The sequence below is a fragment of the Rhodococcus sp. BH5 genome, from assembly GCF_027583855.1.
Taxonomy (GTDB): domain Bacteria; phylum Actinomycetota; class Actinomycetes; order Mycobacteriales; family Mycobacteriaceae; genus Rhodococcus_F; species Rhodococcus_F qingshengii.
On record NZ_JAJHVW010000007.1, the window covers coordinates 1 to 56,316 of the forward strand.

A 56,316-nucleotide genomic window follows, 5' to 3' on the forward strand; every position below is an offset into this window, starting at 1 on the left:
GGTTTCTTGTTGGTTGACTTGTTCGGTGAGCAGGCCCATGGCCTGGTCGGTGAAGATGTCGTGGAGGCCGTCGTAGGCCATGTGGTCGCGGAGGGTGACGTCGCCGTATTTGAAGCCTTCGCGGCTTTTTTCGAGCATGTGGGGTGCGCGGGACATCGATTCCTGCCCGCCGGCGACGACGATGTCGAATTCGCCGGCGCGGATGAGTTGGTCGGCGAGGGCGATGGCGTCGATGCCGGAGAGGCACACTTTGTTGATGCTCAGGGCGGGGACGTTCATGGGGATGCCGGCGGCGACGGCGGCTTGGCGGGCGGGCATCTGGCCGGCGCCGGCGGTGAGGACCTGTCCCATGATGACGTAGTCGACCTGTTCGGGTGCGACTGAGGACTTGTCGAGGGCGCCTTTGATGGCGATGCCGCCGAGGTCGGACCCGGAGAGGTCTTTCAACGATCCGAGGAGTCGACCCATCGGGGTACGAGCTCCCGCAACAATCACAGTGGTCGTGTCGGTCATGCCAGTTCAACTTTCAGTTCGGTGCCGGTTGCGGCGACTACGTCTTCGACGCTGACATCGGGGGCGAGTTCACGCAGGACGAGTGGGCCTTCGTCGCTCACGTCGATGACGGCGAGGTTGGTGATGATCCGATTCACCACGCCCTGGCCGGTCAGGGGCAGGGTGCACGCGTCGACGATCTTGGGGTTGCCGTCGCGGTCGTTGTGCTCCATGACGACGATGACACGCCGGGCACCGTGGACCAGGTCCATTGCGCCGCCCATGCCCTTGACCATCTTGCCGGGGACCATCCAGTTTGCGAGGTCACCCGTCTTCGACACCTGCATACCGCCGAGGACTGCGGTGTCGATGTGGCCGCCGCGGATCATCCCGAACGAGAGGGCCGAATCAAAATATGCTGCACCGGGGTTAACGGTCACGGTCTCTTTGCCGGCGTTGATGAGGTCAGGATCGACGTTGTCCTCGGTGGGATACGGTCCGGTGCCGAGAATTCCGTTCTCCGAGTGCAGGACCACACGAACGTCCGAGCCCAGGTATCCGGGAATCAGTGTGGGAAGGCCGATTCCGAGATTGACGTACTCCCCGTCGATCATCTCTGCGGCCGCCCGCGCTGCCATCTGCTGGCGCGTCCAACCCGTCACTGTCACTGGTGCGGTCATCGTGAGGTTCCTTCCGAAGCGCTGACGGTTCGCTTTTCGATTCGCTTGTTCTGAGGTCCGGTGTGGACTACGCGCTGGACGAAGACCCCAGGTAGATGCACTGACGCCGGATCGATTTCACCGGGCTCGACCAGACGTTCCACCTGCGCGATGGTGACCCGTCCCGCCATCGCGGCGAGCGGGTTGAAGTTCATCGCGGTCTTGTCGAACACGAGGTTGCCGTCGGTGTCTCCGAGAACAGCGTGCACGAGTGCGTAGTCGGCGTTGATCGCCTCTTCCATTACGTAACGCTTGGTTCCGAAGACGCGAGTCTCCTTCGGAGGCGATGCAATAGCGATCGAGCCGTCGGCGTCGTAGCGCCATGGCATTCCGCCGTCGGAGATGGGGCTACCCACCCCGGCCGGTGTGAAGAATGCGGGGATTCCGGTTCCGCCGGCGCGCAGACGCTCGGCGAGCGTTCCCTGCGGCGTCAGTTCCACTTCGAGTTCGCCGGCCAGGTACTGCCGGGCGAACTCCTTGTTCTCACCGACGTACGACGCGGTCACCCGTCGGATACGTCCCGCGCTCAGCAAGATTCCGAGGCCGTGATCGTCGACGCCGCAGTTGTTGGAGAACACCTCGAGGTCGGTTGCACTCGTAGCTGCGATCGCGTCGATCAACACGTCGGGGATGCCGCACAAACCGAATCCGCCGACTGCCAGCGTTGCGCCGTCGACGATGTCGGCGACCGCGTCTGCTGCGGACTCGTACACCTTTGTTGTCATGTTCTCTCCCTGTCAGGCGTTCATTGAGTAGACACTCACTCACTTCGATATCCAGTGAACTATCTCCAGTTCACAGGTTCAAGCAATCTCGAACATCCACAGTGAACTGATCGACTACTGACCATCTGAAGAAAATTCGTTCACTGAATGGACGCTAGGATGAAGGCATGCCAACTCACGAGCAATCGCCGGCCATGGTCGCGCGGGTGGCGGCACTTCTACGAGCCCTCGGCGCGTCCGAACCAACGGGCGCTTCCACCACGGAGTTGGGCAAGCTCACCGGCCTCGCTCGGCCCACCGCGCACCGACTGCTCACGTCCTTGGCTGCCGAAGGGCTGGTCGACCGTGACGCACGAACCGGTCGGTGGTCGCTCGGTCCGGAGTTGTACCTCCTGGGGGCGGCGGCCGGAAATCGGTACGACATCACCGACCGCGCTCGCGACGTCGTCGACGAACTTGCCCGGGTCACGGGGGAGAGCGCATTCCTGTCGGCACGTCGAGGTGACGAGACTGTCTGCATCCTGAGTCAGGAAGGCAGTTTTCCGCTGCGATCTCACGTGCTGCACGAGGGGAAGCGTTTCCCGTTGGGAGTCGCGTCGGCCGGCCTTGCCATCTTGAGCCACCTACCGGCGCGGGACGGCGACGACTATTTCGCCCGGGTGAATCTGGATTCGGAATGGGGTGAGATCCACAGTGAGACATCGATTCGAGAGCGAATCGAGTCGACGCGGGTCACCGGCTACGCCGTCAATCCAGCCCTCATCGTCGAGGGAAGCTGGGGGATGGGTGCCGCGGTGTTCGACCGCAACGGTCGCCCGGCCTGGGCGTTGAGCCTGACCGGAGTGGAAACTCGCTTCCGGCCCGCGCGTCATGCCGAGTTGGGAACGCTGCTCCTCGAGCACGCTCACACACTGTCGAACCGATTGAAAACGCATGCAGTGAACTAACTTTCGGGAACCAGGTCTTGTGCAGTAGTAGTTTTTGCCTTCGTGCGCACGTGTGCCTTCTCGCCTTGCGGGCCGAAAAGATGCAAGATTTCCACCACCTGTTCATCGGCAGGCCCGAACCAGTGGGGCTCGGCAGTGTCGAACTCCGCGACTTCCCCGGGGTGTAGGAGAACCTCGTTCGCCCCCAGGATGAGACGCAGATCCCCGGCGAGGACGTAGAGCCATTCGTAGCCGGCGTGGGTGACCAGCTTCGGTGGACGCGGACCGATCACCTGCTTGAAGACCTGCACGCGGCCGGGATAGCGCGTCAACGGAACGACGGCACTGCCGTTCTTGCGTCGGCTCGGGGTGAGATGGACCCGAGGATCGCCCGTAGCGGGGGCGCCGACGAGTTGGTCCAGCGCGACCCGGTGCGCTCGGGCAAGCGGCAACAGCAGATCGAGGGTGGGACGACGCTTCCCCGATTCGAGGCGTGAGAGTGCGCTGACGGAGACGCCGGTGGCCTCGGACAGGCCCTCGAGGGTCAATCCGCGATCCCGTCGAAGCGTGCGCAGTCTCGGTCCGATATCGGTGATCAACTGCTCGAATTCAGCATCCATGCCGTCCATCTTTGCAGTTTCCGCAAAATTCTTACCGACTTCGGACGCTGGAGAGCAACGATCCTTTCGACAGTCGAGTACGGCAGAGCACTTCGAGAGATGGAGTCCGACCATGAAACCTTCGAGCGGGATCGAACCGCAAGTGATCGGACTTGATGCACGGCGGCGATGGGGCATCCTGGCGATCTGCTGCACGAGCCTGTTCGTCGTCGGGTTGGACACGACCATCGTCAACGTAGCCCTGCCGACGATCGGTGAGGGATTTCGCGTCGGAACCCGTGGTCTGGAATGGGTCGTCAACGCGTACACACTCGTCCTGGCCAGCTTGCTGATCTCGTCCGGAGCGGTGGCCGATCGATTCGGCAGGAGACGAGTCTTTCAGATCGGGCTTGTCGTTTTCGGGGTGGCGTCGATTGCCTGCGCACTCGCTCCGTCCGTGGAGGTGCTGATCGCGGCGCGGATCGTCCAAGGCGTCGGTGGGTCGATGCTCAGTCCGGTTGCCTTGGCGATCGTGGTCAACGTGATGACCGACCCGAAGGAGCGGGCCAAGGCGATCGGGGTGTGGGCCGCGGTCTTCGGCCTGAGTATGGCGGCAGGGCCGATCGTCGGCGGTGTGCTCATCGAAAGTTTCGGCTGGCGATCGGTTTTCTGGATCAACGTGCCGGTGATCTTGGCCGTGCTCGTCTTGACTGCTGTGTTTGTACCGGAGTCCCGAGCGCAGCAGTCGCGACGTCTCGACCTTCCCGGTCAGTTGCTACTGGTGATTCTTGTCGGCGGGGCGGTCGCCCTTCTGATCGAGGGTCCGCGAATCGGATGGTTCTCTGCCGCGGCGACGGCAGGGTATGTCGTTGTTGCTGCAGCGTTGGCCGCATTCATCCGCGTCGAATCACGCAAGCGCGAGCCACTGATGGATCTCGCACTCTTCCGCCGCAGACCGTTCTCGTCGGCTGTGATCGGCGCTGTCGTGGTGTTCGTGGCGTTGAACGCGACGCTACTGCTCGGCACGTTCTACTTGCAGCACTCCCGCGGTATGAGTCCGGCCCTGGCTGGCGCGATCACCCTCCCGATGGCTGTTGCGGCAACGGTCTGCGCGCCGTTGTCCGGAATACTCGTCGGACGCTTCGGCCCGCGGCGGCCGCTGCTGATCGCCGGTAGTTTCACGACGCTCGGTGGACTGTGCCTGGTCTCGCTCGACAACAACACGGCGATTCCGATGCTGTTGGCCGCTTACCTGTTTCTCGGTATCGGATTCGGGTTCTCGAATGCCCCCATCACCAACACCGCCGTCAACGGGCTGCCGAGATCGCAGGCGGGGCTTGCCGGTGGAATAACTTCCAGTGCACGCCAATTCGGTGCCGCTCTCGGTGTGGCGCTGGCCGGCGGCATTATCGGCGGCAGTGCACCGGTAGACGTCGCACAGGCATCGAGGCTGGGATGGATCCTGGTTGCCGGATGTGGGATCGCAGTCCTGTTAATTGCACTCGCATCTCGGAATTCCGAGGAACTCCCCGGCTGATCACCTCGCGTGTTCGTGCGAGCTTCACCCTGCGCGGGTGATTCCAAGCGCGCGCCCAACCGATACAGATGATGGGGTATCAGATCGTCGTATCCGAGCGGGGAGTGCCATGTGCCAGACACCTAAGGACGCAACACCGGCCACAGTCACGGCGAATCGCGAGGCAGTCGCGCGGTATGCCATGGATGACCGGCAGGATTTTGCCGACGCGGATCGAGGGTTGATCGCTCCGTTGCCGGGCAACGTTCTCGGCGACGACGGGCATGTGGTCTTCGACCCGGACGCTTTGGCGTACATCGGTGACGACGTCCCCGCACCCGACACCGTCAACCCCAGCCTATGGCGCCAGAGTCAGGTCATACGCCGAGGTGGGCTTTACCAGGTGACGGATCGCCTCTATCAGGTGCGGAACAACGACATCGCGAACCTGACGGTCGTAGAGGGTGACGAGGGACTGATCGTCATCGACTGTATGGCCGGAGTCGAATCGGCACGGCAGGGCATGAAGATGATTCGTGAGCATGTCAGCGACAAGCCGGTCGCGGCAATCATCTACACGCACACCCATATCGACCACTACGGCGGAGTCAAGGGAATCGTCGACGTCGAGGAAGTTGCGTCGGGAAAGGTGCCGATCATCGCACCGGGCACGATCGCATCGTTCGACAAGTTCGCGATCGGGGAAAACGTTGTGGCCGGCAATGCCATGGCCCGGCGGTCCTTCTATGCCTTCGGTGGACTGCTCGACCTCGGCCCGAAAGGGGCAGTCTCTTGCGGAATCGGTGTGCTCAGCACCAAAGGCCCCCAGATCTCGTATATTTCGCCGACCGACAGCATCACGGAGACCGGAACGAAGCGTGAGATAGCCGGTCTGGAATTCGAGTTCCTCTACGCGCCGGATACCGAGGCCCCGGAGGAAATGCACATCTGGATCCCCGAACTCGCCGCGCTGACCTGTGCGGAGAATGCCAATCATTCGCTCCACAACATCCAGACCTTAAGAGGTGCGCGCACTCGCGACGCTCGGAACTTCGCTCGGTATCTGGACGAGACTCTCGAACGGTGGGGAGACGACGCGGCTGTTCACTACGGACCGCACACGTGGCCGGTGTGGGGTAACGAGAACCTGGTGCCGTTCATCGAATCGCAAAGGGACACTTACAAGTACATTCACGACCAGGCACTCCGTCTCGCGAACAAGGGGTACACGCCGCTCGAAGCTGCCGAGGTGATCGAACTACCGGACGAACTCGGGCGCAAGTGGTACAACCGCGGATATCACGGCACTCTGCACCACGACGTTCGCGCCGTGTACACCAAGGAACTGGGAATGTGGGACGGCGATCCGGTGTCGCTTCATCCTCATCCGCCGGTCGAATCGGCGAAGAGGTTCGTCGATCTCCTTGGCGCGCAGAAGATCCTGGACGAGGGTAAGCGGGCATTCGACGCCGCGGACTACCGATGGGCGGCAGAGATCCTGCACAAGTTGGTGTTCGCGCAACCGGAGAACGCCGAAGCGAGGAACCTGCAAGCCGACGTCTACGAGCAGATGGGCTATCAAGCCGAAGGGCCGCAGTGGCGTGGGATCTATCTCTCGGCCGCGTTGGAACTACGCGAGGGCGCCCAGCCTGCCCCGTACGTCACGGCAAGTCAGGACAGTGTCCTCGCGATGCCCATCGACATCCTCTTCGACTTCGTTGCAATACATCTCATCGGCGACAAGGCCACCGACGCGGAACTGCGGATCGATTTCGTGTTCACCGATCGCGGCGACGAGGCATGGACTGCGTGGGTCAAGCGCGGTGTCCTCAATGCACGTAAGGGTGCGTCACCGAACACACAACTGACGGTCTCGGGCCCGAAGGCGGCGCTCGTGGGAGCGCTTCTTCAACCGGGCGCGGCCGCCGAACTGGCCAAGGCCGGGCAGATTTCGCTCGACGGAGACGAATCAGCGCTCGACACGCTGGGAGGGTTGCTCGATACCTTCGATCCCAGTTTCAATATCGTCACGCCGTAACGAAGGGATAGCTTTCGATGTGTACACGCTTGGTCTACTTGGGGCCCAACGACACTGTGATCACTGCTCGATCGATGGATTGGAAGGTCGACCTCGGAACAAACCTCTGGGCATTCCCGCGCGGCATGACCAGAGAGGGCTGTGCAGGTCCGAACTCGATACAGTGGACGTCGAAATACGGAAGTGTTGTCGCGACGGCCTACGACATGTGCACGACCGACGGGGTCAACGAGGCTGGGCTGTCTGCCAATCTCTTGTGGTTGGTCGAGTCCGAGTACCCGACGTATGACGGTTCGACCCCGGGATTGTCGATCGCGGCGTGGGCGCAATACGTCCTGGACAGCTTTGCGACAGTTCAGGAAGCGGTCGAAGTGCTCGCGTCGGAACCGTTCACGGTAGTGACCGCTGCCGTTCCCGGCGAAGACCGCCTCGCAACGCTGCACATGTCGCTCTCGGACGCTGGGGGAGACAGCGCGATCATCGAGTACGTCGGTGGACGCCCGACGATTCATCACAGCCGTGAGTACCAGGTGATGACCAATTCGCCGATCTTCGATCAGCAACTCGCCGTCAACGAGTACTGGAAGCAGATCAACGGAACCGTCATGCTGCCCGGAACCAACCGTGCCGCTGACAGATTCGCTCGGGCGTCGTTCTATGTCGATGCGATACCGCAGACGGACGATCCGCGGGCGGCGTTGGCATCCACCTTCAGTGTTATTCGGAATGTGTCGGTGCCCCTGGGAATTTCGACTCCCGATGAGCCCAACATCTCATCGACCCGTTGGCGCACCGTCGTCGATCACAAACGCACGCTCTATTTCTTCGAGTCGGCGATGACGCCCAATACCTTCTGGGTGGACGTGGCGTCGATGGATCTCGCGGAAGGGACACCCGTCCGAAGGCTCGGACTCGGACCGAACGAGAGCACCGTCTATTCCGGTGACTCCACTGACCAGTTCGAACGGGCGGAGGCATTCACGTTCGCGGGAGCATAAGGCTTCCGGGCGTAGCAAAAATCCAATCGTGAAACTTCTTGACATTTATACTCCGTTCAGATGAAACTTTGTTGCATATTCGGGTTTCGTCAACGGAGGACGGCATGGGCATCACAGTGCAGACACGGAACGATGGTGCGCAGCTCAAACGGCGCAGGGCGCTCGTCGCCGGCTCCGTCGGAAATTTCATCGAGTGGTACGAGTTCGGTGTGTACGGGTTCTTCGCGACGATCATCGCGTCGAACTTCTTCAGCGCCGACGGTTCCGGCGACCTCGAAAGCCTGATCAAGACCTACGCGTCGTTTGCGCTGGCCTTCTTCTTCCGTCCAGTGGGGGCCGCGCTGTTCGGTCGACTCGGTGACCGCATCGGCCGACGCCCCACCTTGGTGATCGTTCTTCTGCTGATGTCGGGTGCGACGACCCTGATCGGTGTGCTGCCCACCTACGAGAGCGTCGGAATTCTGGCACCGCTGCTCTTGACGGTCCTTCGAATTCTGCAGGGATTGTCGGCCGGCGGTGAGTTCGGCGGTGCAGTGTCGGTTATGACCGAGTTTGCTCCGCCCGGGCGACGCGGGCTCTACGGCTCGTGGCAGTCGTTCACCGTCGCGCTCGGACTGCTCGCCGGTGCGGGGATCGCAGCACTCCTCGCTACTGTCCTCGACCCGTCACAGCTCGGTGACTGGGGCTGGCGCATTCCGTTCCTCCTTGCACTTCCGATGGGTCTGGTTGCTCTGTGGCTCAGGCTCCGGCTCGAAGAAACGCCGTCGTTCGAGCGTGCTCGATCAGTACAGTCCGAACCGACAGCTGATGCAGCGGCGCCTGTAGTGCAGCCGACTGTCGGAGAGACAGCCAAGGCGATTCTGCTCGGAATCGGGCGGTTGATGGGGTGGTCTGCTGCCGGTTACACGTTCCTCGTAGTGATGCCGACTTATCTTCAAAGTTCGCTCAACGCGACTTTCCATCAGGCACTTGTTGCTTCCGTGCTCGCCAATGCGGGCTTCGCGGTGACCATTCCGATCGCGGGTGGACTCAGCGATCGCATCGGACGACGCGCGGTCATGCTCACCGGCACCGTGATAATTCTGGTCTTGGCTCTGCCGCTGCTCAACGTCCTGCAGAATGAGCAGACGTCTCTGACAGCCAAGGGATTTGCAGTGTTTGCCGCCGGAGCCGCAGTGGGACTTGTTGCCGGACCCGGACCCGCCATGCTCTCCGAGATGTTCCCCACCTCGGTCCGGTACACCGGATTGGGACTCGCATACTCCCTGTCCAACGCGGTCTTTTCGGGCTGCGCCGGTCTGATCATCACGTGGTTGATCAAGGAAACGTCCAATCTCGATATTCCGGCCTACTTCGTGATGGCAACGTGCGCCGTCAGCGCGATCGCCTTGAGTACCTTGCGAGGGAATGCCCACAAGCGGGCACTCGTCGACTGACCGCAGTTCTTCCGAATGCCGAAACGATGCGAGTAAGGGATATTTCATGAGAGTCATCGGTCTGATGTCCGGTACTTCGTACGACGCTATCGATGCTGCCGCAGCAGACATCCGGATCGACGGGGACACTCTTGTGCTCACCCCACTGGGCATGGTCAGCGAACCGTATTCCGGTGAGTTGCGGGCTGCGGTGGCGGCTGCGGTACCGCCGGCGTCCACCACTGTCGGTCAGATCTGCCAACTCGACACCGAGATCGGACAGGCATTCGCGGCCGTGGCTGCGCGGGCGAACGAGGAACTGTGCGGTGGCAGTGCGGAATTGATCTCCTCACATGGTCAGACGATGTTCCACTGGGTCGAAGGAGCGCAAGTAAAGGGCACTCTTCAGCTCGGGCAGCCGGCCTGGATAGCCGAGAAGACCGGATGCACGGTCGTGTCGGACCTGCGCTCTCGCGACGTGGCGACGGGTGGTCAGGGTGCACCACTGGTCAGTGCGTTCGACGTATTGTGGCTCAACGGAAGAACTTCGGGTTCCGTCGCGCTCAATCTCGGTGGCATCGCCAACGTCACTGCTCCGGGAGGCGCTCCGACATCGACGGCAGATGGTGCCGCAGTACCGATTGCCTTCGACACCGGCCCCGCAAATGCGTTGATCGACGCTGCGGTAAGCGAATTCACCGCGGGGGAGCAGTGGTTCGATCTCGGAGGTGCTCTGGGCGCAGCCGGCACACCGAACGTCGATCTGCTCGCACAACTACTGAGCGAACCGTATTACGCGCAGCCCGCTCCCAAGAGCACAGGCAAGGAATTGTTCCATCGGGACTACCTACTCGCCGCACTGCGGGGCTACGAATCCTTGTCTCTGGCCGACATCGTCGCCACACTGACTGCACTGACCGCCCGGACCGTCGCCGATTCCGTCAAAGCACTGGCGGCTACCGAAGTGGTGGTGTCAGGCGGTGGCACCAAGAACCCGACGTTGATGGCGATGCTCCGTGACGAACTGGGCGACATCGCGCTTGTCTCTTCGGACGAACTCGGCGTCACCTCCGACATCAAGGAAGCATTGGCTTTCGCGGTTCTCGGCTTTCTCACCGCACACGGATTGCCTGGAAGCATTGCTTCGTGCACCGGTGCACGTCACGCCAGTGTGCTCGGATCCCTGACGCCAGGAAGCCGTGGGCTGCCTAGAATCACATCGGTGCCGTCAGCTCCGAAAACGATGCGAATCGAGGCGTTATGACTTTGGACCGGAGTGCTCCGGCGTCCGTCGACCTGCTTGCTCGTATTCGTGCATCACTGAGTAGCCTCTCGCCTGCCGAGCTGCGGATCGCCGAAATCATCGAAGCCGACCCCAGTCTGGCCTCCACCCTGACGGTCAACGACCTCGCCGAACGAGCGTCGACAAGCACGGCGACAGTGGTCCGCACAGCCAAAAGGCTCGGTTTCGAGGGTTATCCACAGCTTCGTCTCGCGCTGGCGGCGATCAGCGGGTCCGGTACAGAGAACACGATCCCGCTCGGTGTGGACATCGTTGCTGCCGACTCGGCCGGTGAGGTGATGGCCAAGCTCGCCGAGTTCGAATCCGAACAGCTCAAGGGCACGGCGCAATTGACAGATCCTGCTGCGCTCGAAGAAGTTGTGTCCCGGATTCGATCCGCCCGCCGCGTCGAGGTCTACGGCATCGGCGCCTCTGGCATCGTCGCGCAAGACCTCACGTTGAAGCTCTCTCGCATCGACGTCAACTGTCGGGTTCATCTCGACCGAGACGCGGCCATGGTCAGCGCCAGCTTGCTCGGACCGGACGACATCGCAGTGGGGATCTCACATTCGGGTGAGACTTCGGATGTCGTGGAACCACTTGCCCTTGCGCGTCGAACCGGGGCGTCGACGGCTGCGATCACCGGAGGGGCACGATCGACGCTCGCCGTGCAGTCACATCACGTTCTGCTCACTGCCGGTAGAGAATTCGGTTTCCGATCGGCTGCGATGGCAAGCCGCACCGGTCAGCTGTTGGTAGTCGACACAATTTTTGCGATGGTGGCGCACTCGCTGCCCAGCGCACTCTCTGCTCTGCAACGAAGCCATGATGCCATTGCTTCGAAGCGGCACTGACGAGGAGTCGTCGCTGTGAGTACTGACGAGGAGTCGTCGCTGTGAGTACTGACGAGGAGTCGTCGTAATGAATATCGATCGAGGAGGACTCGCCACAATGCAATTGGAAATGCTCTCCACCGAGAGACCCAACCCTCTGACCCGCGATCTCGATGTCATGTCGGTGTCGGGTCTGCTGACGGTGATGAATCAACAGGACGCAATCGTGGCCGACGCGGTAGCAGCGGTACTACCCGCCATCGAAGCCGCAGTCGACTTGATCGTCGCGGCCCGAGCACAAGGTGGTCGACTGATCTACCTGGGAGCGGGGACAAGTGGGCGTCTGGGAGTTCTCGACGCAGTGGAATGCCCTCCGACGTTCGGGACCGATCCGGGCGAGGTGATCGGCATCATCGCCGGTGGCCCAGGAGCGTTTCTGAACGCCGTCGAGGGGGCAGAGGACGATCCGCGAGCGGCTGGGGTCGATCTCGACGCAATCTCGTTGAACGCCAACGACGTCGTGGTGGGTCTGGCTGCCAGCGGTCGTACCCCCTACGTCATCGGGGGACTCGATCACGCCCGCGAACTCGGCGCTGCAACAGTGGCAGTCTCGTGCAACCGGAACGCGGCAATGAGTTCTCACGCCGGCGTGGCCATCGAAGTGGAGACCGGGCCCGAAATCCTCACCGGATCGACGAGGCTCAAGGCCGGAACTGCGCAGAAGATGGTGTGCAACATGCTCTCCACGGCCAGTATGGTTCGCTCCGGGAAGGCATTCCACAATCTGATGGTCGATCTTCGGCCGACCAATGCCAAGCTTGTCGATCGTGCGAACCGGATCGTCGCGGCAGCCACCGGAGTCGATACCGAGATCGCTGCGGAGACCATCGACAATGCCGATGGTCATGTGAAGGCAGCGGTCGTCATGTTGTTGGCCGAATGCGACTTCGCCGAAGCAACCGAACTTTTGGACCGCGCTTCGGGTTCGGTACGTGAGGCCATCGTCGGAGCCGGCACGAGCAGTGAGGATGTCTGAATGGAAATCGTCATAGTTCCCAGTCCGGAGGACGGCGGGCGAATCGCTGCAGATATCGTTTGTGGCGCAATCGAAAACGGAGCGCGGATGCTCGGCCTCGCGACCGGATCGTCACCGCTGCACACGTATCGAGAGCTGATCAAGAGGCATCGAGAATCGGGAGTGTCGTTCGCGGCGATGAGCGCGTATCTTCTCGACGAGTATGTAGGTCTCACGTCCGATCAGCCGCAGTCCTACGCGCACACCATCCGCACGGAACTCGTGGATCACCTCGACATCGACAATGCGCGAGTGTTCAGCCCCGACGGCGGGGCCGCGGATCCCAGTGACGCTGCCCGGCGTTACGACGCTGCCATCGCCGAAAACGGTCCCATCGACGTGCAGATCCTCGGCATCGGCCTGAACGGACACATCGGTTTCAACGAGCCCTCCTCCTCGCTTGCATCGCGCACCCGAGTGAAGACCTTGACCGAGAGGACCCGCGCCGACAATGCACGGTTCTTCGCAGACCCAGCCGACGTACCGCATCATGTGATCACGCAAGGGCTCGGAACCATCAGTGATGCACGGCATCTCGTCCTGATCGCGGACGGCGCCCGCAAAGCGCCCGCCGTCCGGGCCGCGGTCGAAGGTCCGGTCTCGGCATTCTGCCCGGCGTCGGTGCTGCAGCTGCATCCACACGTGACCGTCATAGTCGACGAGGCAGCTGCCGGCGAACTCCAACTAGCGGACTTCTACCGCTACACAACCGAGCACAAGCCTGCAGAGCAGGGTTACTGAAAAGCGGGCTGCTGAAAGCGGACTTGATCTCCAGCGCAGTTGAGGTCCTAGCCTCGGGGGATGATCAACGCCAGAGGTCCAGCGGTATCCCCGCCTGCGGCGCCCCGATTCTTCTCACCACCGCTCAGTGTCGCGATCGTCGGAGCGGGGCCGGCGGGAATCCACGCCGCCGGCGCTCTCGCCGAACTTGCGCCCGGCACCAAGACAGACGTGTTCGAGCGTCTACCGACGCCGTACGGACTGGTGCGCTACGGTCTCGCACCAGGGCACCCCGAGTCCGAAAAGTTCGCCCATTCTCTGCACACCACGCTGGTCGCCAGTGAGTTCCGGCTGTTCTGCAACGTGGAGATCGGAAAGGACCTTTCCGTCGATGACCTACGTTCGTCCTACGATGCCGTGATCATTGCAACCGGTGCGCCGCGGGATGCACCTCTCGACATTCCCGGCGTCGAGCTTCCAGGTTCTTTCGGTGGCGCCGAGTTTGTCGGTTGGTACAACGATCACCCGGACAGCTCGCCGCAGTGGCCGCTGAACGCGGAATCGGTCGCAGTGATCGGAGGTGGCAACGTCGCACTCGACGTCACCCGTATGCTCCTCGCCGAGGCGCAATCGCTGCAGGCCACGGACGTCTCCGACCAAGTTCGGGAAGGGATCGCCGGCAGTCGAGTTCGCGAAGTACACATCTTTGTCCGGCGCGGACCAGCCGACGCTCGCTTCTCCCCGAACGAGTTGCGCGCTCGCGGTGAACTACCCGGCGTAGATGTTGTCGTCGATTCTGTCGATGTCGTACCGGACCGGCATGTCGAGCGGATGACCAAACAGTTGGCGCACACCCGACTGACAGTCGAGACACTCCGTGGTTTCGCGGACGCTGCTTCTGCCGATCGGACTTCCCGGCGCCGAGTTCACCTGCACTTCTACCGACAGCCGGCGCAGATTCTCGGCAGCGGGAAAGTCGAAGCACTCCGCGTCGAGCGGACAGACCCGGACGGATATGGTCACGTCACCGCTTCGGGTATCTGTACCGACTATCCGGTTCAAGCTGTGTACCGGGCAATCGGATTTCTCGGGACGCCACTTGCCGGGGTGCCTTTCGATCACGGACGCGGCAATGTTGCGCACCAGGGCGGCGCAGCGGTCGACGAGAGCGGTCTACCGATCGCGGGCTTGTTCGTGACGGGCTGGATGAAGCGAGGTGCCGCGGGGCTGATCGGTGCGGCGCGGCCAGACGCTCGCCAGACAGTCGAAACGATGCTGCACCAACTTGATTCGGCATACGAGCGTCGAGCCGGTCACGGCCGGATCGCGGAGGTCCTCGGGGCCGGCAGAGTGGTGCCCGTCGATTGGGACGGATGGCTTCGCATCGATGCCGCCGAACGTGCCCTCGGTGTGAAGCATGGGCGTGATCGGATCAAAATCAAAGAGCGCGACGAACTCGTTCGCATCGGCACGGAGTCGGCAGTTCACGCCGAATAGATTCGCTGGGGTCTGGAGTACCACCGGGGTTACGCTGAAGTGAGTCACTCCGATTCATTGTGATCGAGGTGCGGAACAGAAGTGTCATGAATGAACGTGGTGCGCAGGCCAGTGACGCGACAATCGCGAGCGGGCCCCTGACCGAACGGGGCACCGTCACCGAGTTGCGCCCTTCAACGCTGCCGGTGGTGCGTGACGGCCAGAACGGTGCAGACGGCCTCGGCCGCCTTGTGGCGGATTGGGAGGAGGGACGAACCCCGTCCGACCTGAGCGACTATCTGCCTGATCCAGCCAAGATTCGTCGGGCGGCGCTGATCGAACTGGTCGGAATCGACATGGAGTACCGCTGGCTGAAAAATGATTGCCCGAAACGGCTCACGGATTACTGTGCCGAGTATCCCGAATTACTCGAAGAACCATTACCGGCCGAGCTCCTGTACGAGGAGTTCCGGCTGCGGAAGCAGGGTGGGGAGGACGTCGCAGCAGCCGAGTACCTCAGCGAGTTTCCCTTGCAGGCAGAGAGTTTCGAGCAGATGTTCGACCGTGATTCGATGGCCGGTCGCGAAGACGTGATGATGTTGGGACTGTCGGGTTTCGACGAGTTCGAAATCGGGCAGCACCTGGACGATTTCGAGCTGGTGTTGGAACTCGGGCACGGCGCATTCGCCCGAGTGTTCCTCGCTCGGCAACTCTCGATGCAGCGGTGGGTTGCGTTGAAAATCTCGCGCAACGTCGGAGTCGAGCCGCAGACTCTCGCCCAGCTCGACCATCCCAACATCGTCCGGGTCTTCGATCAACGGCTGCTCGAGGAACGCGCACTGCGAGTCCTGTTCATGGAATATGTGCCGGGTGGGACCCTGCTCGACGTGGTCAAACTTGTCCGCGTGACACCGCAGGCGCAGCGGTCCGGACAACTACTTCTCGACGCCATCGACAAGACCCTGGCGAAGAAGGGAGAGATGAAGCCCAGCGAGACGAGCCTGAGGAGCGAGATCGCTGCGATGTCGTGGCCGGAGACCGTGGCCTGGATGGGGATGCGACTGGCCGATGCCCTCGAGTATGCGCGTGAGCACGGCGTATTACATCGGGACATCAAGCCGGCGAATGTCCTGCTCAGCGTCGAAGGCATCCCCAAGCTCGCCGACTTCAACGTCAGCTCGAGTGAGGAGGTCTCGACCGAGGACGCTGCATGTTTTGTCGGAGGCTCGCTTGCCTACATGTCTCCGGAGCAATTGGAGGCCTGTGCGGTGGGGGCGCCTGGCACACTCGACACCCGTAGCGACATCTATGCACTGGGCGTGATGTTGTGGGAACTCCTCACCGGGAGTAGGCCTTTCACGGACGACGGTACGGGGGAGAGCCCACCGTCGCCCAAGAAGGCGCTCGAGGCCCGCCGGCGCGGGGTGGATCCCGCAGCCGAGGCACGGCTACCGGACGACTGTCCGCCGGCGCTGCGCCGAGTTCTGGTCAAGTCTCTTTCGCCGGAGAGAGACGGAAGGTGGTCTGGCGGCCGAAAGTTGGCTCGTCAGTTCGCACTGTGTCTGGACCGGTCTGCTCGCAATCTGGTGGACCCACCGGAAGGGAGTCCACGTTCGTCGTTGTGGAAGTGGGCGCTGCCGATAGTGCTTGCCGCGATCGGAATTCCGAATCTTCTTGCGGCGGGCTACAACTACTATTACAACAAGATGCTGATCATCTCGGGTCTCTCGCCGCAGGCTCAGCAGCATCTCGAGCAGGTTCATCTGGTCATCGGGGTGGCTGCGTTCTCTCTCGGTGCCGCAGCGATCCTGTATTGGTGTCGGCTTGCACTCACCGTGCCTCACGGACTGCGCAACGGTCAGACGTACAGCGCGGAGGTCTTGAACAAAGCGCGTACTGCGACGCTGAACGTCGGACATCGCGCGGTCGTGATCGCATTCGGTCTGTGGGTTCTGGCCGGTATCGCATATCCGGTCGCATTGCAGATTGCCGCCGGCGGAATTCCGCAGCGAGCCTACGTGCACCTGATGTCGTCGCTGGCGGTGTGCGGCGCCGTCGCAGTCGCGTATCCGTTCTTCATCCTGACGTACTACTCGGTTCGATGTCTGTATCCGATCTTGTTGTCACACGGCGAGTTACGAAGCGACGACGGACGCGATATTCGCTCGTTGGGTCGGAGCAGCACGCGTTACCTCGCAGTCGCGGCGTCGGTTCCACTGGTGGGAATCGCGGGGCTCAGTTTTGTCGGTTCGGGTGCCGGTGAGGAACTCAACGCAACAGTCCGTGCGCTGTGTTTGGGCGGTATCGCCGGATTCATCGTTGTGTATCAACTGTTTCGACGGATCGAAAGTGACCTCCGAGCACTGCTGCGCGTCGTGTCTCTCGAGGTGTCGGCGTCTCCGTAAGTGCCTGACAACCGTAGTCGAGTCGGCCTATGTGGAAGTGCTCTTGCGTGGTCGGCTGCGACGAACTGCTTTGGTGCGAGGCGGAGACTTCTCTTCCGATTCTTCCTGAGGGTCGTCGCGCCAGTGAATCTCGATTTCTATCTCGACTTCGTTGCCGTCGACTTCGATCTCGAGTTCCCACCGAACCTGTTCCGGAACACTGATTTCGATCGAGTCCCCACCCGACCCCAGCTCCACTTCCGATCCACTGGCGAGGGCTTGGCCGAGGGCGATGAGTCGGTCGGCGACTTCCTGCCGTGAGAGTTCTGACTTCCTCTTGATCTCCAGTTTGGGCACGAGCACTCCTGACCTCGGCGGATTCTCCCTTTCACGGTAGTTGGACGAAGGGGAGATTGTCGGAGTTTCTGGAACCACACAGCAGGACGCGTCGACGCACAACAAACCTGAAGGCGGTGTGGGGACGCCAGAAAGAGCGAGGAATCCGGCTCACTTCCAGCACGGACGAATCGGTCGGGAGGGCCCTGTCAGCGATGATTTTCGCGAAAGTCTGGGTTCAGTCCAGAAGATTGCGCAATAGTGGAAAGGTGCCTTCGACGCCGGATTATGCAGCCCAACTGCGTAACGCTGAGCTTCGCGTGACTCGTCCCAGAGTCACGGTGCTCGAGGTTGTGCATGCACGCCCACACGCAGCCACCGAGACTGTCTTCGATGCTGTGCGGGCTGTTCTGCCGGGGGTGTCGCGGCAGGCGGTCTACGACGTGTTGCACGCTCTCACCGACGCCGGGCTGATCAGGCGGATCCAACCGTCCGGATCGGTGGCGCTGTACGAGTCACGCGTCGGCGACAACCATCATCACGTCGTCTGCCGGTCCTGTGGGGTCGTTGCAGATGTCGACTGCGCAGTCGGAGAGGCACCGTGTTTGACGCCGTCGGCGCACAACGGTTTCGTTCTCGACGAAGCCGAGGTCATTTACTGGGGCTTGTGTCCCGACTGCTCGACAACTCAGAGTTTGCGATCACAAACGTGATCGAAGTCCGTTCTACTCGCTCATGGAGGGATTACCGTGTCCGATAGTTGCCCGGTTGCTCACGACGGAAACACCGAGAGCACCAGCGAAAGTGAAAACCCCGCAATCCCGTCTCCGACGCCTACCGGGAATCGTCCGAGAACAAACAGCGACTGGTGGCCGAATCAGCCGGATCTCTCTGTCTTGCATTCACATTCGTCGAAGTCGAATCCGATGGGTGCCGACTTCGATTACGCCCAGGAATTCGCCAAGCTCGATGTCGAGGCGCTAAAGCGCGACGTCATCGCGTTGATGACGGCGTCGCAGGATTGGTGGCCGGCCGACTACGGGCACTACGGCGGACTCTTCGTGCGTATGAGCTGGCATGCTGCCGGCACCTATCGCATTGCAGACGGCCGCGGCGGTGGCGGCCAAGGTGCTCAGCGTTTCGCCCCGCTCAACAGTTGGCCGGACAACGCCAGCCTCGACAATGCCCGGCGCCTGCTTTGGCCCGTGAAGCAGAAGTACGGAAAGCAGGTTTCCTGGGCCGACCTGCTGGTGTTCGCGGGCAACTGCGCCCTGGAGTCGATGGGGTTCAAGACCTTCGGCTTCGGATTCGGCCGAGAAGACATCTGGGAGCCCGAGGAGATCTACTGGGGTCCCGAGGACACCTGGCTCGGCGACGAGCGTTACAGCGGAGACCGTGAGCTGTCCGGACCGCTCGGAGCCGTGCAGATGGGCCTGATCTACGTCAATCCCGAAGGACCCAACGGGCAACCGGATCCGGTAGCGGCCGCCCGCGACATCCGAGAAACGTTCGCCCGCATGGCGATGAACGACGTGGAGACAGCTGCGCTGATCGCCGGCGGTCACACCTTCGGCAAGACGCACGGAGCCGGACCGGCCGACCTCGTCGGACCGGAACCGGAAGGTGCTCCCATCGAGCAGCAGGGACTGGGCTGGAAGAGTGCCTTCGGCACGGGTGTGGGTAAGGACGCGATCACCAGTGGTCTCGAAGTCGTGTGGACTCCCACTCCGACGAAGTGGGACAACACCTTCTTGGAGATTCTGTACGGCTACGACTGGGAGCTGACCAAGAGTCCGGCGGGTGCGTGGCAGTGGATTCCGAAGGACGGCGCGGGGGCGGGCACCATCCCGGATCCGTTCGATTCGTCGGCCGGACGCACCCCGACGATGCTGACGACCGACCTGTCCCTACGCCTGGATCCGACGTACGAGAAGATCACCCGGCGCTGGCTCGATCATCCGGAAGAATTCGCCGAAGAGTTCGCCAAGGCTTGGTACAAGCTCCTTCACCGTGACATGGGACCGGTCACGCGCTACCTGGGACCTTGGGTTCCCGAGCCGCAGCTGTGGCAGGACCCGGTTCCCTCGGCCGATGATCAACTGATCGGGGACGCAGACATCGCGATCCTCAAGAGTCGACTTCTCGACTCCGGGCTGTCCATTTCGCAGTTGGTATCGACGGCGTGGGCGTCTGCCGCGAGCTTCCGCAGCACGGACATGCGCGGCGGCGCCAACGGTGCGCGAATCCGACTGGAGCCGCAGAAGAATTGGGAAGTCAACGAGCCTGCAGCTCTCTCCGCGGTGCTTCAGACTCTCGAGCGTGTTCAGCAGGACTTCAACCAGGCTGGTGGAGCAAAGGTTTCTCTCGCCGACCTGATCGTTCTGGGTGGTACAGCGGCCGTCGAACAGGCTGCGAAGAACGCCGGACAGGACATCACGGTCTCGTTCACGCCGGGCCGAACGGATGCAACGCAGGAGCAGACAGACGTCGACTCGTTCGAGGTACTCGAACCCCGGGCCGACGGATTCCGGAACTACCTCAAGGGAGGCGAGAAGATTCCGGCAGAGATTCTGTTGGTCGACCGCGCGTACATGCTGTCGCTGACCCCGCCCGAGGTGACAGTGCTGGTCGGCGGACTTCGCGCGCTGAACGCGAACTTCGGCAATACCCGTCACGGCGTGTTCACCGATCGTCCCGAGACGTTGACCAACGATTTCTTCGTCAACCTTCTCGACATGGGTACCGAGTGGAAGCCGTCGAAGACGGACGAAAACGTCTACGACGGTGTTGATCGCGTGACGGGCGATCCGAAGTACACGGCAACTGCGGTCGATCTCGTTTTCGGATCGAATTCGCAACTGCGTGCACTCGCCGAGGTGTACGCCAGTGCGGACGCCAAGCAGAAGTTCGCCGAGGACTTCGCCGCAGCCTGGACCAAGGTGATGGACCTCGACCGGTTCGACGTGAACTGATCCAGCAGATCGTCGACGACGCCCCGCGAGCTTGTTCTCGCGGGGCGCCGTCATTTCACGCGCACGATAGCGTGGTCGTGTGGCCGATCAATTTGCGCTGGTACCAGCGGTGTACGTGATGTTCTGTCGAAGCAACCCGGTACAACGGCGCGAGGTGCTGCTGCAATTGCGCGAGGGCACGGGATTCATGGACGGATACTGGGCTCACGCTGCTGCGGGCCACGTCGAACTGGGGGAGTCGGCGATCGACGCTGCCGTTCGGGAGGCTGCGGAAGAACTTGGTGTCGAGTTGCTTTCCTCGGAACTGAAGCCGCTGACCGTGTTGCATCGCCGCCACGCGGACGGGAGCGAACCGGTGGATCATCGAGTGGACTTCTTCTACGAATGCCGCACGTGGTCGGGTGAACCACGCCGGATGGAGCCGTTGAAATCTGCAGATCTGCGGTGGTGGCCGGTTGACGAACTCCCGGAGAAGTTGGTCGACCACGAGCGTTTCGTAATCGAAGCCCATCACTCCGGTCAGCTCGCACCCATCCACAGTTACGGCTTCTGACCGGGTGACGATCTGATTCAGGCTTCGCTGGCAACGATGACCGGGCAGTGTGCTTTTCGAATCATCGCACTGCTCGTGGTGCCGAGAGCGGTGTCGTCGAACGAGCCTCGCCCACGCCGACCCACGACGAGAAGCCGTGCCTCGGTGGAGAGTTGTTCAAGAATGGCAACCGAGGGGCCGTCGAACTCGATCTGACGGATCGCGACGCCAGGGTAGAGCGTGGCCCAACCCGACAGTTGCCACGTCAGCGGCGTCGAGTGCTGGGGCGCGTGCCCGGATGCGAAGTCTCGACGCCGCTCGGCCTCTGGCGGCGCTGCGTGCACGACGACCAGTTCGGTGTTCGCTGCCTCTGCTTCCTTGAATGCGATGGCCAGAGCGCTTTCGCTGTAGGCGCTTCCGTCCAAACCGACGACAACCGGCAAGGCTGCCGCAGTGCTGCTTTCACGCGGTGTTCCGACTCTTGCGAACGAACATGTCGGTCCAGGTGCGGCGGGATCGTCCTGTGGTGCGACGATCAAGGCGGCCTCAGCTGTCAGCGCGGTGAGAATTGCGGTGTTCTCCCCGGAGATCAGATCGGTCCGGATCCGAAGATCTGGCGACACCGACTCGGCGATCTGAATGGCCTCCATGAACAGGCCGGTCGGCGATGCCGAGGTGTTCAGATCGGCGCTCGGAGCTACGAAAACGATTCGCATCCAGAGACCGTGGCGATGTGCGAACTCAGCCGCCCACGTGATCTCGCCGGGGCGCAGCGGGGATCCGTCGATGCACACGACCACCGCTCCGTCCGCGGACCACTCCGAGGTGATGAGATCAGTCGATAGTTCGGGCTTCATCGTGAACTCCTCGAGCTGTGTCTGTTGAATGCGAACTAGCTTGCAGGACAGTGCCGAACAGCAATCCTGCGACGACTATCGAGCACGCGGCAGTCGTCAGAGGCAACCACACGAGCGTCGTGACAGCGAACATGAGCACGAGCAACGGGGCGAGGAGATGGCCGGGTTTCGCTCGGCATTCGTGGTGCTGCTTTTCTGCCCAGGCTCGGTACTTCGTGCCGTCATTCATGTTGTTTCACCTCAGTTCTCACGTCGGAAACCGACTTGTGACCAAGCAGTCCGACATGCGCCTCGTCGCGCATTCTTTCGACCATGTGGGGGTAGTGCAGTTCGAATGCCGGCCGCTCACTGCGGATTCGGGGAAGTTCGGTGAAGTTGTGTCGCGGTGGTGGGCAGGACGTCGCCCATTCGAGCGAGTTTCCGAAGCCCCAAGGATCGTCGACGGTCACAATTCGGCCGTACCGGTAGCTCTTGAAAACGTTCCAGATGAACGGAATCGTCGAGGCTCCGAGCACAAACGCGCCGATGGTCGAGATCGTGTTGAGAAGAGTGAAATTGTCCGATGGCAGGTAGTCCGCGTACCGCCGAGGCATGCCCTGGGCGCCGAGCCAATGCTGGACGAGAAATGTTGCGTGAAAGCCGATCAGGGTCAACCAGAAATGGATCTTGGCGAGCTTCTCGTCCAACATCCGGCCGGTCATTTTCGGGAACCAGAAGTAGATTCCGGCGTATGTCGCGAACGCGATTGTCCCGAAGAGGACGTAATGGAAATGCGCGACAACAAAGTACGAGTCGGTGACATGAAAGTCCAAGGGCGGGCTGGCAAGGATGACGCCGGAGAGTCCGCCGAACAGGAATGTGACCAGGAAGCCGACGGAGAACAGCATGGGCGATTCGAAAGTCAACTGCCCCTTCCACATGGTGCCGATCCAGTTGAAGAACTTGACTCCGGTGGGAACTGCGATCAGGAAGGTCATGAACGAGAAGTAGGGGAGGAGAACGGCGCCGGTTGCGTACATGTGGTGCGCCCACACAGCGATCGACAGTGCAGCAATTCCCAATGTTGCGTAGACCAATCCGGTGTATCCGAAGATCGGCTTGCGGCTGAAGACGGGGAAGATCTCCGAGACTATGCCGAAGAACGGCAGCGCCAGAATGTAGACCTCGGGATGGCCGAAGAACCAGAACAGGTGCTGCCACAACATGACTCCACCGGTGGCGGGGTCGAACAGGTGCGCTCCCAGGTGCCGGTCCACCCACAGTCCGATCAAGGCAGCAGCGAGCAGCGGAAAAACGAGGAGGATCAGCATGCTGGCGACCAGCGCATTCCACGTGAAGATCGGCATGCGGAACATCGTCATACCCGGGGCGCGCAGGCAGACGATCGTCGAAACGATGTTGACTGCGCCGAGGATGGTGCCGACGCCGCCGAGAGCGAGACCGATGATCCACAGGTCGGCGCCCATGCCGGGGGAGTGGAGTTCGCTGGTGAGCGGTACGTAGGCGGTCCAGCCGAAATCTGCCGCACCACCAGGTGTTACGAATCCGGCGGACGCGATCAGGCCGCCGAAGAGATAGAGCCAGTAGCTGAAGGCGTTGAGTCGCGGGAAACACACGTCCGGCGACCCGATCTGCAGTGGCATGAGGTAGTTGGCGAATCCGAAGAACACCGGGGTCGCGTACAGCAGGAGCATGATCGTGCCGTGCATGGTGAACAACTGGTTGTACTGCTCGTTGGACAGGAATTGCATTCCCGGAACGGTCAATTCCATGCGCATGAGTAGTGCCATCAGTCCGCCGATCAAGAAGAAGGCAAACGATGTCACGATGTACATCAGACCGATCATCTTGTGATCGGTGGTCCTGAGGATCTCGACCAGTTTCGAACCCTTCGGAGCGGTTCGGGGAATTGCATCGGCGGGGGAATCGACCTCACCGACCGGCCGGGGCGCGAGATCAACCACGACGGCCGCCTACGCACATCGACGTGACGAAAGACCGAGAATGCCTGGGACTGTGGAACATAACGCAATGATCGTGGCGACCGGGAACTCGGACGAGGGGAAAAGGTCCCTAGGATCGGAACAGAGGCATGGCGTAGATCACGTGGTCCCGTACGGTCGAGAGAGTTGTCTTCACGAGCCGAAAGAAAGCGAGATGGTCATGGCATGTCGTATCAGTGAACTGGTGCTCGGTTGCCGGGAACCCGAGGTGCTGGGCCGGTTCTGGTGCGAGGTCCTGGACTTCGTCGTGCTCGATCGAATGGACGACGGTTCGTTGGAGATCGGCCCACGCGAAGGGTTCGGCGGTCCGCAGCCGACGATCATCCTCAGTCGCAGAGACGAACCGGAGAAGGGCAAGCCCCGCCTGCATATCGACGTCAACGCCACCGATCGCGATCAGGAGGCCGAACTGGAACGCCTGTTGAGTCTTGGTGCGCGGCCGGCCGACATCGGCCAGACAGGACACGAACAATGGCATGTCCTGGCCGATCCGGAAGGTAACGAGTTCTGCCTGCTCAAGGCCCAACTGGATCCGCTCTGACGCTCAACGATGCTGGATCGGCAACGGACTTCGCCTGGGGCTCAGCGGAACACGCCACACCAGTTCGGTGACACCGTTCTCGCTGGTGATGTTGCTCGAGCCTCCGCACTGACGAGCGCGGGTCGCCAGGTTGTCGAGACCGTGGATTCTGGTTGCCTGGTCGATTCCCACACCGTCGTCGACGATGCTGATGACAAGCTCCTCGGTGGCCCGGATGGTGACGTCGATGGCATCGGCATGTGCATGCCGCAGAGCGTTGCTCAAGCCCTCGCGCACAACGGCTTCGGCATGCGGGGCAAGTCGAGACGGGACGGAACTGTCGATGGTTCCCTCGAAAGTGACGCTGGGAGTGATCGACGAGTGGCCGGACAGACCGTTGACGGCATCGAGTAGTCGCCGCCGCAGGCTTGTGGGAGTAGACATCTCGCTCGTATGGAGGTCGAAGACTGCGGTGCGGATTTCACGGACTGTTCGATCGAGTTGATCGACAGAGGTGTCCAATACGGTTCGAACGGTGTCCTCGTCGCCTGGACGTTGCAGCACCCCCTGCAAACTCAACCCGGTGGCGAACAGCTGTTGGATGACGTGGTCATGGAGATCCCGCGCGATTCGGTCGCGATCTTCGAGGACGTCGACCAGTCTTTCTTTCCGTTGCTGTTCTGCGAATTCGACAGTGACAGAAGCGATGTCTGCCATCGCCGTCAGTTGCTCGATCTCGTCCACTCCCCACGGGCGGTTGCTGCGGCGTGACGCGAAGAGAACACCGCCGCCGAACGAGGTCCCGGAGAGGGGGAGTGCGACCACTGATTCGTCGCCGGAAACATTCAGTGCCGGAACGGAACTGCCATGTGGTGCAGAGATCGGCCGCCGGCTCCGCGCAGCGTCGTCGATCACGGTCCCGGACAGATCGACGGCTGATCCGGTCGCGGGGACAGGCTGGGAATCAGCAGCATCGGCGACGTGGACTACCGGCTCTCTGCCGAGGTCGTAGCGAACGACGCACACAAGATTTCCATCCGTGAGGTGCCGCGTCGTCCGAACCAGTTCCGCCAGCGTCTCGTCGCGGGATCCGCCGCTGAGCAGACGTGCATTGACGGCGGCGACGGCCTTGAGCCAGGCTTCTCGCGTCCGGGATTCCTCGAACAGACGCGCATTGTCGATGGCGATGCTCGCAGCATTTGCCAGAATCTGGAGTACAGCCTCGTCGCGGTCGTCGAATGCAGTCCGTTCCGAGCTGTCCGCGAGGTAGATGCTGCCGAACACCTCGCCCCTGACGAAGATCGGAACACCGAGAAACGTGTCCATCGGCGGGTGATTGGTCGGAAACCCTGCCGAGGACGGATGCGAGGAGATTCGGTCGGTTCGAACCGGGCACGGTTCTCGAACGACCAGGCCCAGCAGGCCGTGTCCTTCGGGAAGATGCCCGATCTTGGCAACCTGCCCCTGAGTCAAACCGGAGTGGATGAATCGGGACAAGCGTCCGTCGGGGGATTTCACGCCGAGCGCGCCGTAGTCCGCTTCGAGGAGATGTCGCGCGACGTCGACTATCTGTTGCAGGGTTTCGTCGAGCTGGAGTGTGGACCCGACGGTCAACACGGCACTGAGCAGTTTGGGAATTGCAGTCGGGTTGAGAGCAGTCAGCTCTGCGCTTCCGGCGATGTCGCCGAAAAGGCTGAGCATGAGCGCGTCGCGGCTACCTGGCATGGTGCGTGCCCGTGGTGGCGGAGAAGGGCGAGCCGGACGGCGTCAGCAGGTGAGTGGTCGCCTGGCCCGAAGGATCCGGGTGCGAAGTGCGCGCACGAAGCTTTGTCGCCAGAACTGCGGCCTGCGTTCGACGTTCGAGACCCAGTTTCTCGAGGATGCGTGAGACGTAGTTCTTGACTGTTTTCTCCGAGAGTTCTGCGTGCGAGCTGATCTCTCGATTGCTCAGTCCCTTGCCGATCAACTCGAAGATCAAGAGCTCCTGATCGGTCAACAGGGCTGCCGCAGTACCCGACTCCTGTTCGGACCGGATGCGCCGGACCAAACCGATCACCGCCTGGGTGTTCAACAGCGACTTGCCGGTAGCAACCGTGCGGATCGCCGACACCAGGTCGTGGCCGCGGATGTTCTTGAGGACGAATCCTCGTGCGCCGGCGATCAGGGCGTCGAGCAGTGCGTCGTCGTCGGAGTACGACGTGAGCATCAAAGTGGCGGCGCTCGGGTAGGTCGACGCCAGTTCTCGGCACAGTTCCACACCGTTGCCGTCGGGAAGTCTGACGTCCATGACAACCACGTCGGGTCGGCATTCGGGTATTCCGGCCGAGGCTTCGCGAACACACGACGCCTCGCCAACAACGTTGAATCCCGGTACCTGATTCAACAGGTCTGCCAATCCACGACGGACGATCTCGTGGTCGTCGACCAGATAGATGCCGATCGTCACGGTGGTCACCTCTTCCAGCTCACGCCTGCCGTCGATGTTACCGGACGGTAATGTCCCGACAGGATCGGGTTGTCCGACCGATGGTCGACAAAAAACCCGCGTCGAAGGGTGCGAGACCGAGTCTCGATTGCACAGAGTCAAAGGTCCCGACCGTCACGAGATCTGAATCACCCAGATCTCGTGAGGCGGTGGGTGTGAGCTGAATGTGATTGCACCGGTGGCTGTTCGATCCGCTCAGTCGACGGGAGCGAGTTCGACGGAGACGTAGACACCCTTGCCTTTTCGGTGTGCGAGTGCCTCGCCGGGGCGATCGATACCGTCCAGTTGGAGAACGATCGGACCTTGTTCCGGGTAGAAATTGCGCCACCAACTCTTCTTGTCCGGCATGGCAATGCCGATCGTCACATGGTCGCCTTTTCGTTTGTAGGACACGGGCGCGCTGAAGGTGCGACCGGACTTGCGTCCGACGTAGGTGATGACGGTCATGGAACGGCCCAGTAGTTTGCCTACGATCGGAGCGCCGATCAGTGGTTGGACCACTACGTTCACGGCGGCGGATACACGTTGGAAAGTGTTCACGAGAAGCCCTTTCACGACGAATGCTGCACGAATTCGAATCCTGCACGGAAATGGTGCGTGCAGTAGTTCTATCCTGCTCGACCGGGATTGTCGCGTGGGCAGAAATTGGTACAAACCGGTGTGCCGAAGCGAGTAGCGTGGGGTACGTCGAGGGTCATTCGAATATGCGCGGTCAAGCCATGTCGTCCTCGACGCCAACCCGGTCTGTGGTCGAACGGCCGAGAACTGGAGCGCCGGTATGGCGTCGAACCCGTCCGATGTGTCGAATGCACGAGGGCAATCCGAGTCGACTGACGAGGATCAGAAAACACCGTCGATCTGCCCGGCGTGTCAGCACAGTATGAAATCCCACGATCCGCTCGGGGTTCGCTTCTGCGCAGTGACAGCCGACCGCGGTCTCGATCGAAAGTGCATCTGCGCTGCAGATCGCGAGGAGATGCAGCACTATTCGCGCTACTGAGGTGCATCCTGCATCCCAATCGGAGACGCACCGACCTGTAGTCGCCGACAGTGCTGGATGCCCCGAACCCGCCCTCGTCTATCGACGATCAGCACGTGGTGGTGATGTGTGCGTAGTGCACTTTTACCTGTACGACGTGCAGGGCTGCAATGTGTATGTGCGCTGCCCGCCGCGCTCAGAGGTGACCGGATAGACCGCCGGTCGCGGTGTGTGCTCGCTTCGCCGAACGACTACCTGCTCCAACGCTGCCGTGCTTACTCGATCAGATCCACCTCCCAATTCGTTCGTTGAATCTGTGTATCGACCTCGCGAATCTCGCGGGCGAGGTCGTCCGCGATTGCCCGAAGTTCGGTGACGGGGACTGCCGCGACATAGACCAATTCTGATCGGAGTTGACGACCGTAACCTCGCGCTTCGCGCCCCGACGCGGCGTCCGCAGCGGCATTGACTGCAGAGTGTCTCAGACGCAGCACATCTCGATGGGCGAGTGCATCTGTGACAGTGCCGTTTCCGAGGATCGCCTGCGCATTGGTTCGATTGATCGCGCGCATCAACCGTTCGAGTTCGCTCAGAGTTGACGTCAGCTCTTCGAGAAGGACGGCGGCGTCTTCGGCGGGAACTTCTCCCTCCTGGTGGCGTGCATTGTCGACGATCCGCTCGCGCAAGTGCGCAACCTTGCGAGTGGTGTCACTGCGTAGCGCCAGTGCCTCTGCCAGTTTCATGGATGAAGCTCCTGCTCTGACCTGAATCGGGAACTCAAGCTAGCACTCGGTTGACAACCTGGGTCGGATTCCATTGTCTTGCTCCGTTCTTCCCAGTTCAGCATTCGAATCATCTTGGAGACAGCTGGTGCTGCGTGTCCTTCGATGAAGCGATGCAGCCGGTGGAGCACGCTGCGCACGGTCTCGGGTCGACGGGGCGGGCGAGGCATACGATGGTCCGCCGTCGATCTCGCGGTTCAGACTGAAATAGTCGCCCCGCGACGAGTTAGAGTGCGCCTTTCCTATTTGTTCGTCTTCGGGAGGCCAGGGGGATTGACCAGCGACTTGTCGACTGCCTCGTTGGTGATCTTCCATCGCTCGAGAACTTGCTCGTATGTGCCGTTTTCGATGAGATGATCTATCGCCTCGCTGATCGGTTGTACCAAGCCGTTGTCTTTCTTGACCAGTACACCGATCTGGCCCAACGCGGCCTCACCGGCTCCGGAGAACTGACCGATCACTTCGTTCTCGCCAGTCTGTGCAGCGTGAAACTGCGATGACGGGTTGGGGCCGAAGTAAGCGTCGATTCGACCGGAAGACAGCGGCAGGTAGTAGTCAGTGGTCTTCTGGTACACGGTGATTTCAGCGGGAGCACGCCCAGCTGCGAGGTTGTCCTCATTCCACTTCACCAGCAACGCCTCCTGATTGGTGGCAGCGCCCACTCCGATCTTCAGTCCGGCGATGTCTTCCGGCTTCTCGAGTGAGAGATTCCTGTCCTTTCTGACCTCGAACGCGAGAGTGTCGAGGCGGTACGTCGCGAAGTCGTATTTCTCTTTGCGCTCTTCGGTGACCGTCACGTTGGAGATGAACGCATCTGCGTCTCCCGAATCGATCCGCACCGAATTCTGCGCCCAATCCGCGACCTGAAGGTCGATTTTCAGCCCGAGCACCTCTGCAATCAAATACGCGAAGTCGGTCTCGGAACCGATGACAGTCTTGTCGTCGTCGGCATAGAAGCGCAACGGTGGAGCGGTTCCAGCGTTGCCGGTGATTCGGATCGTGCCCCGGTCGCGGAACTCCTGAGGGACCTTCGCTGCGATCGAATCAACCTTGTCGGTGCTGATGCGGTTCTGCTCGGCCGACAAGTTGATACTGGATGTTGTTGCACCGGAGTGTTGCCCGGTCGATTCTTCATCTGGGCTTCCGCAAGCGGTACCCAGGAGAGTAACTGTGGCCAGGGTAGAGATCAGAAGCGTTGCGGTGCGAGGACGGGTGAACATCGGGTTCCTTCCGGGAAGAGGGTTTGTCGAAGCAGGTTGTCGAGATCACGAAGTGTGGGCTAGCTCTTCCACGCATCCACGAAGTCCACCGAGTAGAGATCGGCTTGGATGCGCAGGTCGTGAACCGCGGAAGTCGTCGCGTAGATCAGCGAAGAGGCGTGCAACGGGATCGCCAGTGCCTGATCGGCAATCAGTTCCTGAATCTCCTTCAACACTCCGTTTCTCGCATCGACGTCTACGGTCTGAGATTGTTTGACCAGCAATGCATTCAGCTCCGGAGTCGAGGCGATGCCTTTGGTCGAGCCGAGAGTGGGACTGAACACCAGCAGTACGTCACCGTCGGCGCGCAAGCTCTGGAAGTAGATCGATTCCCATGTGCCGTCGGTTCTCGCGGCGTTGTCCTCGGCAGTCGAGCGAGGTTGCAAGTTCACTGCAACTCCGATGTCGCGCAGCTGAGATTGGATCAGTTCGAACTGCGATTGGGGGAGGTGGTTGCGGTAGGCCAATTCGACGGTCAGTTTCTCACCGTCCTTGGTTCGGAATCCGTCACCGCCGACTGTCCATCCACTGGCGTCCAGCAGTGACTTCGCACCCGACGGGTCATAGGTGTACTCGGACGACAGATCGGTGTAGCCGGGCGCTTTCACCGACAAGATGCTTCGCGCTTTCTCGTCACTCGGTGTGTAGGTGGTGTCGATGATCTGCTGGGTATCGATGCCCTTCACCAAAGCACGCCGCACGTTCAGGTCCGCAAGTACCGGCGCGAACGTGGGGTTGAGCAAGAGCGAGTCGTTGATGCCGGCAGCAAGGGACGGGATGACAGTGAGTCCGGCGCCTTCTGCCCGGTCGACGTCTGTGCTCGGAATGTCGATCGCGGCGTCCAGTTGTCCTGACGTCAAACCGCCGATTCGCACCGAGGATTCGGGGACCACCAAAAAGGTGATCGAATCCAGATAGGCCTCTCCCTTGTTCTTGTTGAGTGAGGATCCCCAGTGGTACCCGTCCCGACGAGCGAGGACGACCTTCGCGTTGGTCTCCAGTTCTTTCTGTACGAACGGGCCGGAAGCGATAACGCCCTGGGCGCAGCGTTCTTCGGGCGTCTTCTTCAACGATTCCGGTGCGATGATGGCGAGCGTGTCGGAGCGGGCGGCTTGAAGGAAGCCCGCTGACGGTTCCGAGAAATTGAGTGCGACAGTGGAAGCGTCGAGTACCTCCGCTCCAGTGAAGTTTGCGAGATGTGACTTCGCAGTGGTCGCGAAGCCACTGTCTCCCAGTCTCTTCTGGCTTTCGAAGTTGTCCGCGACAACCTGCGCATCCAGACGCTCGCCGTTGCTGAAGGTCACGCCGTCCCGCAGAGCGAAGACGAATCGTCGACCGTCGTTCCGGACCTCCCAGGACGTCGCCAACCAAGGCACTATCTCCCCGGTCTCGAGGTTCTGGTCGACGAGTTTGTCGTAGAGTGGATGGAATGCCGTAGCAGTTTGACCGTTCAGGGTCTTGTCGATGCACGGTGGAAACGTATTGATCGCAAAGGTCAGATCGCCCCCTGACACGGGCTCGGGGTCGGCGCTCGCAGCTGGCGTTGCAGTGCTGCAGCCGGCTGCAACTGCAAGCGTCGACGCCAGGATGGCGACTCGGATCGGTATGGATGAAAGCCGCGACGTCGTCATGGGCTGAGTTCCGTTCATCGTGGGGAAGTGCGAGTGGTGTCGAAGATGTGGGACCGCAGGGTCGTTCCGGTGTATTCGCGCCGGAACACGCCCCGATCTTGCAGAAGTGGCACGACGGAACTCGCGAAGTCGTCGAGCCCCCTGGGGAAGTGGGTAGCGGTCAGGATGAAACCGTCAGCTGCTCCCGATTCGAAGAGGTGCGTCAACTCGTCCGCCACTTCTTGCGGCGAGCCGACAATCTCGGGAGTGAGATCATTGCGCGCGAACAACTCTGCGGTTTCGGCGATGGTGAGATTTCGGGATTCGATCAGGCGTGCCAATCGACGCGAGGGGCCACTACCGCGGTTGAGAACTTCGGCGATCGGAGTGGACGGATCGAACTGCGACAAGTCTAGTCCTGCGGAGTGGGAGACCCACTCGATTGCCGCATCCGGATGGATCAAGGATCGCAGGTACTCCTGCCGTTCCTTCGCGATGCTCGTCGTCTCGCCGACTATCGGTTGCACAGCGGCGACGAGGCGCACCGAATCAGGGTCGCGTCCGGCCTCTTCCGCGTAGCTGCGAATTGCCTTGCGCTTCGCTCGAAGATCTTCCTCCAACGGGTCGATCGCAAAGACCAGATCTGCCCACCGCCCACCGAATTCGCGCCCTCTCACAGATTCACCTGCCTGGATGAAGACCGGGCGGCCCTGAGGTGATTGTGGCAAGGTGAGTGGACCCTGCACCGACAAGTATTTGCCCTTGTAGTCGGCCGCGTGAATCTTGCTTGTGTCTGCGTAGATTCCGCTGTCGCGATCGGCCGATACGGCGTCGCCGTCCCACGACGACCAGAGTGCGGTGGTTGCTTCGAGAACTTCGTCGCCGCGCTCGTACAGTTCTTCTCTCGGAAGCCGATCGACTTCGGGAAAGTTGTCGTTAGCCGGACCGGGTGCCGTCATCACGATGTTCCAGGCCGCGCGCCCACCGCTGAGTATGTCGAGGCTGCCCAGAGTTCTCGCCAGGTTGTACGGGCTGTTGAAGCTTGCCGAAAGGGTTACGCCGAGACCGATACGATTTGTTGCGCCGGCCACCACTGCAGCCAACTGCGTCGGATCATGTTGAAAGCCGGTCAGCAGACCGTATTTGGTGTGGCCGTCGACGTAGTGCACACGCTCAGGTATCAGTATCAGGTCGAATTTTGCTCGTTCCGCTGCTTGCGCGTATCGCTCGTAGAGCGCTCTGTCCTCGAAGGCATTCTCCGAGTACGAATGCCGCCACATTCCGGCACTGTGCATACTCGGAAAGACCATGTAGGCGCCGAGGATCATCTGTCGTGTCATCGCTGGTCCGGATTCCTTGGTGTGTGATGGATGTCAGTGGAGACGGGTCGTTCGGGGTCGGCGCTCCACCCCGACCACGACGCGACGTAGACCGCGGAGCTGATGCCGACCGCTGCAAGCGCCAGTGCGTTGTGCGACGCGGCAACTCCGCCGCCGCAATAGGACACGACGGTGGCACCACGCTCTATTCCGAACTGGTGGAAGTATTCTCGTAACTCGCGGTCGGGAAGTAGGAATCCGTTGTCGTCGAGTAGGTCAGTTGCCGGCGCTGAGATAGATCCGGGAATGTGGCCGGCGCGGAAACTGCTCGATCCTCGGGCGTCGAGCAATCTGCCGGCCGATGCCGCGCGCAGGGCGTCTTCTGCGTCGGCGAGTGTCGTGCTAGTGGTGGAAGGTGGTACGAGAATCGAATCGTTTGTCGATATGCGTTTCCGGGCTGTAACCCATCCGGACGATCCGCCGTCCAAGTACCGCACTGAACGTCCTGCCCAGCGAAGCGTGAACCACGCGCGGGCCGCAAGCAGGGGGCTGTCCGAACTGTAGACCACGATGTGAGCATCGGCGGATACTTTCAGATCGTTCAGTGTTCTTCCGAATGCGTCGAGGTCTGGCAGCGGTCGATTCCCGTCAGTCCCGCCGCCACTGCTTTGAAAGTCGTTGATCGACAATGTGATGGACTGCGGCGCAGTAATGATTCCGGCTCCGCCCTCGCTGTTGTCTCGCACCACGTTGACGACGACGAGCGTCCGATCGGAACGAATGAGTTCGCGGAGTTCGGTTGCGGAAACAATGACTGCGCGACGCTCGATTCCCCCTGCTTCTGACATGAAAGATATTGTGTAACAATTGCTTCAGTCAAGAAAGAGATAAGATCGTGGCAATCTTTACTCATGGCGCCACGGCTGCCAGCACTTGTCCGGCATCGATGACATCTCCCACCGTTACTGTCACCGCCGAGACGATTCCGGGTGAGGAAGCACGAAGGGCAGTCTCCATCTTCATTGCTTCTACGACCGCGACGACATCACCTTCCGACACCCGCGTTCCAGTCTGCAGCACTGCCAGCACGGTTCCCGGCATCTTCGATGTGATCTCTCCGTCGCTGAGATCGGAATCCTTTGCTGTATAGACTTTCTCGTCCACCTTCACGGTCCAGCCACCAACGCACACCCATGTACCGGTGCCGACTCCGAGGCGCCCAGCGGTGGTTGTCAAACCATCGGCGACCAGACTGAGTGTCACCTCGTCTGTTCCACCCCTGACGACCACCGAAATGTTCCGGCCGTCGGCGGCGACAATCCAGTGGTTGCTTCGTTGTGAGATGACGGTTGTCGGCACGACGCGGCCGTCGGCAATGAGTTCGCGTCCGATCGGGTCGGATCCCAACTTGCGCAATGTCTCTCGATGTAGTCCGTGGGGGCCGGTCCATGACGACCCGGTGACCGGCGATTGTTCCTCGACGGAAGTCCACACCATCGCAACAGCAGCGGCGGTGGCCTGGAGCTCTGCAGAATCCGGGATCAACCGAGTGAGGTGCTCGTCGACGAAGGAAGTGTGAATGTCATCCGCGCGCACAGCCGGTGTCGCCAAGAGAAGTCGGAGGAAACCGATATTCGAGGTTCCACCGAAGTAACTCGAGTCGGCCAAAGCTCGGTCCAATGATTCCAGTGCGGTTGACCGCGTCGGACCGCTTGCTATGACCTTTGCGATCATCGGATCGTAGAACGGCGGAATGCTGCCGGCACCCTCGAAAGCACCGTCGATGCGAACCCCCGACGGCCAGGCTATGTCCACGGAATGTGAAGGTGCGGGCCGAAACCCGTTCGACGGATCCTCGGCGTAGATTCTGGCTTGCACCGCGAAACCCCGCAGCGCGATATGGCGCTGCTGTAACGGCAAACGGGCGCCGAGGGCGATGTCGAGTTGCAGTTCGACGAGATCGACGCCGGTCACTTCCTCGGTGACCGTGTGTTCGACTTGTAGGCGCGTGTTGACTTCGAGAAAGTAGTAGCGGTTTTCGGCGTCAACCAGAAATTCGACGGTTGCCGCATTCACGTAGCCGACGCCTCCGAGTAGTCGCAGAGCGTCGTGCTGCATGGCTCCCAGGACCGATTCGGGGACAGAACTTGCCGGTGCCTGCTCGATGATCTTCTGGTTCCGACGCTGTAGGGAGCATTCACGGGTGAAGAAGTGAACTCCTGTACCGAAGGAATCGAAGAGGACCTGAACTTCGATGTGACGCGGACGCTCCACCAGCGTTTCGATCATCAGGTCGCCGCGGCCGAAGTTCCTTTCGTTCAAACCGATTGCAGAGGTGATGACCTCTCGTGCGTCATCACCCGGATGTAGTCGAACCATCCCCTTGCCGCCGCCCCCGAACACCGGTTTCAGCAGCACCGGCACGTCGAGAGATCGAACGTGACCGAGGACGGTATCGGGATCGGCGCTTGCCTCGCCCCACGCGGTGAGAGTCGGGATGCCGGCGTCAGCGGCGGCCTTCTTCGCTCTTGCCTTGTCTCCGAGTAGAGCGATGGATTCAGCGGCCGGACCGACGAATGTCAGACCTGCAGCGACGACGGCTTCAGCGAAATCGGAGTCTTCGGAGAGGAATCCGTAACCCGGGTGCACGGCATCGCAATCCGCGGCCAGCGCGGCCGCAATGATTTGATCCGAATCGGTGTAGGACTCCGAGGGGATGTCTCCGTCCAGAAGCACGGTGTGATCGGCGAGGCGATGCCACTGTGCGTGTGAATCGACGGGGGAGGAGATCGTCACTACCGACATGCCGAGACGACGGGCCGTGCGCGCGATGCGCGTGACGATTTCACCCCGATTGGCGATGAGAAGTCGAGTCATGTTCTCACATCCTGAAGACGCCGAAGCGCGTTGTTCCGTGATTGCGGGGAAGCATGGACAGCGCGAGTGAAACCCAGGATCGCGTGTCGACCGGGTCGACGATCGCGTCAACCCATAGCCTGGATGCGACGTACACCGACTCGCCCTGCCGGTCGTAACCTTCGCGTATCGGCCGTTTGATTTCTTCGATTTCCTCTTCCGTGAGCGGAGTTCCGCGTGTGCGCGCAGATTCGATCTTCATCAATGCCATCACCGACGCTGCTTGCTCGGAACCGACCACGGTGGTCTTCGCGTTCGGCCACACGGCCATGAAGTCAGGACCTATCGAGCGTCCGCACATCGCGAGATTTCCCGCCCCGTAGCTTCCGCCGATGACGATGCTGAGCTTGGGAACCCTGGCGCAGGCAACGGCATTGACCAGTTTCGCGCCGTGTTTGGCGATACCTTCCGCCTCGTACTGCTTCCCGACCATGAATCCGTTGACGTTGTGCAGGAACAACAATGGGATGTCTCGTTGTGAGCACAGTTCGACGAAGTTCGCGGCCTTGAGGGAGTCCTCCGAAAAGAGCACACCGTCGTTCATGATGACCCCGACGGTGTACCCCTCGATGTGGCCGGTCCCGCAGACGATGGTTCGGCCGTAATTCGCTCGGTACTCGACTAATTCGCTGGCATCGAGCAGGTGGGCCAGAACGTCGCGCGCGACGATCGGGGTTTTCGAGGAAGCCGGGATCACCGTGTCGAGCTGCTCGGGGGAGTGAAGAGGTGGTCGCGGAGATCGTGACGGCGCCCGTACCTCCCGTCGATGACCGCGGGCGACGATGTCGGCGATCATGCTCAGAGCCTCGATGTCGTCGTTGGCGATGTGATCGACGACGCCGCTGATCACCCCGTGCACGTCGGCGCCGCCGAGCTCTTGCGGTTCGACGTCGACACCGGTTGCAGCCTTGACCAACTGAGGGCCGCCCAGATAGACGGTGCCGGTACCGCGGACGATGACGGTCTCGTCGCACATCGCTGGGATGTATGCACCTCCAGCCGTGCAGGAACCCATGACTGCTGCGATCTGAACGATGCCGTCTGCCGACATTTCGGCGATGTTCTTGAACATCTCGCCGAAATGGTGCTCGTCGGGGAAGATCTCGTCCTGCATCGGAAGGAAAACACCTCCGGAATCGACGAGATAGACACACGGCAGCCTCAGCCGACGAGCGACGGATTGCAATCGCAGTTGCTTCTTGACGGTCAGCGGGTAGTAGGTGCCGCCCTTGACGGTGGCGTCGTTCGCGAAGACGGCGCAGAGTGAGCCGCGGATGAGCCCTACGCCCGTGACCAGACCAGCCGACGGGAGTTGCTCGTCGTACACCTCGAATCCGGCCAGTTGTCCGATCTCGAAGAACGGGGACTGCACGTCGAGAAGAGCATCGATGCGTTCGCGAGCGGGCAATTTGCCGCGAGCCCGGTGCTTGGCAACCGACCGCTCGGGTGCCCCGTGAACGGACAAGTGTTGGGCGTCCGCAACTCGCTCGCGAATTTCCTTGTATGCCAGTAAGTTTTGCTCGCGGGTACCGGGGTCGAGTTGTGCGGTGCGTTCAATGACGGGCATGGGACGTACCTACTGTCGGTTCGGAGGAAGCTGTGCGGAGGGAGAATACGAGCGCAGTCGCTGCTGCAGTGATCAGTGCGACGATTGCTGACCACACGCGTTCATCGGATGCGAGAGGTCCGACTACAGAGGCGAAGCCGGCAATTCCCTGCTGTACGAGTCCGCAGTACGCGACGGCGATGGCTCCGCCTTCAGCAAAATGCGTCACTGCTGATGCTGCCGAGTTCGGGAAGAGAAGCGATTGCCCAAATGTCAATGCGATGTATCCGAGCAGGAAGACCGCGAGCAACGGCGTGGAACCGAGTGGGGGATACCAGCAGAGCATGAGGACGAGGCCGGCAAGCAGCATGCACAGCGCACCTCGACGCATCAACTTCTCTGAACCGACGGTTGTGGCCCTTCGATTGACGTAAAGCGCGCCGCTGAAGTAGGCGGTTCCGTAGAGGATTCCGAAGGCTCCGAATGCCCACGGTTGCAAGTCGAATCGATCGCTGAACAGGAAGGGGCTCGATTGCTGCACAAGGACTATCGCGCCGAAACCCAGGCCCCCCGCAATGGCTGGTTTGTAGAACCGGGGTGTCAGGACTATGGCATTCCACCGAACAACGCGTTCGTTGTTGTCGCGGACTGTGGTGTTCTCGGTCCTCAGTGCCACCGCAGCGAGTGCTGCTCCGAGTACTCCGAGCACGCCGAAGCCGGTTCGCCACGAGGTGAACGACGCAAGAGCGCCGCCGATCAGTTGGCCACCGCCCAGTGCCACCACAAATGCCATCGACAACAGCGACAAGCGGCTAGCCAACTCCGAACCGGTGAACTTGTCCTTCACCATCATTCGCACGATGATGGCCGCACCTCCTGCTCCGATGCCTTGAACGATCCGGCCGATCAGTAGTACGGCGGCGCTCTGGACCAAAGCCAATGCAATGCAGGCGATCACGAACAATACCAAGCTGGACAACAGTGCCGTCCTGCGTCCGAGTCGATCTGCCAACCGCCCCCACACGACCACCGGAAGTGCGGCACTGATCACGAAGAGTGTCACCGACCACTTCACCACGGAATCTTCGATGCCCAGATCCGTCGCGATCTTCGGCAGTGAAGGGAGGTAGATGGTCGTGGCCATTTGTGCTGTCAACACGACGGCACAAGCCAGCGGTGTCACTGCGACAGTGCGGTCGTCGCTCATTCCGTGACACTTCGTAGGACGTCGGCGAAGCGCTCGATCGTTGCATGTGGAAGGTCCGCCCGAAGCATCAGTCTCAGCCCGGCTTTGCCCCGGCCGATGACAGGGAAGAAGACCGCCGATGTGTAGAAACCGCTAGCCAGCAGTTTCTGTGCTGCGGTGATGGTTTGTTCTTCCTCGTGGAGCGTGACGAAGCGGATCGGGAGTCCATCGCCCGATGCCGGCGTGTCGACGAGCGAATCGAACAGTTCGACAACCCTGCGAAGTTGCCGCTGCCGCTTGTCGACCTCTCCGCTGCGGTGGAGCTCCACGGACGCCGCAATAGCACCCAGCCCGGCTACGTTCACACGCTGCGACCACGTCAACGGGCCGCCGTAGCGAAGTGCGAGATCACGATTTCGACTGCCCCCGTTCCGGCCGAGTGCGATCGCACCGCCGGAAGCACCGAATCCCTTGTTCAGTGATGTCAGCAAGAATGTTCGATCATTGAGGCTGCCGATGAGATCCAGGACCGCGCCACGCCCGTTGTGTCCGATGACCGAGGTGCTGTGCGCCTCGTCGAGAACGAGAATCAGTCCGTATTTGGCCTGTAATGCAAACAGTTCGTTCAGGGGCGCCTTCCCGCCTGTGCTGTAGACGGTGTCCGCCACGTATGCCACCTGAGAATTTGTTCGGCAAAGACTTTCGAGTTCATCGACGTCGTCGTGCCGAATGGTCACGATCGTCGTTTCGTCGGCGACGCTCGCCTTCATGGCATTGAGGCAGAAGTGTGCGTTCTTGTCGAACACCATGAGGGGAGGTTCACCGCCGGTGAGCAACCCGGACGCGACGAGGGGGAGCAAGCTCCACGCAGCGTTTGCGGCGGATCCGAGGGTGAGCACATGTGCGTCAAGCAGTTCGCTCAACGCGGCCTCTGTGTCGTCGAGAAGGCTGGAGTGGACTCTCATCCGCGAGATGGAACTGTTCAACGTTCGTTCGCGCTCGAGAGCGGCGATCGCACCCGAACGAATTCGGTCGTCGGTGTCGAGCCCCAGATACGAGTACGTGGAGAAGTTCTCGAATTCGTATCCTTGGATCGTCCGGTGTTCGAAACCTGCGACGCGATCGGCGGTGATATCGGCCAGACCCTCACTGACTGCGCGATCCCAGAATGGGTTGCTCAAATCAGCAGCACGCCTGAGGTTGGAGTACAGATTCCTATCTTTCAAGCTCTCGGCAACCGTCATTTCGCGGCTGGTCCCTTCACTGGATTCGATTGCGGAATTACTGCGTTGATGCACTGAGATGCATCATCGTCAGTTGACATCGCTCATTGAGAACGAAAGACAATTCGATGTCAAGCATTACGGAATCGAGACGCCGAGAAAAAGGAAGAAACCCTATGGTTTGGAACTAGTTGAATCTGTAACTTAAGGCGTTGTTGCAGTTCAGAGACGGTGATGATTTATCGCGATTTCCCGTGATAAATCGGATAATGCCGTGAGTCACAGACTTGTGTGCACTTCCGCGTGATGTTCGAAGAATATTATGATCCGCATGCGTCAAAGGGTTGGCACGGAAGCGATAAGGCTTCTGTCTCATATTTTTCGAGGATCTCGTGGAGGTTCGGCAATCAGGCGATCCTGTATCTGGAATCGATTTTCTTCTTAATGAATTTCAAAACGTGTTAGGTCCGCTTATCGAATTCTTTACTCGGAGTATGGATGATCCGGTAATGATTCATCCTCGTCGCGACCACTTGCCGCGCAGAAGCATCAGTGCGGTAAGGGTGAGGCCCCATCCGATCGTGGACAGTGCGACGCCCACGCCTGCCTGTCCGGTGACATCAGTACTGGCGTCGATGCTGAATGCTCTGTGGTGAATCCTGCAGCAGTGCCGGCAGCGGCCGTCATACCGCCGGCCTTCATCCATCGCGAGCAATGTGCGGAACCGAAACACGCCAGAATCACTGTCAGTCCACAGGCGACGACCTGCCAGGTGGGGAACTGTGTCGGGGCAGGCAGGCCGGGGCCGCGGAATCCGCCTTTGTAGTCGGCTGACCAGCTGAGCCAGCCCACACAAGACAGAAAGCCCAGTGCAAAGGCCAACAGGCCGGTGCTCCACAGTCCGAGTGAGCCCGATCCCGTGTGCCCGCCGCCGAGGACGGTCGTGGAGTGCTCCAGGCCAGTTCGTTCCGAACGCCAGATTGTCCAGATGATGCTTGCGCCGATAGTTGTGGGTACGCCGACGAAGATGAATGCAATCCAGAGAAACTGCGGCCAGGAGAACTCGAGATCGACAGTCATGATCGGAGTATGCGCGAACTTCGAATCCTGTGCGCCCATCTACCGATCTGGCGAGTTGCGGGTCAGCCTTCCTCGACCTTCTCCACATGTGTACTTGCCGGGTCCAGGTCGATATTCCGTGCGTTGATCAGTCGAAGCCTGGGCACCGGATCGCCCGTGGTGTCGTCGATCAAGGTCGAGTGTGGCTCACCGTCATCGAAGGCGTGGCGCTCTCCCCACTGTCGCAGGCTAATGATCACGATGAACAGATCCATACCGCGTTCGGTCAGGATGTACTCGTTGCGGGTACCTTGCGCGTTCGGTTGGACTTCGAAGATTCCCTGCTCGACAAGGACTTTGAGCCTGTCCGTGAGAATGTTCTTTGCGATGCCCAGGTTTCGTTGAAACTGACTGAATCTCGATGACCCGTCGAAGGCGTCACGCACGATCAGCAGCGACCATCTGTCGCCGATGATGTCGGCCGCTCGGGCCGTCGGGCAGTGCGGGTCTGTCCATTGTGCGCGATCCGGCATCGAGTTCCTCATTGGTTGCGTTTTGAAACTGTATTGACGTAACCTCCAAATGGTATCAAAACGCAACCAAGTTGAGGTGGAAGTGACTGCACGTCATGCTGTCGAGAACGCGCGGGGCAAGTTGAAAATGTCTCGCGGACTTCGCCTGTTGCTCGCAGTGCTCTGCGGGGTCTCGGTAGCCAACATCTACTACGCACAGCCGCTCCTCGGGCAAATAGGCTCGGATCTTTCCATTCCTCCGGCCGGCCTCGGTTTCGTAGTCGCACTCGCCCAACTCGGTTATGTGGTGGGGTTGATCGTGTTGGTGCCATTGAGCGATCTCGTGAATCGAAAGAAATTGATCGCAATCCAGATCGTCGCTGCTGCAACGGGAACGATGCTTGTTGCTCTGGCCACCATGAATCTGCAGCTGTTGATCGGGATGGCGGTCGCAGGCACGTTCTCGGTAGTTGTTCAAGTCATAGTTGCCTATGCTGCGGCAATCAGTGACCCGGACGAGCGGGGCGCAAACATCGGTGTCATCACCAGCGGCGTTGTCGTCGGCATCATCCTCGCTCGGACTGTCGCCGGCGCAGTTGCGGATCTGGCAGGCTGGCGGGCGGTCTACGCGGGATCCACTTTCATTTCGGTACTGGTCGCGGCCGTCGCGCTGACGATGCTGCCGAAAGATCCTCGTTCGCAACACGATAGGCGTTCGTACGTGCGTGCAATGGGGTCTGTCGTGACGTTGACGCTTACGAACCGACTGTTTCGCACCCGGGCCCTGATCGCCTTGTTCCTTTTCGCGTCCTTTGGTGCTTTGTGGAGCGGAATGGCCCTGCCGTTGAGTGAGGAACCATGGCGGTTGTCGACCACACAGATCGGGCTCTTCGGAATCGCAGGATTGGTTGGAGCATTGGGCGCGGTCGGTGCCGGTCGGTGGGCCGATCAAGGCAAAGCGCAACGCGTCACCGGGGCGTCGTTGGTCGTTCTCTTGCTGTCGTGGGTATTCAACGCGCAGGCGACGCACTCGCTGGTGTTACTCGTTGTCGGTGTTGTTGCGTTGGACTTCGCCGTACAGGCTGTTCATGTCACGAGCCAGAATCTGATCGTCGCGAACACACCGGAATCGTCGGGGCAGATCATCGGTAGTTACATGGTGTTCTATTCGTTGGGCAGCGCGGCTGGGGCGGTTTCCACCACTATGGTTTTCGACGCGGCAGGGTGGGGCGCTGCAAGTATTCTCGGCGGCGCCTACGCGTTTGCAGCCTTGATCGCATGGACGATCGATCGATTGCGGACCCGCAACACTCTAGGGAGTTGGGAGCCACGTCCTGGCCGCGACGACCAAGGCGTTCACACCGATGGTCAGGGTCGGCTCGATCACGGGAGCGTAGTGCGGAGAGTGGTTCGACGGCACGGTTCGCAAAGCCGGATCAGTCATGTCACCTGTCGTGAACAGTGAAGGGTCGGTACCGCCCAACAGCCAGTACGACAGTGGCGCACCGGCACTGGTCGCGAGAATGCCGACATCTTCACTACCTGCTCCCGCACCGGGATCGAGAATCTTGTTCGTCCCCAACCATTCGGCAAACGCATCGAGTGTCTTGTCCAGCGCTGCCGGATCATTGACGACGATCGGAAAGTGCTCCGTCTCTGTGATGGTCGGTGAGGTGGGTGCACCGGCGGTGGCCGCTTCGCCCCGGACGATGCGGTCGACGCTGTCCAGGATGCGCTGACGCACACCTGCGTCGTAGCTGCGGATGTTGAGTTGCAGTTCTGCTTCGCCGGGAATGACGTTGGCGGCATCTCCAGCATGGATGGAGCCGACGGTGAGGACAGCTGTGGCAGTACTCGGGACCTCGCGTGAGATGACAGTTTGCAAACGCAACACGGTTTCGGCTGCCATGACCACGGGATCGACCGAGTTCTCCGGCATAGATCCGTGGGCGCCCTTTCCGACCAGTCTCACACGAAGTGAGTCCGATCCCGCATACGAGGGGCCGGCGTGCCCGGCGATCGTGCCTGCCGGTAGCGGCGATACATGTTGTCCGAGAACGATGTCGGGCCTCGGGAATCGCTCGAACAGTCCGTCGTCGACCATGGCTTGCGCACCCGCGCCAAGTTCCTCAGCCGGTTGGAAGACGAGGACAAGAGTGCCAGACCAGGTCGTCGTATCCTGAGAGAGGATCCGGGCCGCACCGAGTAAGCAGGTCGTATGCAGGTCATGGCCGCACGCGTGGCTGACCGAGACGGTCTTTCCCTGATCGTCGGTCGTTGTCACGGTACTGGCGTAGTCCAATCCGGTTTCTTCCCGAACCTGGAGGGCGTCCATATCCGCACGCAGCAGCGCTGTGGGGCCCGCTCCGTTCTTCAGGACTCCGACGACTCCGGTAGTCCCGACACCGGTGGTGGTGTCGAATCCAAGTGCTGTTAAATGTCTTTCCACCAGACTGGATGTTCGTTGCTCGTGAAACCCCAGTTCCGGATGGCTGTGGAGGTCCTTGTACAGGTCGATCAAATCCAGATCCACGGCGATCGTTTCGTGCACTGACGAGGTCATGAGTGTCCTCTCGGTAGCGTCTTTTCAGGCTAACCGGGATGACGGGTCGGTAAACAGGACCTTAGGTCCCACGGTGCCGGTGATGCGGAGTCTGGTGCTACGGCACGTAGAACGATGTGACACCTGGGGTGATGATGGATCCGGCCACGGACAGCACGGCAACAGCGACTTGACCGGTCCCGGTCTGCACGATCGCCTCTGCTGGGACTCCGTTGAGACCGTCCGAGAGCCGAGCGGAGCCGGAGGCCCCGGTCGAAAGGTTCAGCCAGCGCACTTCGGACGAGAGCAGGCATCCCCACCGGCCTTCCTTGCCTCCGGTGATCGTCACCGTGCCGGGTTGTTCACCGACGACAGCTACGCAGCGGACGGCCGGCGCGTCGAAGCTGCCGTTCGGGTTGCCGTACGGCGCAGGGTTGACCTGGAATGGAATGGTCACCGCGGCGGATGCGAGCGCTACCGACGTCAGAGTAGAAGCGATCACGACGGATGTGCAGACGCTCAGTCGGCGAACGAGATTCATCACGGAGGCCTCCAGCCATGTCCAGGTGATTTGCTTGTCTTCCCCGACGTAACGTTTTGGTCGTAGCTTCCCTTCTTGCATCGCCGCATTGAAGACGACAGCCTCACCATATCCGGTTGCACAGGAGAATTCAGGTACTCGTCGCTATTCGCTACATGTGGCGGCCTCAGATGCCGTCCGTCGAACCGCCTCTGCCGTCGTCGAAGCACGTACTACGGCAACCGGTGTTCCGGCTGCGGGATCGAAACTCCAGTCCTGCCGATAGGACTGGAGTAGATCTGGATCTGTGATCATCGCACCTGGCGACAATCGCTGGGCGAGCGTGTTCAAAGCGTCGACATTGACCATGATCTGGTTTCAGCCTTCCGCTCCGAGATGTGAAACTCATTGTGTCCAAGGCATGTCCGTGGACCCGAGAGTTGAAAGTCAGTATCTCGAGTGCGGTTGAGATCCACCGAATATGGCGTACGTCATATGTTGCTGAGGTCGGTCAGTACCTGATCGAAGGCGCCGGTACGTCCAGGTGTCACTACCTTCTGAAACAGTGTCAGGACACATTCGTCAAGGGCGTCCGTTGCCGTGAGGGTTCTTCTGGCGACGGTACTTCTAGCGGACCATCGGCCACGTTCCATGTGTGCCAATGCGATTCCGTCACGCCGGGCTGTTGCCTTTCGGCCCGATGAATGAACGAAGAGGTATGTTCTGCCCGCGATATCGACTTCGCACAGCTTGTTCTTGCGGCGCATGGCCTTGGGCTTCTGGTCGATCAGGGTCCCGATCGTTCCGTCGGACAATCGAAGTGATGCAGGTCGGCCTTTGCGGAATGTGAGCCTGGATCGATCCTGCTCGGCTGTTGACGATTTCCTCTTCCGCCCGCCGGCAACGCTCTCCGATCCGTCGTCGGATGCGGGAATCAGTTCGCCTTGAACGTTCCCCGACCGATCGAATATCGATACGGCCGAACCACCTTCGGCGAGGTTGACGAACCAGCCGGTCTCTGTAGGGGTGTTCCATTTCATGTAGATGATTATTCTTCATCAGTGCCGAGGAACATCAGCCGACAGCCCGAGACGAGGATCGCGGTCAGGATTCGACAGTCACCTCGACGACGCCATCGTCGCCGTTGAAGCGAACTGCCGGCCAGTACCCGTCCATGAAATGCAAACCGCACGAGTCTGTCAGACGTTGACAATCGCTTCGACGGCCAGACGGTGAAGAGCCTGGTGATGCTCGAAGGCGTGGCGTAGGCGGGGAAGCATGCCGCGTACAAGGGCGCCGAGCGTTTCGTCGACGATGCCGAAGCTGGGATTTGTCCTCACGTGAGCAGCGTAGACATCGAAGAAGGCAAGCCGCGATTCTGCTGGGGCGGGCACAACGCCCGACCCGTGGCAGGAGCCGTTCTTCGCCAATCCACTCGCAATGTCCCGCTGACTGGGCATCCGGAACCTTCTGCGCCGCGACTGCCTTAGCGTTCTACGTCGATAACCACGTGAAGGGATTTGTTCAATGGCGAAGAATCAGGCACCCCCCGCGACACAAGCCAAGGACATCGTTGTCGATCTACTGGTGATCGGGTCCGGTACCGGCATGGCTGCCGCCCTCACCGCGAACGAGCTCGGCTTGTCCACGCTGATCGTGGAGAAGACGCAGTACGTTGGCGGTTCGACGGCGCGGTCCGGTGGAGCGTTCTGGATGCCTGCCAACCCGATCTTGGCGAAAGCCGGTGCGGGCGACACCGTCGAGCGCGCGAAGACATACGTGCGTTCGGTGGTCGGTGATACTGCCCCTGCCCAACGTGGGGAGGCATTCGTCGACAACGGTGCGGCCACCGTCGACATGCTTTACCGCACGACGCCCATGAAGTTCTTCTGGGCCAAGGAATACTCCGATTACCACCCCGAACTGCCGGGAGGTAGCGCCGCCGGACGTACCTGCGAGTGCCTGCCGTTCGACGCGTCGGTACTCGGCGCGGAACGCGGTCGCCTGCGGCCCGGTTTGATGGAAGCCGGACTGCCGATGCCGGTGACAGGTGCGGACTACAAGTGGATGAACCTGATGGTGAAGAAGCCGAGCAAGGCTTTCCCTCGCATCATCCGCCGCCTGGCGCAGGGCGTTTACGGCAAGTACGTACTCAAGCGTGAATACATCGCAGGCGGTCAGGCGCTCGCCGCCGGCCTGTTCGCAGGTGTGGTCCAGGCCGGTATCCCGGTGTGGACGGAAACGTCGTTGGTTCGGCTCATCACCGAAGATGGCCGCGTAACGGGTGCAGTTGTGGTGCAAGACGGACGTGAAGTGACGGTGACCGCTCGGCGTGGTGTCGTTCTGGCAGCCGGCGGGTTCGACCACAACATGGAGTGGCGCCACAAGTACCAGTCGGAGAGCCTCGGTGAGCACGAGAGCCTGGGCGCAGAGGGCAACACCGGCGAAGCGATCGAGGCAGCACAAGAGCTCGGCGCAGGTATCGGATCGATGGATCAGTCGTGGTGGTTCCCCGCGGTGGCAAGCATCAAGGGCCGCCCGCCGATGGTGATGCTCGCAGAGCGTGCGCTGCCAGGCTCGTTCATCGTCGACCAGACCGGTCGTCGATTCGTGAACGAGGCGACGGACTACATGTCGTTCGGCCAGCGCGTGCTCGAACGGGAAAAGGCCGGAGATCCGGCCGAGTCGATGTGGTTTGTTTTCGACCAGGAGTACCGCAACAGCTACGTGTTCGCAGGCGGTATCTTCCCTCGTCAGCCGCTTCCGCAGGCATTCTTCGACTCCGGCATCGCGCACAAGGCGAGCAGTCCGGTCGAACTTGCCCGCAAGATCGGTCTTCCCGAGGAGGCTTTTGCCGAGTCCTTCGAGAAGTTCAACGAGGCCGCTGCTGCCGGTAGCGATGCGGAATTTGGTCGCGGCGGAAGTGCATACGATCGGTACTACGGCGACCCGACAGTGTCCCCGAACCCGAACCTGAGGAAGCTCGACACGAGTGCCCTCTACGCGGTGAAGATGACGCTCAGCGACCTCGGCACCTGCGGCGGTGTGCAGGCAGACGAGCATGCACGCGTGCTTCGTGAGGACGGCAGCGTGATCGACGGCCTGTATGCGATCGGCAATACTGCGGCCAACGCATTCGGTCACACCTACCCGGGCGCCGGTGCAACGATCGGCCAGGGGCTGGTTTACGGATACATTGCCGCTCACCACGCAGCCGAGAAAGTAGCTTCGACTCAGCAGTAGATCCACTAGGCAACAGATCGCCGAACGGGAGATCAGCACGCGTTTCCGATGCCGGGAACGTGCACTGGTCTCCCGTTCGGCTTGTAGGAGCAATGCCGCCTGTATGTCCCATCTCGGTAACGCTGACGCGCCAGGTGACCAAGACGCGGTATCGTCTCCAGAAGTGACATGGGGCACTGGCGATTGTTCGAACAGATGCCATCAACCGAAGGCGCGCCTGATATCGACCGGTCGGGTCGAATGCGCAAAAACAGGTATGTACCCAGGTAATTCAACCGTGGTGTGGAGCGTCGTGAAGCGACAGCGTATGAGGTGATTCCTCATCCGCAACGCAAGGATCTCCATGTTCCACCCCCTTTCCGACCATCCGGGTAGACACCCACCCTGTCGATCTTCGAATGAGAAGCCTTCGGTTTGTTCCGGCATTCGTAGTCCTCGATCAACGATCGATTCAGGCACTGCCTCGATGTAGAACCCGTATCTCCTGTGCTGTCACCAGGAGATGCAGACCTGCGGGTCTATGCGCGCGCTCGCGTTCGAGAGCGGTCACCGTACCTCTCTCCATGGCGCGATCCGAACATCTCACTCCAACGGAGTCTTGGTGCGATACACCGAGTAGCTCAGCACGTATTGAGTGCTGTCTGCGGGTAGAGCCTGCACCTGCTCCGAGCACATCAGTCAAGGAAAACATGAGTAAGCACAGAAAACACAAGCCTTCCAGCACAAAACGATTCATCGCCGTAACTGCGGGACTGGGCGCCCTTGTGGGGGCCGGAGCAGTAGCCAATGCAGGTACCGCCGGTGCGCAGGGCTGGTCGGCGAGTTGCAATTGGGAGTGGCCGGTAAGCGGATCACTTTCGCAGGGTTACCACGCGGGACATGACGGAGTCGACTTCGCTGTCAACGTCGGCACCGCGCTCCACGCGCCCACATCGGGCACGATTTCTGTTGCCGGACCCAATGATCCGGGTGGATATGGAACGTACATCCAGTTGGAAGCGGACAGTGGCGAGCAGATTCAGATGGGCCACCTCTCCGAAACATGGGTCGGTGTGGGGCAACACGTCGAGGTAGGCGACGAGATCGGGGCAACGGGTAACACCGGTAGCTCCACCGGCCCACATCTGCATCTCCGCATTCACAGTGGAGGCGCCGTCGATCCCATGTCCTTCCTGAGTTCGATCGGGGCGTGCGATACCGGGTCGAGTATTGTTCCCGCGCCCGCGCCGGCACAGGACGTAGCACCCGAATTTGCACCGGAACCGGCGCCTGCTCCCGTTGTCTACTCTGAGACATCCGAATCTGCACCGGTAGAAAGCATTCCGGAGTCGGAGACTCCAGCGCCCGGCTCAGAGGTAGTCGTTGCAGCCGGTGATACATTGTTCGACCTCGCGACAGAACGAGGTCTCACCTGGCAGCAGGTGTGGGACATGAATCCGCAGATCGTCAATCCCGATCAGATCCTTGTGGGCGACGTGATCAACTTGTGAGAGTTGATAATTCGATACTGATCCGGGGATGAGTCAACGGCTCGTACACGACCGGTTTCAGTACCCCAGTTGACTCCGAGTTCCACTTCGTGCGCGTGAGCGCTGCAGCCGGGCCGTGCATTTCACGGTCCGGCTGTTTTGCGCGCTCCGAGAAGTGATTCCTACCGAAGTACTGATGTGTGGTGGTTCGCTTCTTGGGCAGCCACGGCCAATCGCTGGGCATCTTGCCGATACTATTGAGCCCGTGAACCGGTCCGCGATCACCTCCCTACGTCGACGTTGGTCAGATGAGGGCGTCGATAATTTACGGGCGCAGCTGCTCGATCAGTCGCGGATCGTCAAGCCGCCCCACACTCTCGTCTCCCCATGGGCGGAGACCGATGACGGGCTGATCGATGTGCGTGGCCTGACAGCGGGTAGCGCTGGATTGGACATCCGGTATCTCACGTTGGAACGGATTGATCTGAGTTTCGCTCGGGGTCCGATCTCCGTCTTCGAATCCGAATTATTCGACTGCCGTTTCGATTTCGTGGCACTGACCGGACAGCCCCGTTTCAATCGCCGATTCGAACGGTGCAGTTTCCGGGGTGCGACGCTCTCTCGTCTGGCGCTCGGACCGAGGGTCGTCGATTGCGATTTCACTGGAGCCAAAGCACGCGGGCTCCGCTCCGTGCCCAATACTGTGTTCGAACGATGCGCATTCGACGACACAGACCTGACTGGTGCGCAGTTCGCCGATACCTCATTCGTGGAGTGCACTTTCGGCGGCGCACGATTCTCGGCGGCCACGAGTTTTGTGCGGTGTTCCTTCACCCGGACCGCTGTCGAGTTCTCCGAGGCGCAAGTGTCGCGAACAACGTGTGACGGCACCGCGATTCCGGATCAATGGGAAGGTGAGGCCGATTCAGCAGTCGCACTGGAGCGGTATGCCGGTCGATATGCCCGAGCACTTGGCGTGGGGGACACAGAGGGTATGGCCCTCGATCCTGAAATGGATGATTCGTAAAGGGGGCAGATCGATGACTCGCGGGGTCACGTTCAGGACAGTATTCGGTGGACCGTCGGTGCCGCTTGACTTCATCGAGGAGTTGACTCGGCTCAGACACCGGCTGAGGGGCATCGCGATGCAGTACGACTTCGATCTGTTTGTTGTCGTTGGTGGCGACATCTCCGTGGTGACCGATCCGACCGGGATCCGGCTTCCGCGTGTATTTCTGGGCAGGCGTACCGCTACGGCGCAGGTACAGATGAACACTGACGACGTGATGGGGGTGCCCGACCCGCGTGCATTTCTGTACACGACGATCCATGCGGCACTGACGGAACTGATCACGCGTGTCTCAGACCGCGACAACGACTTCGATGCGGACGGGGAGCGAGCGAAGATCGAGTTCTTGATCCTCGATGACATTGGCGAGCGCGAATCAAAGCTGTGATGGCAAATGACAAATGCTGCGCTCCCGAATTCGTCAGGCTGTTGTCACTCTCTGGCATCAAACACTGCGGTGACCACTTCACAGAAAATCGCCGGGTGCCGGCAATGGACGAACCTCACTATGAGTTCTGCGGTGCGCGGTAGCGGTGACAAGTAGGTAGCGTTCAGCTGCGGCGTAGTCGGTGATCGATGTTCCGTCGGGCCCGGGGGTTTGAGTGATCAGGTCGAGGTATCGGCGGCGATAGAGGTATGCGTCGGGCTGGGTCAACAGGTACTCCGCGGCAGCGACGACGTCCAGGCTCGGTGCGGCTCGTCTGAGCTGGGTGCGCGCCGGCTGGTACGCAGCTCTGGCGTGTTTGGTCGGCCCGGTGGCCGTGTAGTGCCCGTCGCTGTGGTCGTCGTCTCGGGCATTGTCATTCATATCGTCGCCTTGGTGTGAATGAGCTCGACGTTGCCGTTGTAGTAGCCGAGGACACGGTGATCCATCATCCGCCGCCACAGTGGTGGTACGGCAGCGCAGACGATCATCACCGCGTATCCGGCAGGGAGTTGCGGAGCGGTTGGAGCGCTGCGCAGAGATTGGTAGCGCAGACGCGGATTCGCGTGATGGTCACTGTGTCGTTGTAATTGGTACAGGAACAAATTGGACAAGAGATGATCACTGTTCCAACTGTCTTCGGGCCGGGCTTTGACAAAGCTGCCGTCTTGTCTTCGCGCACGGAGCAATCCGTAGTGTTCGAGGTAGTTTGCGGCCTCGAGGAACGTGATCCCGGCCAAGGCTTGCAGGAGCAGCCAGGGCAGTATCTGCCACCCGAATAAGGTGATCAACGTCCCGAACAGTGCGGCGCTCAGCGACCATGCCTGCACGATGTTGTTTCGAGGCGACAGTGCGGGTGAACCCTGCCGGCGCAGGCGTGCTGATTCGATCCGCCAGCCCGATTTCAGACCTCCGAATACGCTGCGGGGCAGGAATATCCAGAACGATTCCCCGAAACGAGCACTGGCGGGATCGCGCGGCGTCGCAACGTTGACGTGGTGACCGTGATTGTGCTCGATGTAGAAGTGCCCGTAGAACGATTGAGCGAGCACAATTTTCGCCAACCGCCGCTCGAGGCGGCTGCTCTTGTGGCCTAGTTCGTGTGCGGCATTGATACCGACGCCCGCAACGACGCCGACGGTCATCGCCAGTGCGATCTTCTCTCCGGTTGCCATCGGGGCGTGCGCCCAACACCATGCGGCGAAGACGAGGCCAGCGTATTGAAGTGGCACGAACAGGTAGGTACACCAGCGGTAGTAGCGGTCGTCCTGCAATGCCGCGATCACGTTGTCGGGTGGGCTGCGGCCATCTGCGCCGACTGCGACGTCGACGATCGGGATGACGAGAATCAGGATCCAGGCACCGGTCGCCCAGAACAGGCCGAGGTGCAAATATTCGACCAGCAGCCAGGACAGGAAGGGACTCAGCGGGATCAGCAATCCCAACGGCCACCAGTAACGCTTCCGATCCCGCCATGCAGGAGCGTCGACACCTGCTTCGGCGCTCGCTCGAATGTCGTCGGTGTCTGTCATCGAAACTTCTCGAGCACGGGAAAGTGGAATACGGTCATTGCTCTCCAACGGTTCGTGCGGACTTTCGAAGTGGTGTGCTGCGGCGTCTCAGGCGGTTAGGCCAGGTCGGCGAATGCGATGATGTTGTCGTTGTAACTGCGTGCGGTTTCGTCGAAGGATCCACCGCACGTGATGATCCGGAGTCCGGGGTGGTCGATGTCGCCGTATACAACGTCGGTGGGAAAGTCCTCTTTGGGGAAGTGTTCGACACTGGTAGCGGTGAACACTGCGCGACTTCCGTCTTCGCGGGTGACGATGATGTCGGCTCCTGTTTCGAGATTCCGCAGATCGAAGAAGACCCCGTCGGTGCCTTGCCAGTCGACGTGGCCGGCGATGATTGCCGGTCCGACCTCACCGGGGGCGGGAGCGCCGGTGTACCACCCTGCGTCCTTCCCATCCGGTGGGACCTCGAGTGCTCCATCGGTATCGAGTCCGAGATCGATGATGTCGGTGTCGACGCCGATGGACGGGATTTCGAGGCGCGCGGGGCGGTGGTCAGCAGTTACCGGCGCCCTTTCGGGCAGTGCAGAGTCAGTGGCGCGCGGCGCGGATGTGGTGTCTTGTCGAGGCGACGAGATTGGTTGTGAATTTCCGCTGTCGGATTGTCCACCGGCGCATCCGACCACCGTTACGAGTACTGAAACAGTAAGGGCGAGAGCCGTGATGGCTCGGCGAGTTCGCGGAGCCATCACGGAGTTTTCGTCTTTCATCTATCGACTTGTCCGACGGATGACGAGGGCCGACATAGCCACGACGCTGAAGAAGCCGACGAGCAGGGCGATCCACCCTCCACTGGACTGTCCGCCGCGTTGGGATTGTGTGCTTCCGTCACCGGTGTCGACCGACCCTCGTGGTACCTGCTGCACCTGAGGGGCTCGAACATTCGGGGATTCCGGGCCTACCGGTTGAGTGGTCGGGGTACCCGTTCGAGAAGCTGACGTCGTCGGCACCCGAGACGGGACGGTTACCGTCCCGGGAACGGTGGGAGGTATTCCCGGCAGTGGTGGGAGACCGGGAATCTCGGGTATGGACGGAATGTTTCGGCTGGTCGTGATGATCGGCGGTACGTCCACAGTGGTTGTAGTCGTGCCGTTCGGCCCTGGTGTGGTGGTCGTCGCTTCCACCGGTGTACCAGTCGTGGTTGTAGTCACCTCCGGCGGGACGACCGTCGTGGTTGTAGTCACCTCCGGCGGGACGACCGTCGTGGTTGTAGTCACCTCCGGCGGGACGACCGTCGTGGTTGTAGTTGTCGCGGTGTCAGGCGGGACCGTAGTCGTCGTAGTGGTCGGAGTCGTGGTCGTGACAGGAGGCGCACAGGTCGGGATCGTAACGGTGTTCGTATCCAGAGTGACCGCGCCATTGATCGCCAACAGTCGACCCTCGACGGTTGCCTCGGTTGTGGCAGTAATGTCTGTCAGCGCCAAGAGGTTTCCTCGGAAGACGGAGTTGGTGCCGAGGGTGGCGGAACTTCCAACCTGCCAGAAAACATTGCACGCCTGCGTTCCGTTGATCAGTGCAACGGTGCTGGACGACGATGTGATCAGCGTTGATCCCGCTTGGAAGACGAAGACTGCATCGGGGTCACCTTGCGCGTCGAGGGTGACGGTTCCCGACAGTGCGATCGACGAACCGGAGTTGTAGACACCCGAAACCAGTGTCCGACCGGTCAAGTCGGCTCCCGTCGGTTGTGTGGGTCCCTGACCGGCAAGAGTGTTGTAGGCAGTCAACACGTCGGGTTTCGCTCCCTGCGATACCGCGTCGCCACCATGATTGGTGCCGGTAATCGTCAGGTCCGATACACCGGTGATGGTTGGAGTCGGATACGTGCCGATATCGCCGCCGAGGGTTGTCGGTCCGGTGTTGGTGATTCCTGCTCCGGCAAGGACTGCAAAGGGCTCAGCGGTGCCGAGTCCGACAGCAGTCGCTTCCGCGCCGGCAGTGCCGGCCGGCAAGACGAGAATGCCGACGGAGAAAACGGAAATCGTTGCAATACCCGAGAATTGAAAGAACCGCGAGCGTCGTGTTGCGGTGGGTGCTGTCATGTTCTGTTCATCTTCGATCCTTTGAAGAAGGGACTCATGCGACGAAAGTGAGTCCGTACGTCCGCGCCGACTCCGGCGCCGGGACGTATCGATGAGCGCCCACGTAAATCCGGACATTCCGGGTATACGATGTGTGTATACGTTGTATGCATAGGGCGTATCCGAACAGTAAACCAGCCGTACTGTTCTGTCAACGCGTAGGCATACGATGTATGTTTTGTGAATGACCGGACACTCGCCAGATCGCACTAAGGGTTTGATTCCCGTCGCGGACCGCGAGGAGCCCCTCACCAGGGCGCTCGTACTCTCGACGGCGTTGGCGATCATCGACGAGGAAGGTGCCGACGGCCTCTCCATGCGCCGACTGGGCAAAGCGCTCGACAGAAATCCGATGACTCTCTACAGGTACGCGGCCAACAAGGCGGCCCTGCTGGACGGGGTCGTCGAGACCGTGCTCGAACAACTGGTCGTCGACCCGTCCGATCGCGACTGGAGGGGGCAGCTGCACGCAGTTGCGTACGGGTATCGCCGCCTCGCGCTCGCGCACCCCAACGTGGTTCCTTTGCTGGTCACTCGGCCGCTGTCCACCCCGCTCGGATTGCGTCCTCCCGGGACGTTGCGCTACGTCGAAGCGATTCTCGAACTGCTGATACGGGCCGGTTTCACTCCTGAAGACGCATTACACATCTACCGAGCAGTGTTCGGCTTCCTCAACGGGCACATTCTCAACGAGCTTCAGGAAATAGTCGAAAATCCCGAGGAGACGGACGATCTCTTGCGGCTCGGTCTGCATCGGCTTGCGCTTGCCGAGTTTCCGAGACTGCGGTCGATGGCTACGATCATGGCTCACTACGACGGGCAGGACGAACTCGAGCGCGGTCTGGCAATCCTTCTGGAGGGTCTGGCGACGGCATCTCCTCCGACGAGGGTTGAGGGCTGACCACTTTCAGTTTGGGTATCGACATGAGACGACCTCGACGGCCACACAATTCAGGGGACCGACGAGGTCGGTAAGCGTCAGCGCAGTCACTGACGTCTACATTTCAACCGTACGAGTCACGGTTGGCAGGTGGCGGCGAGCTTCGTCCTTGTTGTGTGAGTGTTTCGTCCTGCTTCGCCCATTTCGGGCGGTTCCTGACCTGCTGCAGGTGATGGCTCTTCGGTTCGGCCGGAATGCTTCATCGAGCTGAACGTGTGTAGAGCGCCTGTAAATGTCTTCCGTCCGCCTCGGTGGACGGACGGAAGGCATCAATTCATTTGTGGGTGACCGTATTCGGCGAACACGGTCTGGTTTTGTCAGGGTTGAAATTCTTCGTTGGTGGGGTTCTCGGGCGGGGTGGCCGCGAGGATGCGCTTCCACCAGCCTTGCCGCTGCGGGTCTTCGTTCCAGACGACCGGTTCAGCCAGAGCTGCGGCGGGGGCCATGATTGGCGCGGGCATAGTGGACCTCCTGGATGAAAGGCTCTCGTACAGTCGATTTCGTGCCAAGCCGTTCAGGTCAGGCTTCGATCTGTCCTTGGGTTTTCACCTCGGAGTTTGCGGTGCGGGACGGCGGTCCCGACGAGATTTCGATCCGCCGCGGTTTCGCCTTCTCTGCGATCGGCAAGGTCACGGTCAACACGCCGTTGTCGTATGAGGCGACGATCCGTTCGGAATCGATGTCCTCACTGATGGACAGCTGCCTTCTGTATGTTCCTGTGAAACGCTCACCGGCCAGCCACGTCACTCCCTCTTCGGAAATGGCGCTGCGGTGCGCGGTCAGGGTGAGGGTCGAGCCGTCTACCTGTACGTCCACTGATCCTGGGTCGACGCCGGGAAGATCGGCGTGAAGGACGTAGTGGTCATCGATCTTGTAGAGGTCCATCGGCATGAAGCGTGGACTTCGGCTGCTGCCGGTTCCGGTGGCAAGCAGGGACTTGGTGATCGCGTCGATGTCGGTGAAAGGATCGAAACGAAGCACAGCAACACACCTCCCGTATCGTCTAAGAAAGGTCACCGTCACCTCGACGGCGACCGAACTTACTGTGCGAGAACATGATAACCAGCCAAACTGGCACTCTGCAACCTTGAGTGCCAGATTTTTTCGGTGAACTTCGGTCCGATTTTCGGAAGTATCCGAAATGGCGCGATCAGTTCGCCAGG

The 56,316-nt window shown here is 60.8% G+C and carries 53 protein-coding genes and 1 pseudogene; 22 read left to right on the forward strand and 32 right to left on the reverse strand.

Annotated elements, in window-relative coordinates; translation table 11 throughout:
- The 3 genes from RhoBH5_RS18420 to RhoBH5_RS18430 form a co-directional block, all read right to left on the reverse strand.
- The coding region (locus tag RhoBH5_RS18420; protein WP_270008640.1) for a beta-ketoacyl synthase N-terminal-like domain-containing protein at positions 1–513 on the reverse strand (513 nt) is incomplete at its 3' end.
- A complete protein-coding gene (locus tag RhoBH5_RS18425; RefSeq protein WP_020906493.1) occupies positions 510–1,172 on the reverse strand; it encodes a 3-oxoacid CoA-transferase subunit B in 663 nt (220 codons plus the stop codon). The genes RhoBH5_RS18420 and RhoBH5_RS18425, both read right to left, overlap by 4 nt.
- A complete protein-coding gene (locus tag RhoBH5_RS18430; RefSeq protein WP_270008641.1) occupies positions 1,169–1,936 on the reverse strand; it encodes a CoA transferase subunit A in 768 nt (255 codons plus the stop codon). Before RhoBH5_RS18430 ends, RhoBH5_RS18425 begins: the two co-directional genes overlap by 4 nt.
- A 167-nt stretch (positions 1,937–2,103) precedes the next feature.
- On the opposite strand from RhoBH5_RS18430, the gene RhoBH5_RS18435 reads away from it, so the two are divergent.
- Entirely contained in the window at positions 2,104–2,883 is a 780-nt protein-coding gene (locus RhoBH5_RS18435) for an IclR family transcriptional regulator (RefSeq protein ID WP_270008642.1), read from the forward strand.
- Here RhoBH5_RS18435 and RhoBH5_RS18440 read toward each other — a convergent pair.
- Complete coding sequence (locus RhoBH5_RS18440) at positions 2,880–3,482, reverse strand: helix-turn-helix domain-containing protein (protein ID WP_037129607.1); 603 nt, start codon at positions 3,480–3,482, stop codon at positions 2,880–2,882. The two genes, RhoBH5_RS18435 and RhoBH5_RS18440, sit on opposite strands and share 4 nt — an antisense overlap.
- Before the next feature lie 112 nt (positions 3,483–3,594).
- On the opposite strand from RhoBH5_RS18440, the gene RhoBH5_RS18445 reads away from it, so the two are divergent.
- The 10 genes from RhoBH5_RS18445 to RhoBH5_RS18490 all read left to right on the forward strand — a co-directional run bounded on the left by RhoBH5_RS18445 (position 3,595) and on the right by RhoBH5_RS18490 (position 17,219).
- The gene (locus tag RhoBH5_RS18445) at positions 3,595–4,998 is read left to right on the forward strand and encodes an MFS transporter (RefSeq protein WP_003941462.1); all 1,404 of its coding nucleotides are present in this window, start codon (positions 3,595–3,597) and stop codon (positions 4,996–4,998) included.
- Positions 4,999–5,107: 109 nt separating this feature from the next.
- Positions 5,108–7,015, forward strand: a complete 1,908-nt coding sequence (locus tag RhoBH5_RS18450) for an alkyl/aryl-sulfatase (RefSeq protein ID WP_270008643.1) — start codon at positions 5,108–5,110, stop codon at positions 7,013–7,015.
- A 17-nt stretch (positions 7,016–7,032) separates the two neighbouring features.
- Positions 7,033–8,013, forward strand: a complete 981-nt coding sequence (locus tag RhoBH5_RS18455; RefSeq protein WP_270008644.1) for a linear amide C-N hydrolase — start codon at positions 7,033–7,035, stop codon at positions 8,011–8,013.
- Positions 8,014–8,117: 104 nt separating this feature from the next.
- The gene (locus RhoBH5_RS18460) at positions 8,118–9,449 is read left to right on the forward strand and encodes an MFS transporter (protein ID WP_270008645.1); all 1,332 of its coding nucleotides are present in this window, start codon (positions 8,118–8,120) and stop codon (positions 9,447–9,449) included.
- 46 nt (positions 9,450–9,495) lie between these two features.
- Positions 9,496–10,692 (forward strand): anhydro-N-acetylmuramic acid kinase, encoded by a 1,197-nt coding sequence (locus tag RhoBH5_RS18465; RefSeq protein ID WP_003941439.1) that lies wholly within the window; start codon positions 9,496–9,498, stop codon positions 10,690–10,692.
- Positions 10,689–11,564: a MurR/RpiR family transcriptional regulator gene (locus RhoBH5_RS18470; RefSeq protein ID WP_003941452.1), complete on the forward strand. Its 876-nt coding sequence runs from the start codon at positions 10,689–10,691 to the stop codon at positions 11,562–11,564. Before RhoBH5_RS18465 ends, RhoBH5_RS18470 begins: the two co-directional genes overlap by 4 nt.
- 97 nt (positions 11,565–11,661) lie before the next feature.
- Positions 11,662–12,579 carry an N-acetylmuramic acid 6-phosphate etherase gene (gene murQ / locus RhoBH5_RS18475; RefSeq protein WP_199267501.1) on the forward strand — a complete coding sequence of 306 codons (918 nt, stop codon included), beginning with the start codon at positions 11,662–11,664 and terminating at the stop codon, positions 12,577–12,579.
- Positions 12,580–13,359 (forward strand): glucosamine-6-phosphate deaminase, encoded by a 780-nt coding sequence (nagB, locus tag RhoBH5_RS18480; RefSeq protein ID WP_270008646.1) that lies wholly within the window; start codon positions 12,580–12,582, stop codon positions 13,357–13,359.
- Between the two features lie 60 nt (positions 13,360–13,419).
- Positions 13,420–14,835: an FAD-dependent oxidoreductase gene (locus tag RhoBH5_RS18485; protein ID WP_270008647.1), complete on the forward strand. Its 1,416-nt coding sequence runs from the start codon at positions 13,420–13,422 to the stop codon at positions 14,833–14,835.
- Between the two features lie 86 nt (positions 14,836–14,921).
- Positions 14,922–17,219: a serine/threonine-protein kinase gene (locus RhoBH5_RS18490; RefSeq protein WP_064443213.1), complete on the forward strand. Its 2,298-nt coding sequence runs from the start codon at positions 14,922–14,924 to the stop codon at positions 17,217–17,219.
- Positions 17,220–17,246: 27 nt separating this feature from the next.
- Here RhoBH5_RS18490 and RhoBH5_RS18495 read toward each other — a convergent pair whose 3' ends face one another.
- A complete protein-coding gene (locus tag RhoBH5_RS18495; RefSeq protein ID WP_037129603.1) occupies positions 17,247–17,555 on the reverse strand; it encodes an amphi-Trp domain-containing protein in 309 nt (102 codons plus the stop codon).
- 248 nt (positions 17,556–17,803) lie between these two features.
- Here RhoBH5_RS18495 and RhoBH5_RS18500 point away from each other — a divergent pair, with 248 nt between their 5' ends.
- The 3 genes from RhoBH5_RS18500 (at position 17,804) to RhoBH5_RS18510 (ending at position 21,059) form a co-directional block, all read left to right on the forward strand.
- Positions 17,804–18,247: a Fur family transcriptional regulator gene (locus tag RhoBH5_RS18500; protein WP_037129600.1), complete on the forward strand. Its 444-nt coding sequence runs from the start codon at positions 17,804–17,806 to the stop codon at positions 18,245–18,247.
- 36 nt (positions 18,248–18,283) lie between these two features.
- Positions 18,284–20,506 carry a catalase/peroxidase HPI gene (gene katG, locus RhoBH5_RS18505; RefSeq protein WP_270008649.1) on the forward strand — a complete coding sequence of 741 codons (2,223 nt, stop codon included), beginning with the start codon at positions 18,284–18,286 and terminating at the stop codon, positions 20,504–20,506.
- A gap of 79 nt (positions 20,507–20,585) precedes the next feature.
- Positions 20,586–21,059, forward strand: coding sequence for an NUDIX hydrolase (locus RhoBH5_RS18510; RefSeq protein WP_003941446.1), 474 nt, complete (start codon positions 20,586–20,588; stop codon positions 21,057–21,059).
- Between the two features lie 17 nt (positions 21,060–21,076).
- Here RhoBH5_RS18510 and RhoBH5_RS18515 read toward each other — a convergent pair whose 3' ends face one another.
- Genes RhoBH5_RS18515 through ctaD form a run of 3 tightly spaced genes read right to left on the reverse strand, consistent with a single transcriptional unit; the run spans position 21,077 to position 23,859 of the window.
- Positions 21,077–21,895, reverse strand: coding sequence for a universal stress protein (locus tag RhoBH5_RS18515; protein ID WP_209922894.1), 819 nt, complete (start codon positions 21,893–21,895; stop codon positions 21,077–21,079).
- Positions 21,873–22,124: a hypothetical protein gene (locus RhoBH5_RS18520; RefSeq protein ID WP_007726433.1), complete on the reverse strand. Its 252-nt coding sequence runs from the start codon at positions 22,122–22,124 to the stop codon at positions 21,873–21,875. Before RhoBH5_RS18520 ends, RhoBH5_RS18515 begins: the two co-directional genes overlap by 23 nt.
- A complete protein-coding gene (ctaD, locus tag RhoBH5_RS18525; RefSeq protein WP_007726434.1) occupies positions 22,117–23,859 on the reverse strand; it encodes an aa3-type cytochrome oxidase subunit I in 1,743 nt (580 codons plus the stop codon). Before ctaD ends, RhoBH5_RS18520 begins: the two co-directional genes overlap by 8 nt.
- 199 nt (positions 23,860–24,058) lie before the next feature.
- On the opposite strand from ctaD, the gene RhoBH5_RS18530 reads away from it, so the two are divergent.
- On the forward strand, positions 24,059–24,439 hold the full coding sequence (locus tag RhoBH5_RS18530) for a VOC family protein (protein WP_007726436.1): 381 nt from the start codon (positions 24,059–24,061) through the stop codon (positions 24,437–24,439).
- Positions 24,440–24,442: 3 nt separating this feature from the next.
- On the opposite strand, the gene RhoBH5_RS18535 is transcribed toward RhoBH5_RS18530, so the two are convergent.
- The 3 genes from RhoBH5_RS18535 to RhoBH5_RS18545 form a co-directional block, all read right to left on the reverse strand.
- On the reverse strand, positions 24,443–26,143 hold the full coding sequence (locus RhoBH5_RS18535) for a sensor histidine kinase (RefSeq protein WP_042452382.1): 1,701 nt from the start codon (positions 26,141–26,143) through the stop codon (positions 24,443–24,445).
- On the reverse strand, positions 26,133–26,864 hold the full coding sequence (locus tag RhoBH5_RS18540; RefSeq protein ID WP_054187603.1) for a response regulator transcription factor: 732 nt from the start codon (positions 26,862–26,864) through the stop codon (positions 26,133–26,135). The genes RhoBH5_RS18535 and RhoBH5_RS18540 overlap by 11 nt, the downstream gene beginning before the upstream one ends.
- A 234-nt stretch (positions 26,865–27,098) precedes the next feature.
- Positions 27,099–27,443, reverse strand: coding sequence for a nitroreductase/quinone reductase family protein (locus RhoBH5_RS18545; RefSeq protein WP_270008652.1), 345 nt, complete (start codon positions 27,441–27,443; stop codon positions 27,099–27,101).
- 238 nt (positions 27,444–27,681) lie between these two features.
- On the opposite strand from RhoBH5_RS18545, the gene RhoBH5_RS18550 reads away from it, so the two are divergent.
- Positions 27,682–27,903, forward strand: coding sequence for an RGCVC family protein (locus RhoBH5_RS18550; protein WP_042925672.1), 222 nt, complete (start codon positions 27,682–27,684; stop codon positions 27,901–27,903).
- Positions 27,904–28,157: 254 nt separating this feature from the next.
- On the opposite strand, the gene RhoBH5_RS18555 is transcribed toward RhoBH5_RS18550, so the two are convergent.
- From RhoBH5_RS18555 to RhoBH5_RS18605, 11 genes are all read right to left on the reverse strand, one after another.
- On the reverse strand, positions 28,158–28,625 hold the full coding sequence (locus tag RhoBH5_RS18555) for a DIP1984 family protein (protein WP_270008653.1): 468 nt from the start codon (positions 28,623–28,625) through the stop codon (positions 28,158–28,160).
- A gap of 281 nt (positions 28,626–28,906) precedes the next feature.
- On the reverse strand, positions 28,907–29,884 hold the full coding sequence (locus RhoBH5_RS18560) for an ABC transporter substrate-binding protein (protein ID WP_007726443.1): 978 nt from the start codon (positions 29,882–29,884) through the stop codon (positions 28,907–28,909).
- A gap of 59 nt (positions 29,885–29,943) precedes the next feature.
- Complete coding sequence (locus tag RhoBH5_RS18565) at positions 29,944–31,554, reverse strand: ABC transporter substrate-binding protein (protein WP_161120337.1); 1,611 nt, start codon at positions 31,552–31,554, stop codon at positions 29,944–29,946.
- Between the two features lie 14 nt (positions 31,555–31,568).
- A complete protein-coding gene (locus RhoBH5_RS18570) occupies positions 31,569–32,873 on the reverse strand; it encodes an NtaA/DmoA family FMN-dependent monooxygenase (RefSeq protein ID WP_256520437.1) in 1,305 nt (434 codons plus the stop codon).
- Positions 32,870–33,700 (reverse strand): sulfurtransferase, encoded by an 831-nt coding sequence (locus tag RhoBH5_RS18575; protein ID WP_162114770.1) that lies wholly within the window; start codon positions 33,698–33,700, stop codon positions 32,870–32,872. Before RhoBH5_RS18575 ends, RhoBH5_RS18570 begins: the two co-directional genes overlap by 4 nt.
- Positions 33,701–33,761: 61 nt before the next feature.
- A complete protein-coding gene (locus tag RhoBH5_RS18580; protein WP_256520438.1) occupies positions 33,762–35,729 on the reverse strand; it encodes an acetyl/propionyl/methylcrotonyl-CoA carboxylase subunit alpha in 1,968 nt (655 codons plus the stop codon).
- 4 nt (positions 35,730–35,733) lie between these two features.
- On the reverse strand, positions 35,734–37,335 hold the full coding sequence (locus RhoBH5_RS18585) for a carboxyl transferase domain-containing protein (protein ID WP_064443218.1): 1,602 nt from the start codon (positions 37,333–37,335) through the stop codon (positions 35,734–35,736).
- A complete protein-coding gene (locus tag RhoBH5_RS18590; RefSeq protein WP_007726452.1) occupies positions 37,322–38,521 on the reverse strand; it encodes an MFS transporter in 1,200 nt (399 codons plus the stop codon). Before RhoBH5_RS18590 ends, RhoBH5_RS18585 begins: the two co-directional genes overlap by 14 nt.
- A complete protein-coding gene (locus RhoBH5_RS18595) occupies positions 38,518–39,744 on the reverse strand; it encodes an aminotransferase class I/II-fold pyridoxal phosphate-dependent enzyme (protein WP_270008654.1) in 1,227 nt (408 codons plus the stop codon). Before RhoBH5_RS18595 ends, RhoBH5_RS18590 begins: the two co-directional genes overlap by 4 nt.
- Positions 39,745–40,272: 528 nt before the next feature.
- Positions 40,273–40,803: a hypothetical protein gene (locus RhoBH5_RS18600; RefSeq protein WP_270008655.1), complete on the reverse strand. Its 531-nt coding sequence runs from the start codon at positions 40,801–40,803 to the stop codon at positions 40,273–40,275.
- A 62-nt stretch (positions 40,804–40,865) separates the two neighbouring features.
- A complete protein-coding gene (locus RhoBH5_RS18605) occupies positions 40,866–41,315 on the reverse strand; it encodes a winged helix-turn-helix transcriptional regulator (RefSeq protein ID WP_270008656.1) in 450 nt (149 codons plus the stop codon).
- Positions 41,316–41,442: 127 nt separating this feature from the next.
- Here RhoBH5_RS18605 and RhoBH5_RS18610 point away from each other — a divergent pair.
- Positions 41,443–42,540: pseudogene (locus RhoBH5_RS18610) on the forward strand (MFS transporter); the annotation flags it as partial.
- Positions 42,541–42,606: 66 nt separating this feature from the next.
- Here the strand turns inward: RhoBH5_RS18610 and RhoBH5_RS18615 are convergent.
- The 4 genes from RhoBH5_RS18615 to RhoBH5_RS18630 all read right to left on the reverse strand — a co-directional run bounded on the left by RhoBH5_RS18615 (position 42,607) and on the right by RhoBH5_RS18630 (position 45,696).
- Positions 42,607–43,857 carry an amidohydrolase gene (locus RhoBH5_RS18615; protein WP_270008657.1) on the reverse strand — a complete coding sequence of 417 codons (1,251 nt, stop codon included), beginning with the start codon at positions 43,855–43,857 and terminating at the stop codon, positions 42,607–42,609.
- A gap of 97 nt (positions 43,858–43,954) precedes the next feature.
- Positions 43,955–44,377, reverse strand: a complete 423-nt coding sequence (locus tag RhoBH5_RS18620; protein ID WP_007726468.1) for a hypothetical protein — start codon at positions 44,375–44,377, stop codon at positions 43,955–43,957.
- Between the two features lie 470 nt (positions 44,378–44,847).
- Positions 44,848–45,396, reverse strand: a complete 549-nt coding sequence (locus tag RhoBH5_RS18625; protein ID WP_270008658.1) for a hypothetical protein — start codon at positions 45,394–45,396, stop codon at positions 44,848–44,850.
- Between the two features lie 159 nt (positions 45,397–45,555).
- On the reverse strand, positions 45,556–45,696 hold the full coding sequence (locus tag RhoBH5_RS18630; RefSeq protein WP_156519461.1) for a hypothetical protein: 141 nt from the start codon (positions 45,694–45,696) through the stop codon (positions 45,556–45,558).
- 187 nt (positions 45,697–45,883) lie between these two features.
- Between RhoBH5_RS18630 and RhoBH5_RS18635 the strand changes: the two genes are divergently transcribed.
- From RhoBH5_RS18635 to RhoBH5_RS18650, 4 genes are all read left to right on the forward strand, one after another.
- Positions 45,884–47,599, forward strand: a complete 1,716-nt coding sequence (locus tag RhoBH5_RS18635) for a 3-ketosteroid-delta-1-dehydrogenase (RefSeq protein ID WP_270008659.1) — start codon at positions 45,884–45,886, stop codon at positions 47,597–47,599.
- 689 nt (positions 47,600–48,288) lie between these two features.
- Positions 48,289–49,089, forward strand: coding sequence for a peptidoglycan DD-metalloendopeptidase family protein (locus tag RhoBH5_RS18640; RefSeq protein ID WP_231914974.1), 801 nt, complete (start codon positions 48,289–48,291; stop codon positions 49,087–49,089).
- Positions 49,090–49,333: 244 nt separating this feature from the next.
- Positions 49,334–50,095: a pentapeptide repeat-containing protein gene (locus RhoBH5_RS18645; protein ID WP_064443221.1), complete on the forward strand. Its 762-nt coding sequence runs from the start codon at positions 49,334–49,336 to the stop codon at positions 50,093–50,095.
- 13 nt (positions 50,096–50,108) lie between these two features.
- Positions 50,109–50,525: a hypothetical protein gene (locus RhoBH5_RS18650; RefSeq protein WP_042452357.1), complete on the forward strand. Its 417-nt coding sequence runs from the start codon at positions 50,109–50,111 to the stop codon at positions 50,523–50,525.
- Between the two features lie 78 nt (positions 50,526–50,603).
- Here RhoBH5_RS18650 and RhoBH5_RS18655 read toward each other — a convergent pair whose 3' ends face one another.
- From RhoBH5_RS18655 to RhoBH5_RS18670, 4 genes are all read right to left on the reverse strand, one after another.
- Complete coding sequence (locus RhoBH5_RS18655; protein WP_270008661.1) at positions 50,604–50,945, reverse strand: hypothetical protein; 342 nt, start codon at positions 50,943–50,945, stop codon at positions 50,604–50,606.
- On the reverse strand, positions 50,942–52,093 hold the full coding sequence (locus tag RhoBH5_RS18660; RefSeq protein ID WP_007726486.1) for an alkane 1-monooxygenase: 1,152 nt from the start codon (positions 52,091–52,093) through the stop codon (positions 50,942–50,944). The genes RhoBH5_RS18655 and RhoBH5_RS18660 overlap by 4 nt, the downstream gene beginning before the upstream one ends.
- A gap of 95 nt (positions 52,094–52,188) precedes the next feature.
- Positions 52,189–52,842, reverse strand: coding sequence for a class F sortase (locus RhoBH5_RS18665; RefSeq protein ID WP_007726493.1), 654 nt, complete (start codon positions 52,840–52,842; stop codon positions 52,189–52,191).
- Positions 52,843–54,174, reverse strand: a complete 1,332-nt coding sequence (locus RhoBH5_RS18670; RefSeq protein ID WP_065456033.1) for an ice-binding family protein — start codon at positions 54,172–54,174, stop codon at positions 52,843–52,845. It lies immediately after the preceding gene.
- A 223-nt stretch (positions 54,175–54,397) separates the two neighbouring features.
- On the opposite strand from RhoBH5_RS18670, the gene RhoBH5_RS18675 reads away from it, so the two are divergent.
- Positions 54,398–55,114 carry a TetR/AcrR family transcriptional regulator C-terminal domain-containing protein gene (locus RhoBH5_RS18675; RefSeq protein ID WP_064443223.1) on the forward strand — a complete coding sequence of 239 codons (717 nt, stop codon included), beginning with the start codon at positions 54,398–54,400 and terminating at the stop codon, positions 55,112–55,114.
- A 356-nt stretch (positions 55,115–55,470) separates the two neighbouring features.
- Here RhoBH5_RS18675 and RhoBH5_RS18680 read toward each other — a convergent pair whose 3' ends face one another.
- Together RhoBH5_RS18680 and RhoBH5_RS18685 are read right to left on the reverse strand one after the other, a co-directional pair.
- Positions 55,471–55,614, reverse strand: a complete 144-nt coding sequence (locus tag RhoBH5_RS18680; RefSeq protein WP_165639161.1) for a hypothetical protein — start codon at positions 55,612–55,614, stop codon at positions 55,471–55,473.
- 58 nt (positions 55,615–55,672) lie between these two features.
- Positions 55,673–56,134, reverse strand: a complete 462-nt coding sequence (locus RhoBH5_RS18685; RefSeq protein ID WP_007726499.1) for an Hsp20/alpha crystallin family protein — start codon at positions 56,132–56,134, stop codon at positions 55,673–55,675.
- Positions 56,135–56,316: the final 182 nt, after the last annotated feature.

What these genes read in the sequence shown, in the direction of transcription:
- RhoBH5_RS18425 (WP_020906493.1), bottom strand. Translation starts at nt 1,172, where the DNA reads ATGACCGCACCAGTGACAGTGACGGGTTGGACGCGCCAGCAGATGGCA.
- RhoBH5_RS18430 (WP_270008641.1), bottom strand. Translation starts at nt 1,936, where the DNA reads ATGACAACAAAGGTGTACGAGTCCGCAGCAGACGCGGTCGCCGACATC.
- RhoBH5_RS18435 (WP_270008642.1), top strand. Translation starts at nt 2,104, where the DNA reads ATGCCAACTCACGAGCAATCGCCGGCCATGGTCGCGCGGGTGGCGGCA.
- RhoBH5_RS18440 (WP_037129607.1), bottom strand. Translation starts at nt 3,482, where the DNA reads ATGGATGCTGAATTCGAGCAGTTGATCACCGATATCGGACCGAGACTG.
- RhoBH5_RS18445 (WP_003941462.1), top strand. Translation starts at nt 3,595, where the DNA reads ATGAAACCTTCGAGCGGGATCGAACCGCAAGTGATCGGACTTGATGCA.
- RhoBH5_RS18450 (WP_270008643.1), top strand. Translation starts at nt 5,108, where the DNA reads ATGTGCCAGACACCTAAGGACGCAACACCGGCCACAGTCACGGCGAAT.
- RhoBH5_RS18455 (WP_270008644.1), top strand. Translation starts at nt 7,033, where the DNA reads ATGTGTACACGCTTGGTCTACTTGGGGCCCAACGACACTGTGATCACT.
- RhoBH5_RS18460 (WP_270008645.1), top strand. Translation starts at nt 8,118, where the DNA reads ATGGGCATCACAGTGCAGACACGGAACGATGGTGCGCAGCTCAAACGG.
- RhoBH5_RS18465 (WP_003941439.1), top strand. Translation starts at nt 9,496, where the DNA reads ATGAGAGTCATCGGTCTGATGTCCGGTACTTCGTACGACGCTATCGAT.
- RhoBH5_RS18470 (WP_003941452.1), top strand. Translation starts at nt 10,689, where the DNA reads ATGACTTTGGACCGGAGTGCTCCGGCGTCCGTCGACCTGCTTGCTCGT.
- murQ (WP_199267501.1), top strand. Translation starts at nt 11,662, where the DNA reads ATGCAATTGGAAATGCTCTCCACCGAGAGACCCAACCCTCTGACCCGC.
- nagB (WP_270008646.1), top strand. Translation starts at nt 12,580, where the DNA reads ATGGAAATCGTCATAGTTCCCAGTCCGGAGGACGGCGGGCGAATCGCT.
- RhoBH5_RS18485 (WP_270008647.1), top strand. Translation starts at nt 13,420, where the DNA reads ATGATCAACGCCAGAGGTCCAGCGGTATCCCCGCCTGCGGCGCCCCGA.
- RhoBH5_RS18490 (WP_064443213.1), top strand. Translation starts at nt 14,922, where the DNA reads ATGAATGAACGTGGTGCGCAGGCCAGTGACGCGACAATCGCGAGCGGG.
- RhoBH5_RS18515 (WP_209922894.1), bottom strand. Translation starts at nt 21,895, where the DNA reads ATGAAGCCCGAACTATCGACTGATCTCATCACCTCGGAGTGGTCCGCG.
- RhoBH5_RS18520 (WP_007726433.1), bottom strand. Translation starts at nt 22,124, where the DNA reads ATGAATGACGGCACGAAGTACCGAGCCTGGGCAGAAAAGCAGCACCAC.
- RhoBH5_RS18530 (WP_007726436.1), top strand. Translation starts at nt 24,059, where the DNA reads ATGGCATGTCGTATCAGTGAACTGGTGCTCGGTTGCCGGGAACCCGAG.
- RhoBH5_RS18535 (WP_042452382.1), bottom strand. Translation starts at nt 26,143, where the DNA reads ATGCCAGGTAGCCGCGACGCGCTCATGCTCAGCCTTTTCGGCGACATC.
- RhoBH5_RS18550 (WP_042925672.1), top strand. Translation starts at nt 27,682, where the DNA reads ATGGCGTCGAACCCGTCCGATGTGTCGAATGCACGAGGGCAATCCGAG.
- RhoBH5_RS18555 (WP_270008653.1), bottom strand. Translation starts at nt 28,625, where the DNA reads ATGAAACTGGCAGAGGCACTGGCGCTACGCAGTGACACCACTCGCAAG.
- RhoBH5_RS18560 (WP_007726443.1), bottom strand. Translation starts at nt 29,884, where the DNA reads ATGTTCACCCGTCCTCGCACCGCAACGCTTCTGATCTCTACCCTGGCC.
- RhoBH5_RS18565 (WP_161120337.1), bottom strand. Translation starts at nt 31,554, where the DNA reads ATGACGACGTCGCGGCTTTCATCCATACCGATCCGAGTCGCCATCCTG.
- RhoBH5_RS18570 (WP_256520437.1), bottom strand. Translation starts at nt 32,873, where the DNA reads ATGACACGACAGATGATCCTCGGCGCCTACATGGTCTTTCCGAGTATG.
- RhoBH5_RS18575 (WP_162114770.1), bottom strand. Translation starts at nt 33,700, where the DNA reads ATGTCAGAAGCAGGGGGAATCGAGCGTCGCGCAGTCATTGTTTCCGCA.
- RhoBH5_RS18580 (WP_256520438.1), bottom strand. Translation starts at nt 35,729, where the DNA reads ATGACTCGACTTCTCATCGCCAATCGGGGTGAAATCGTCACGCGCATC.
- RhoBH5_RS18585 (WP_064443218.1), bottom strand. Translation starts at nt 37,335, where the DNA reads ATGCCCGTCATTGAACGCACCGCACAACTCGACCCCGGTACCCGCGAG.
- RhoBH5_RS18590 (WP_007726452.1), bottom strand. Translation starts at nt 38,521, where the DNA reads ATGAGCGACGACCGCACTGTCGCAGTGACACCGCTGGCTTGTGCCGTC.
- RhoBH5_RS18595 (WP_270008654.1), bottom strand. Translation starts at nt 39,744, where the DNA reads ATGACGGTTGCCGAGAGCTTGAAAGATAGGAATCTGTACTCCAACCTC.
- RhoBH5_RS18600 (WP_270008655.1), bottom strand. Translation starts at nt 40,803, where the DNA reads ATGACTGTCGATCTCGAGTTCTCCTGGCCGCAGTTTCTCTGGATTGCA.
- RhoBH5_RS18605 (WP_270008656.1), bottom strand. Translation starts at nt 41,315, where the DNA reads ATGCCGGATCGCGCACAATGGACAGACCCGCACTGCCCGACGGCCCGA.
- RhoBH5_RS18615 (WP_270008657.1), bottom strand. Translation starts at nt 43,857, where the DNA reads ATGACCTCGTCAGTGCACGAAACGATCGCCGTGGATCTGGATTTGATC.
- RhoBH5_RS18620 (WP_007726468.1), bottom strand. Translation starts at nt 44,377, where the DNA reads ATGAATCTCGTTCGCCGACTGAGCGTCTGCACATCCGTCGTGATCGCT.
- RhoBH5_RS18625 (WP_270008658.1), bottom strand. Translation starts at nt 45,396, where the DNA reads ATGAAATGGAACACCCCTACAGAGACCGGCTGGTTCGTCAACCTCGCC.
- RhoBH5_RS18635 (WP_270008659.1), top strand. Translation starts at nt 45,884, where the DNA reads ATGGCGAAGAATCAGGCACCCCCCGCGACACAAGCCAAGGACATCGTT.
- RhoBH5_RS18640 (WP_231914974.1), top strand. Translation starts at nt 48,289, where the DNA reads ATGAGTAAGCACAGAAAACACAAGCCTTCCAGCACAAAACGATTCATC.
- RhoBH5_RS18650 (WP_042452357.1), top strand. Translation starts at nt 50,109, where the DNA reads ATGACTCGCGGGGTCACGTTCAGGACAGTATTCGGTGGACCGTCGGTG.
- RhoBH5_RS18655 (WP_270008661.1), bottom strand. Translation starts at nt 50,945, where the DNA reads ATGAATGACAATGCCCGAGACGACGACCACAGCGACGGGCACTACACG.
- RhoBH5_RS18660 (WP_007726486.1), bottom strand. Translation starts at nt 52,093, where the DNA reads ATGACAGACACCGACGACATTCGAGCGAGCGCCGAAGCAGGTGTCGAC.
- RhoBH5_RS18665 (WP_007726493.1), bottom strand. Translation starts at nt 52,842, where the DNA reads ATGAAAGACGAAAACTCCGTGATGGCTCCGCGAACTCGCCGAGCCATC.
- RhoBH5_RS18670 (WP_065456033.1), bottom strand. Translation starts at nt 54,174, where the DNA reads ATGACAGCACCCACCGCAACACGACGCTCGCGGTTCTTTCAATTCTCG.
- RhoBH5_RS18675 (WP_064443223.1), top strand. Translation starts at nt 54,398, where the DNA reads ATGACCGGACACTCGCCAGATCGCACTAAGGGTTTGATTCCCGTCGCG.
- RhoBH5_RS18680 (WP_165639161.1), bottom strand. Translation starts at nt 55,614, where the DNA reads ATGCCCGCGCCAATCATGGCCCCCGCCGCAGCTCTGGCTGAACCGGTC.